Annotated in this window: 47 protein-coding genes (2 of these 47 only partly in view); 10 read left to right on the top strand and 37 right to left on the bottom strand. The window is 46.7% G+C overall.

Annotated elements, in window-relative coordinates; all coding sequences use genetic code 11:
* The 5 genes from ASG33_RS12245 to ASG33_RS12220 form a co-directional block, all read right to left on the bottom strand.
* Window positions 1–77, bottom strand: partial view of an NADH:flavin oxidoreductase/NADH oxidase gene (locus ASG33_RS12245; RefSeq protein WP_056285110.1) — the beginning only. 1000 nt of this gene lie to the left of the window's left edge; the window shows 77 of its 1077 coding nt (coding positions 1–77); its start codon is at window positions 75–77; its stop codon lies off the left edge, out of view.
* A 13-nt stretch (window positions 78–90) separates the two neighbouring features.
* Complete coding sequence (locus ASG33_RS12240; protein ID WP_056285107.1) at window positions 91–291, bottom strand: YwbE family protein; 201 nt, start codon at window positions 289–291, stop codon at window positions 91–93.
* Entirely contained in the window at window positions 291–2528 is a 2238-nt protein-coding gene (locus tag ASG33_RS12235) for an FUSC family membrane protein (RefSeq protein WP_056285104.1), read from the bottom strand. The genes ASG33_RS12240 and ASG33_RS12235 overlap by 1 nt, the downstream gene beginning before the upstream one ends.
* Before the next feature lie 137 nt (window positions 2529–2665).
* Entirely contained in the window at window positions 2666–3190 is a 525-nt protein-coding gene (locus ASG33_RS12230) for a ferritin (RefSeq protein ID WP_031526668.1), read from the bottom strand.
* Between the two features lie 571 nt (window positions 3191–3761).
* The gene (locus tag ASG33_RS12220) at window positions 3762–5435 is read right to left on the bottom strand and encodes a glutamine--tRNA ligase/YqeY domain fusion protein (RefSeq protein WP_056285093.1); all 1674 of its coding nucleotides are present in this window, start codon (window positions 5433–5435) and stop codon (window positions 3762–3764) included.
* Window positions 5436–5540: 105 nt separating this feature from the next.
* Here ASG33_RS12220 and truA point away from each other — a divergent pair, with 105 nt between their 5' ends.
* Window positions 5541–6293 (top strand): tRNA pseudouridine(38-40) synthase TruA, encoded by a 753-nt coding sequence (gene truA / locus ASG33_RS12215; protein WP_056285089.1) that lies wholly within the window; start codon window positions 5541–5543, stop codon window positions 6291–6293.
* Here truA and ASG33_RS12210 read toward each other — a convergent pair.
* The 4 genes from ASG33_RS12210 to ASG33_RS26155 all read right to left on the bottom strand — a co-directional run bounded on the left by ASG33_RS12210 (window position 6286) and on the right by ASG33_RS26155 (window position 12735).
* Complete coding sequence (locus ASG33_RS12210; protein ID WP_056285087.1) at window positions 6286–7881, bottom strand: aldehyde dehydrogenase (NADP(+)); 1596 nt, start codon at window positions 7879–7881, stop codon at window positions 6286–6288. The genes truA and ASG33_RS12210 overlap by 8 nt on opposite strands.
* A 99-nt stretch (window positions 7882–7980) precedes the next feature.
* Window positions 7981–8943, bottom strand: a complete 963-nt coding sequence (locus ASG33_RS12205) for a MoxR family ATPase (RefSeq protein ID WP_056285084.1) — start codon at window positions 8941–8943, stop codon at window positions 7981–7983.
* A gap of 54 nt (window positions 8944–8997) precedes the next feature.
* Window positions 8998–10365 carry a peptidylprolyl isomerase gene (locus ASG33_RS12200; RefSeq protein ID WP_056286456.1) on the bottom strand — a complete coding sequence of 456 codons (1368 nt, stop codon included), beginning with the start codon at window positions 10363–10365 and terminating at the stop codon, window positions 8998–9000.
* A gap of 78 nt (window positions 10366–10443) precedes the next feature.
* On the bottom strand, window positions 10444–12735 hold the full coding sequence (locus tag ASG33_RS26155) for a peptidylprolyl isomerase (RefSeq protein ID WP_056285081.1): 2292 nt from the start codon (window positions 12733–12735) through the stop codon (window positions 10444–10446).
* A 325-nt stretch (window positions 12736–13060) separates the two neighbouring features.
* Here ASG33_RS26155 and ASG33_RS12190 point away from each other — a divergent pair, with 325 nt between their 5' ends.
* On the top strand, window positions 13061–13570 hold the full coding sequence (locus ASG33_RS12190) for a hypothetical protein (RefSeq protein WP_229238626.1): 510 nt from the start codon (window positions 13061–13063) through the stop codon (window positions 13568–13570).
* A 2-nt stretch (window positions 13571–13572) separates the two neighbouring features.
* Here the strand turns inward: ASG33_RS12190 and ASG33_RS12185 are convergent, their stop codons facing one another.
* The 5 genes from ASG33_RS12185 to ASG33_RS12165 all read right to left on the bottom strand — a co-directional run bounded on the left by ASG33_RS12185 (window position 13573) and on the right by ASG33_RS12165 (window position 18967).
* A complete protein-coding gene (locus ASG33_RS12185) occupies window positions 13573–13962 on the bottom strand; it encodes a VOC family protein (protein WP_056285078.1) in 390 nt (129 codons plus the stop codon).
* Between the two features lie 36 nt (window positions 13963–13998).
* Window positions 13999–15189, bottom strand: a complete 1191-nt coding sequence (locus ASG33_RS12180; protein ID WP_255356496.1) for an acyltransferase family protein — start codon at window positions 15187–15189, stop codon at window positions 13999–14001.
* 83 nt (window positions 15190–15272) lie between these two features.
* Window positions 15273–16991 (bottom strand): GMC oxidoreductase, encoded by a 1719-nt coding sequence (locus ASG33_RS12175; protein ID WP_056285075.1) that lies wholly within the window; start codon window positions 16989–16991, stop codon window positions 15273–15275.
* 63 nt (window positions 16992–17054) lie between these two features.
* Complete coding sequence (locus ASG33_RS12170) at window positions 17055–17678, bottom strand: gluconate 2-dehydrogenase subunit 3 family protein (RefSeq protein WP_056285073.1); 624 nt, start codon at window positions 17676–17678, stop codon at window positions 17055–17057.
* Between the two features lie 233 nt (window positions 17679–17911).
* Window positions 17912–18967 (bottom strand): acyltransferase, encoded by a 1056-nt coding sequence (locus ASG33_RS12165; protein WP_056286449.1) that lies wholly within the window; start codon window positions 18965–18967, stop codon window positions 17912–17914.
* A 49-nt stretch (window positions 18968–19016) separates the two neighbouring features.
* Between ASG33_RS12165 and ASG33_RS12160 the strand changes: the two genes are divergently transcribed.
* Window positions 19017–19574: a hypothetical protein gene (locus tag ASG33_RS12160; RefSeq protein ID WP_056285069.1), complete on the top strand. Its 558-nt coding sequence runs from the start codon at window positions 19017–19019 to the stop codon at window positions 19572–19574.
* Window positions 19575–19609: 35 nt separating this feature from the next.
* On the opposite strand, the gene ASG33_RS12155 is transcribed toward ASG33_RS12160, so the two are convergent.
* A complete protein-coding gene (locus ASG33_RS12155; protein ID WP_082489196.1) occupies window positions 19610–20893 on the bottom strand; it encodes a PAS domain-containing sensor histidine kinase in 1284 nt (427 codons plus the stop codon).
* 270 nt (window positions 20894–21163) lie between these two features.
* On the opposite strand from ASG33_RS12155, the gene hemA reads away from it, so the two are divergent.
* The gene (gene hemA, locus ASG33_RS12150; protein ID WP_056285064.1) at window positions 21164–22423 is read left to right on the top strand and encodes a glutamyl-tRNA reductase; all 1260 of its coding nucleotides are present in this window, start codon (window positions 21164–21166) and stop codon (window positions 22421–22423) included.
* A gap of 289 nt (window positions 22424–22712) precedes the next feature.
* On the opposite strand, the gene ASG33_RS12145 is transcribed toward hemA, so the two are convergent.
* The 8 genes from ASG33_RS12145 to ASG33_RS12110 all read right to left on the bottom strand — a co-directional run bounded on the left by ASG33_RS12145 (window position 22713) and on the right by ASG33_RS12110 (window position 30218).
* Window positions 22713–24041, bottom strand: coding sequence for a DEAD/DEAH box helicase (locus ASG33_RS12145; RefSeq protein WP_056285060.1), 1329 nt, complete (start codon window positions 24039–24041; stop codon window positions 22713–22715).
* 33 nt (window positions 24042–24074) lie between these two features.
* Window positions 24075–24473: a hypothetical protein gene (locus ASG33_RS12140; protein WP_056285056.1), complete on the bottom strand. Its 399-nt coding sequence runs from the start codon at window positions 24471–24473 to the stop codon at window positions 24075–24077.
* Between the two features lie 251 nt (window positions 24474–24724).
* The gene (locus ASG33_RS12135; protein ID WP_056285052.1) at window positions 24725–25366 is read right to left on the bottom strand and encodes a porin family protein; all 642 of its coding nucleotides are present in this window, start codon (window positions 25364–25366) and stop codon (window positions 24725–24727) included.
* 189 nt (window positions 25367–25555) lie between these two features.
* On the bottom strand, window positions 25556–26908 hold the full coding sequence (locus ASG33_RS12130; protein WP_056285051.1) for an APC family permease: 1353 nt from the start codon (window positions 26906–26908) through the stop codon (window positions 25556–25558).
* A gap of 9 nt (window positions 26909–26917) precedes the next feature.
* Complete coding sequence (locus ASG33_RS12125) at window positions 26918–27841, bottom strand: hypothetical protein (protein WP_056285048.1); 924 nt, start codon at window positions 27839–27841, stop codon at window positions 26918–26920.
* A gap of 8 nt (window positions 27842–27849) precedes the next feature.
* Window positions 27850–28419 carry a phosphoribosylglycinamide formyltransferase gene (locus ASG33_RS12120; RefSeq protein WP_056285044.1) on the bottom strand — a complete coding sequence of 190 codons (570 nt, stop codon included), beginning with the start codon at window positions 28417–28419 and terminating at the stop codon, window positions 27850–27852.
* 121 nt (window positions 28420–28540) lie between these two features.
* Window positions 28541–29236, bottom strand: a complete 696-nt coding sequence (locus ASG33_RS12115; protein ID WP_056285041.1) for a hypothetical protein — start codon at window positions 29234–29236, stop codon at window positions 28541–28543.
* Between the two features lie 100 nt (window positions 29237–29336).
* On the bottom strand, window positions 29337–30218 hold the full coding sequence (locus tag ASG33_RS12110) for a geranylgeranylglycerol-phosphate geranylgeranyltransferase (RefSeq protein ID WP_056285038.1): 882 nt from the start codon (window positions 30216–30218) through the stop codon (window positions 29337–29339).
* 178 nt (window positions 30219–30396) lie between these two features.
* On the opposite strand from ASG33_RS12110, the gene bshA reads away from it, so the two are divergent.
* Window positions 30397–31536 (top strand): N-acetyl-alpha-D-glucosaminyl L-malate synthase BshA, encoded by a 1140-nt coding sequence (gene bshA / locus ASG33_RS12105; protein ID WP_056285035.1) that lies wholly within the window; start codon window positions 30397–30399, stop codon window positions 31534–31536.
* 137 nt (window positions 31537–31673) lie between these two features.
* Window positions 31674–31928, top strand: a complete 255-nt coding sequence (locus tag ASG33_RS12100) for a DUF4834 family protein (protein WP_056285032.1) — start codon at window positions 31674–31676, stop codon at window positions 31926–31928.
* A gap of 77 nt (window positions 31929–32005) precedes the next feature.
* On the opposite strand, the gene ASG33_RS12095 is transcribed toward ASG33_RS12100, so the two are convergent.
* From ASG33_RS12095 to nuoB, 6 genes are all read right to left on the bottom strand, one after another.
* Window positions 32006–36268, bottom strand: coding sequence for a T9SS type A sorting domain-containing protein (locus tag ASG33_RS12095; RefSeq protein ID WP_056285028.1), 4263 nt, complete (start codon window positions 36266–36268; stop codon window positions 32006–32008).
* A 138-nt stretch (window positions 36269–36406) separates the two neighbouring features.
* A complete protein-coding gene (gene carB, locus ASG33_RS12090) occupies window positions 36407–39250 on the bottom strand; it encodes a carbamoyl-phosphate synthase large subunit (protein WP_056285025.1) in 2844 nt (947 codons plus the stop codon).
* A 196-nt stretch (window positions 39251–39446) separates the two neighbouring features.
* On the bottom strand, window positions 39447–41282 hold the full coding sequence (locus ASG33_RS12085) for a hypothetical protein (RefSeq protein WP_056285022.1): 1836 nt from the start codon (window positions 41280–41282) through the stop codon (window positions 39447–39449).
* Window positions 41283–41382: 100 nt separating this feature from the next.
* Entirely contained in the window at window positions 41383–43059 is a 1677-nt protein-coding gene (locus ASG33_RS12080; RefSeq protein WP_229238625.1) for a hypothetical protein, read from the bottom strand.
* An 87-nt stretch (window positions 43060–43146) separates the two neighbouring features.
* Window positions 43147–43692, bottom strand: coding sequence for an NADH-quinone oxidoreductase subunit C (locus tag ASG33_RS12075; RefSeq protein ID WP_056285017.1), 546 nt, complete (start codon window positions 43690–43692; stop codon window positions 43147–43149).
* Between the two features lie 11 nt (window positions 43693–43703).
* Window positions 43704–44228 carry an NADH-quinone oxidoreductase subunit NuoB gene (gene nuoB / locus ASG33_RS12070; protein ID WP_056285014.1) on the bottom strand — a complete coding sequence of 175 codons (525 nt, stop codon included), beginning with the start codon at window positions 44226–44228 and terminating at the stop codon, window positions 43704–43706.
* A 136-nt stretch (window positions 44229–44364) separates the two neighbouring features.
* On the opposite strand from nuoB, the gene ASG33_RS12065 reads away from it, so the two are divergent.
* Entirely contained in the window at window positions 44365–45114 is a 750-nt protein-coding gene (locus ASG33_RS12065; protein WP_056286446.1) for a hypothetical protein, read from the top strand.
* 13 nt (window positions 45115–45127) lie between these two features.
* Here the strand turns inward: ASG33_RS12065 and ASG33_RS12060 are convergent, their stop codons facing one another.
* From ASG33_RS12060 to moeB, 3 genes are all read right to left on the bottom strand, one after another.
* Window positions 45128–45598 carry an NADH-quinone oxidoreductase subunit A gene (locus tag ASG33_RS12060; protein WP_056286444.1) on the bottom strand — a complete coding sequence of 157 codons (471 nt, stop codon included), beginning with the start codon at window positions 45596–45598 and terminating at the stop codon, window positions 45128–45130.
* 30 nt (window positions 45599–45628) lie between these two features.
* Entirely contained in the window at window positions 45629–46768 is a 1140-nt protein-coding gene (locus ASG33_RS12055) for an ATP-binding protein (protein WP_056285011.1), read from the bottom strand.
* Between the two features lie 144 nt (window positions 46769–46912).
* Window positions 46913–47962, bottom strand: a complete 1050-nt coding sequence (moeB, locus tag ASG33_RS12050) for a molybdopterin-synthase adenylyltransferase MoeB (RefSeq protein WP_056285008.1) — start codon at window positions 47960–47962, stop codon at window positions 46913–46915.
* A gap of 151 nt (window positions 47963–48113) precedes the next feature.
* Here moeB and ASG33_RS12045 point away from each other — a divergent pair, with 151 nt between their 5' ends.
* On the top strand, window positions 48114–48617 hold the full coding sequence (locus tag ASG33_RS12045; RefSeq protein WP_056285006.1) for a GNAT family N-acetyltransferase: 504 nt from the start codon (window positions 48114–48116) through the stop codon (window positions 48615–48617).
* Here the strand turns inward: ASG33_RS12045 and ASG33_RS12040 are convergent.
* The 5 genes from ASG33_RS12040 to ASG33_RS12020 form a co-directional block, all read right to left on the bottom strand.
* A complete protein-coding gene (locus ASG33_RS12040; RefSeq protein ID WP_056285003.1) occupies window positions 48614–49720 on the bottom strand; it encodes a bile acid:sodium symporter family protein in 1107 nt (368 codons plus the stop codon). The genes ASG33_RS12045 and ASG33_RS12040 overlap by 4 nt on opposite strands.
* Window positions 49721–49725: 5 nt before the next feature.
* Window positions 49726–50658: an RraA family protein gene (locus tag ASG33_RS12035; RefSeq protein WP_082489195.1), complete on the bottom strand. Its 933-nt coding sequence runs from the start codon at window positions 50656–50658 to the stop codon at window positions 49726–49728.
* 113 nt (window positions 50659–50771) lie between these two features.
* Complete coding sequence (locus ASG33_RS12030; protein WP_056285000.1) at window positions 50772–52331, bottom strand: SusD/RagB family nutrient-binding outer membrane lipoprotein; 1560 nt, start codon at window positions 52329–52331, stop codon at window positions 50772–50774.
* Window positions 52332–52354: 23 nt separating this feature from the next.
* Window positions 52355–55792 (bottom strand): SusC/RagA family TonB-linked outer membrane protein, encoded by a 3438-nt coding sequence (locus ASG33_RS12025; protein WP_056284996.1) that lies wholly within the window; start codon window positions 55790–55792, stop codon window positions 52355–52357.
* Window positions 55793–55970: 178 nt separating this feature from the next.
* Entirely contained in the window at window positions 55971–57071 is a 1101-nt protein-coding gene (locus ASG33_RS12020; protein ID WP_056284992.1) for a FecR family protein, read from the bottom strand.
* Window positions 57072–57269: 198 nt separating this feature from the next.
* Here ASG33_RS12020 and ASG33_RS12015 point away from each other — a divergent pair, with 198 nt between their 5' ends.
* Window positions 57270–57470, top strand: a complete 201-nt coding sequence (locus ASG33_RS12015) for a hypothetical protein (protein ID WP_056284988.1) — start codon at window positions 57270–57272, stop codon at window positions 57468–57470.
* A 186-nt stretch (window positions 57471–57656) separates the two neighbouring features.
* Window positions 57657–57671: the 5' end (the start) of a hypothetical protein gene (locus ASG33_RS12010; RefSeq protein ID WP_157474736.1), read on the top strand. Its footprint extends 408 nt past the window's final position; 15 of the gene's 423 nt are visible here — the first part of the coding sequence; the start codon lies at window positions 57657–57659; its stop codon lies off the right edge, out of view.

The following is a 57671-nucleotide window of genomic DNA, read 5'->3' as shown; positions in this document are numbered from 1 at the left end:
CACATGGGCGAAACCACAATGCGGTTTCTTAGTTCTATGCTTTTTAGTTTAAGCGGAGTGAAAAGAAGTGAAGACATGAAATTTTATTGTTTATTGAATGATTTTGACGCGGCCTACTTCGCCGCTTTCCAGGCGCACTTTAATTCCGTGCGTATGTACCGGTGCTTTGGTTAGAATATCCTTGACAATCCCGTAAGTTAATGTGCCGCTTCTCTGGTCTTTTTTCAAGACGATAGCAACCGGGATACCTGGTTTTATATTCTCCCTTTTTGTTCCTGTGAGTGTTTCCATTATGCGTTTGCCGCCTTTATTTTCTGCAAAATCTTTATTTCATCAATCGTTATCGTACTGATCAGCTCAAATAATCCATTGATCGTTTTCAGGTCGGACAGCATTTTCCGCGCGGGTGACTGATCCGCCTTCTCAATTCCCAGCTCTTTAATTTCTTTCTTCCGCTTAGCCAGCAGTTCCACGAGTTTTTGATTCTGGGGCAACGATTCACGCGTTATCTCAAAACTGTTGCTTGTCTTACCCTCGATCACATCGGCGGCGGCCTGTAACTGCCTGTCGATCTGGCGCGTCATCAACTCAAATTCTGTTGCGAATTCAGAGTAATTCAGCATTTGCGCGTAGGTCGACAGCGAAGCAATGTAAGAAGTCAGCATGTGGCTCGTCGCGACAAACTGGTGGTATTCTTCCATTTTCAGTTGCTGCCTTTTCGGCTCCGACAGCATTTTCTGGAAATTATCCGACAGGTTCGCCATCGCAATGATCGCGTCTTTTCGGCTAAGTTTCAGATCATTGATGTCCAGCTGCTTACCTGTAAATTTCGCCGCTACCAGATCAAAATACTTCCTGTTTGCATTCAACGCCTCCTTGATATACTGATTGATTTGCGAATGCTCCCAAACCGGGAGTACATAAGAGGAAATCAAATACGCGATCACGGACCCGATTACCGTATCAATAACCCGCTCTTCGAGAACGGTACGAATGTGGTTCGGGTTCAGAAAATTGAAAGACAGGATCACATATAGCGTGATTGAAGTAGAAGCAATGAAATAGTTGATTTTTAAAAAGCTGTAAGCGAGTACCATCGCGATGATCATGATCACGAAATGCGCTGTGTTGTCTTTGATCAGGTACAGCGACAAAAATCCCGTGACGACGCCCAACAAGGTACCTCCGATCCGCTGAATGTTGCGCTTCTTGGTGATACTGAATGCAGGTTTGAGGATCACAACAATGGTCAGCAAAATCCAGTAACCATGACCAAGCTCAAAGAAGAGCGAGGTAATATAACCCAGGAGCAAACCTAACGTAACGCGTACTGCGTGCCGGAAGTGGCTCGATTTTAGCGACAAATTGTCAAGCAAAATCCGGGGATGATACTCCTGTTTTGGAGTAAAATTATCCCCTTCCACATTCAATTTATAACCTTCGCCAACAGCCGCATCGTAAGTGGTAGCACGATGAAGTTTCTTAACGCGCTCGGTTACGTCCTGCAAACTGTTCAGGATCTGACGGAGCATGATAAAATCTTCCATGTTCTCGTGGTTCATCTGATGTTCGCGCATCCGCTCGAATGCTTTCTGGCATTTGTTAAATGCCTCGTCGAGATCGTGACGCGGAGTGGAGGCGGAACCGCTTTGAACAGCAAGGCCGATCGTCTGTATTTCAGCTGCGAGCCAGGTTATATAGGTACCGAAGAGTCTCAAAACTTTGGTGTGGTCAAATGCGCGGTGTAGATTGACGTAGTTTTGCTGCGAATTCAGAATGCGCTCAAAAAGATCGATACTATCGAGAAACATCAGCATCAGGATCCGGCTCTTGTTCGTGGACTCAGTGACGATCTCGCGCGTTTTGAACAAAATCTCTCTCAAATTCTCATGATTTTCCCGTAACAAAACCTGCTGGTGGATCATCCGGTTAAACAGCTCATCGTAGTCGGGATTGGCGAAATAGTAATCGGCTTTAATGGAAAGCAGTTTCCCAAGTTCAATAAAGTTTTCACCCAAAAGCTGCTGAATGAGCTTATAGGGCAGCAGCTTTTGCAGGATCATGAAAAGCGCGAAGTACCAAACTCCCCCGGCGCAAAAGATAGCCGCAGTCCTGAGTACCATATCGCCGCTCAGGTGGTCATCAATATTGAACACGAACACGAGTAACGAGATCAGTCCAATGCTGTTGACACGGTTTCCATATACGCCGACAAGCGAAAAGAACATCCCGAACACGATAATTTCCAGGAAGATGATAAAGGGAAATTCTCTCAAAAAGCCCGTAATGCAAGCCACAAAAAAGCAGCTGAAAATGGCCACCAGCAATGCATTTCTCCTGCGGTGGTAAGGTCCCGGATTATCTGTTCCCCCGATGAGGAGTGTGCCCAGCGGGAAAGCGATCATTTCGCTGAGAATGCCGTAGTGTTGAAATATAAGGCTGGGAACGATAGCTCCAAGCGTAAGGCGTACTCCCGTCGACAGGTAATGACTGAAAATGAACTTTTTAAATTCGTCGAGGTAATTCATGAACTGGCCTGCTGTAGCTTTTACAATACTACTATTTTAATCTTACAAGAAACAAAAGGTGTACCATAATTCGGGTTGGTACAAAAAACAAAAGGCTGCCTCCGTTGGAAGCAGCCCTGGTATCGGTAATCCAATGTTTAGTCGTGCGAGCCGATCTTTGAAACCGCCTTGTCGATCACATATAAACCTGTTGCTTCCTCGCCGATTACGTCGAAAAGTTCGATCGCGCGACGTGCGTTATCTTCTTCTTCAACCTGCTCGTTCACAAACCACTGTAGGAAATTCTCGGTAGCGTAGTCTTCTTCTTTGCGGGTAGCAGTGATAATGCGGTTGATCGATTGCGTTACTGCGATTTCGCTTTGTAATGCAGTTTCAAATACATTTCTGAATGTAGGATACTCTTGCTTTACAGGTCCGATTTCAGGAGAGATCGCGGTTCCTCCAACTGTCATCAGATAGTTGAAGATTTTCAGCATATGTCCTCTTTCCTCGTCAGATTGTTTAAGGAAATACTGCGCGCTGTATTTAAAACCGTTGCGGTCACACCAGGAAGCCATCGCCAGATATTTGGCAGAAGCCTCTGCTTCCATTTTAACCTGGTTATTTAATAATATCTCTATTTCCTCTTTAAGGGAAGTCCGTTGTCTCAATAAATCTCTCATGGTACTTGTTGCTTATTTGTTTTTATAAGTACAAATATCATGCGAAAGTTCATCAATCCAAACTGAAATTGATATTTGGAATTGGTCTAAGACAATCGTTATCAGTTATTTAGACTGATTCTGTTTCTAAAAAAAGAAGTTCGTGGAGCAGAGAATTCAGCTCAATTGCGAAGTGGGTACCGTTGACTAATTCCCTCAGTTGGATCAATTCGCAAAGCGTAAGCTTGTGATAAATGTTCAGCTGAGGAGCCTCAACGAACTCGTAGTCAGATTCGTCCGAGAGGTCGAACAGTTTGCTTCTGATATCAATGCTGTTTATAAAGCGACGGAAAGCCAAGAAATCACGAAGCTTAAAAGAAGCCTGGATTTCGCCGAAATGGAGCTGGATCCGGGAGGTTAAGTCGCATTGTACGCAAAAACCTTTTGCGGTACTAAATAATTCATTGGGGGTATTCACTGACAGCAAGACAATATTGGTTCGTGAAATTGTGCTGCAAAGATAAAGTCAAACATCTTCCCGAGCAACATTATCTGTAAGTAATCTAAATAAATACCCCCAATTTTCCTTATGTTATTTCTCTGAGGTCTTGGCCCAGTTGTCGCGCAATGTAACAGTGCGGTTGAAAACCAGCTTTGACTCAGTACTATCGGCATCTTTCACGAAGTAACCTTTGCGCAGGAACTGGAATGATTCATCTTCCTTTGCTTCCAGCAATGCAGGCTCTGCATATCCGGTAATTACTTCCAGCGATTTGGGATTAATGTAATCTTTGAAATCGCCTTCTTCTGCTGAAACATCCTCCACCGAAAACAGACGGTCATATAACCTGATTTCAGTTTGAACCGCGTGCTCCGCTGAAACCCAGTGCAGGGTACCTTTTACATTGATTCCCGTTGTATCGTGTCCGCTCTTGCTGTTTTCAATGTAGCTGCAATGCACTTCTGTGATCTCGCCAGCTTCATTTTTGACAAAATCATTACATTCTACAATGTAAGCACTTTTCAGTCTGACCATTTTGCCCGGCGCGAGACGGAAGTATTTCTTGCCCGGGTTTTCCATGAAATCCTCCTTTTCAATGTAGATCTCACGGGTAAAAGGAACTTCACGTGATCCGGTTGTAACATCTTCGGGATTATTCTCACTGTGGCACATTTCTGTCACTCCCTCGGGGAAGTTTGTGATAACCACTTTCAACGGATCCATTACCACCATTCGGCGCAATGCTTTCTTGTTCAGGTCTTCGCGCACGCAGAATTCCAGCAGGCCCACATCGATCATATTCTCGCGACGCGCTACTCCAATCCTGTCACAAAAATCCCGGATACTTTCGGGGGTAAAGCCTCTTCTGCGCAATCCGCTGATCGTAGGCATACGCGGATCGTCCCAGCCGCTTACATGATTTTCGCGCACCAGTTGCAGTAATTTCCGCTTGCTGGTTACTGTATAGTTCAGGTTCCGGCGCGCAAATTCGTATTGGTGCGACGGGTATATATCCAGCTGAGCGATCAGCCAGTCGTAAAGTTCACGGTGAGGAACAAATTCCAGTGTGCAAATAGAATGCGTAACGGTTTCAATGGAATCACTTTGTCCGTGGGCAAAATCGTACATCGGGTAAATGCACCATTTGTCGCCGGTCCGGTGGTGTTTCGCATGTTTGATCCGGTACAAAATCGGGTCGCGCATTAACATATTAATGTGCGCCATATCAATTTTGGCGCGCAGCGTCCGGCTTCCGTCGGGGAATGCGCCACTTTTCATTTGTTCAAAAAGTACAAGATTCTCTTCCACGCTGCGGCTACGGAACACACTGTCCTTACCAGGCTCCGTGGGTGTACCTTTCAGAGCCGCAATTTCCTCGGAAGTAGAATCATCTACATAAGCAAGCCCCTTTTTGATGAGCTTGACGGCATATTCATAAAGTGTATCGAAATAATCGGAAGCATAAAGTTCATGTTCCCATTTGAACCCCATCCATTGAATATCCCGCTTGATGCTCTCAACGTACTCTGTATCTTCTGTTACAGGATTGGTATCGTCAAAACGCAGGTTGGTGTAGCCCGGAAATTTGTTGGTCAAACCGAAATTGAGACAAATGCTGGATGCATGCCCAATGTGCAGGTAACCATTTGGTTCCGGGGGGAAACGGGTGATGATCTGAGTATATTTTCCTGACTGCAAATCCGCCTCAATAATCTCTTCAATGAAATTCAGGTTTTTCTCTTCTTTTTTCTCTTCCGTAATCATATAATAATGAAATTATCCAATTCTCAAAGTTAACCTTCTTCCTAACAAATTCCGCAATTCAGGCTGTAAATCGCAAATCTCTGTCCTTTGGCTTACTTTTGCACCATGCGCTATTTTCTAGAATTTTCTTACCTCGGAACTGCCTATAATGGCTGGCAAAAGCAAAATAACGCGCTTGGCGTCCAGCAGGTACTGGAAGAAGCGCTGGCCAGGTTGTTCCGGACAACGGTTGAACTGACAGGCAGCAGCCGCACCGATACCGGCGTACATGCAGAACAACAATTCGCCCATTTTGATTTAAATAATCCCATTCCCGACCACGATCTTTTTATCTATAAGCTGAATGGTTTGATCCCGCGGGATATTGCTGTAAAAAATGTGTACGAAGTTGAAAGTGAGCTTAATTCACGCTTTGCTGCCACTTTCCGGAAATATGAATACCGCATTTCCCGCTCCAAAAACCCATTTCTGATCGGACAGGCCTATCTTCTCAAAGCAGACCTGAATGTGGATCTGATGAATGAAGCCGCTGCATTGCTGCTGCAACACAACGATTTTGAATGTTTCAGCAAGGTTCATACCAATGTGAATAACTTTCGCTGCACGATCACGCAGGCTGAATGGATAGTCGCACCTGATAGGCTGGTTTTTCATATTCAGGCCAACCGCTTTTTGCGCGGAATGGTACGTGCTGTCGTAGGAACCTTGCTGGAAGTGGGTAAGGGAAAGAAAACAGTTGCGGATTTTGAAGCGGTGATTTTGTCTAAAAACCGTAAAAATGCCGGAGCACAAGCTCCGGCAGAAGGATTGTTTCTAACCAGGGTAGGTTACCCCGAAGGTTTGTTCCAAATCAGATAGCAACCGGATCTTTGGTCTGCATATTATTGACCAGCCGCAGAATGCCCAGCGGGTTACTGTTTTTAAGTTCGTCGGGTAAAAGCGAGTCTGGCCAGTTCTGGAACGACTGCGGACGTACAAACCGCAAAATGGAATGCCGACCGACTGATGTGAACTTCGAATCAACAGTAGCAGGAAAAGGTCCGCCGTGATGCATTGAAGGACAAACTTCCACGCCGGTAGGTACCCCATTCATAATGAACCTTCCTGAAATCTTCGCCAGCTGTCTGACCAGTGCAGGGTAGGAGGCAGCCTCCGTTTCATCCGCCATTAAAGTGGCAGTAAGCTGGCCTTTGAGGTGTGATATCGCAGCAAGCAGCTCTTCGGTGTCTTTACAAATCACAAGCAGGGAAAACGGTCCGAAAACTTCTTCGTGTAGCTTTGGATTGGCGATGAATGCACTGCCGGAAACCTCAGCAATAGTCGCCTGTGCCTGGTTGCCAGCCGCATTGACATTTTCAGAAACAACCAGTTTGGATACATTTTCCTGTTCAAAAACCTCCTCACGCAACTTATTGTAATTCTTGTAAATTCCTGCTGTCAGCATTGTAGCTGAGGTTGTATTTGCGATCTCGTTTTTATAAGACCCTCTGAATGCATCCAATCCGGCTGAGCTGGTCACGAAAACCAGACCAGGATTTGTACAAAACTGCCCTGCACCCAGACTGACAGAAGCAGCCAACGTTTTCCCGAGCTCCGTTGCATTATGTTCCAGGTAACCCGGGAGTATCACAATCGGATTTACACTTCCCATTTCTGCATAAACCGGAATAGGATCTTCCCGCTCCTGTGCTAGCTTATGCAGCGCCATTCCACCTTTGAAAGAGCCTGTAAAGCCGACTGCCTGCGTAACAGGATGCTTAACCAATGCAGCGCCGACTTCAAATCCGTCATCATACAACATTGAAAATACACCTTCCGGCATATTGGTTTTGCGTGCTGCTGAGATGATAGCTTGCGCCGTCAGGTCACTTACGCCCGGATGTGCCGCGTGCGCTTTCAGTATAACCGGATTTCCTGCTGCCAGCGCGGGGCCGACATCCACACCCGCGACCGAATACGCAAAAGGAAAGTTACTTGACCCGAATACAACAACGGGACCGATTGGTACCAGCATTTTACGCATATCCGGCTTTGGTACCGGTATCCTCTCCGCCAATGCAGTGTCAATGCTGGCTTCCACCCACGAACCTTCGCGCAGTAGGTCGGAAAACTGGGTCAGCTGGTTGATCGTACGCGCCCGCTCACCTTGAAGTCTTGCTATTGGCAAGCCCGTTTCCAGATGAGCACGTTCCACCAACTGGTCGCCGAGCGCCGTTATCTCTTCCGTGATCGCGATCAGAAATGCGGCCCGGCTTTGTGCCGGCACTGCGGCATACTCAGCAAATGCACTTTCGGCAAGCGCCATTGTTCTCTCGACTTCTGATTCAGTGGCGCGATGAAAATGATCATCGAGGAATGAGTCACTTGCGGGTATGTACGATTGAAATGTATGGTCACCTTCGGCTGAAAGTGTATAACCTATGAAGTTTTTACCTTGAATATCCATTGTTGAAATAAGAATATTGAAAATTGATAAACCCTTAAAACAGAAAAAATGTGCAAATCTCAGACCTGCACATTTTTTGATATGTCGTAAATTATTAAGCTACACCAGTCGGCCGACAATATCATCGACTGAGATACCCTCCGCTTCCGCTTTGAAATTACGGATAATCCGGTGACGCAATACCGGCAATGCAACTGCTTTAACATCCTCAATATCAGGAGAATATTTACCCGATAACAATGCATTGCATTTAGCCGCCAGGATCAGAGCCTGCGAAGCCCGCGGCCCCGCGCCCCATTCGAGGTAATCGTTGGTATCTTTTACAGCCAAGCCGGCGGCAGGTCTTGTTTTGTGCACCAGCTTTACTGCGTATTCAATTACATGGTCAGTGACAGGAACACGGCGCACCAGGTGTTGAAAATCCATGATCTCTTCGGCTGTAATCACCTTTTTGACCTGGTACCTGTTGTCCGTAGTTGTGTTTTTTACAATGTTGACCTCCTCCGCGTAAGACGGATAATCCAACTGGATCATAAACATAAACCGGTCAAGCTGCGCTTCGGGAAGCGGGTAGGTACCTTCCTGCTCAATCGGGTTCTGGGTTGCCAGTACGAAAAATGGCCTTTCCAGGTTATGCTTCACACCCGCGATCGTTACCGAGTATTCCTGCATGGCTTCCAGCAATGCAGATTGCGTTTTGGGCGGTGTCCGGTTGATCTCATCCGCAAGGATAATGTTGGCAAAAACCGGCCCTTTGATGAATTTGAAATTTCTGTTCTGGTCCAGCGTTTCGGATCCAAGAATATCCGAAGGCATTAAATCGGGTGTAAACTGAATACGGTTGAAGTTCAGGTCGAGCGAAGAAGCGATGGTTTGTATCAACAGTGTTTTTGCAAGTCCCGGCACTCCGACCAGCAGACAATGTCCCTGGCAGAAAATGGCAGTAAGAAGCCTTTTCACCACTTCATCCTGGCCGATAATTACATTACCAATCTCACTCCTGATTTTATCATAAGCTACTTTCATAGCTTCGGCAGCTTCTACGTCCGATGAATACTTCACAATATGCTGGATTAGATTTTTGAACTTCTGAACTGCATGGAAACGGATCTTTCGCTAAATATCATCACCGCTTGCCGCGAGACCAAGCACTTTACAATTTTTATATTCGGGCTCAATGCTGATAAATACATCGCCCTGCGCTTTCTTAAACCATTCTTCAAGCGCATTGTTCCGCTTGTTGCTTAACACAATCTGCGCGAGTTTTTCGTAATCATCGTGCAGGTTAGCTGTATGCGGCTCCGACTTGCTCTTATACCAGATAATGCGCATTGCGCTGCTGCCATCTTCGGTACGATAAGAAACCGGCTTGCTCAGGTCACCCACTGTCATGGTGTCGATCGCGAAATACAATGCAGGGTCCATAGAAGCGTCCAAAGTCAGTTTCGACAAACCTGTATTTCTGTCCTGGATCAAGCCGCCCGATTCAGCAGTCATTTTATCATCTGAATTGTCCAGCGCCGCTTTTGCAAACTTCAACGTATCAATCTGGATCAGGTTTCTAAGACTGTCAAGCGCGCGTACCGCCTGTGTCATATCTGTTCCTTTGTTGTAATCAGGGCGTAACAAAATGTGTCTTGCGCGATATTCAGCACCACGGGTCTCAACCATTTTGATCAGGTGGAAACCGTATTGGGATTCAATTGGCTCCGACATTTCGCCTGGTTTAAGTGCCAGCGCCGCACCTTCAAATTCAGGTACCATCGCACCGCGTTTGGCAAAACCAAGATCACCACCGTTTTTGGCCGATCCTAAATCTTCTGAATAGATCTGCGATAATGTAGCAAAGTCTTCGCCCTTTTCGGCTCTCTGTTTCAGTTCTACCAGCTGCTGGCGCAGTTTGTCCTTTTGCTCGCGGGTCACCGTTCCCAGTTTCACGATATGCCCGATCTCAACCTCCGATGGAATATAAGGAAGGCTGTCTTTTGGAATGGAATGGAAGAATTTGCGAACTTCATTCGGCGTAATTTTTACATTACCAGAAATCGTGCGCTGCATTTTTTCAACTACCTTCTGTTCCTTCACCTGCTGACGAAGTTCATTTTTGAGGTTATCAATGCTTTTTCCATAAGCTTCAACGATATTTTTCTCCGAACCGAAACGCTGGATCATGTAGCCCATTTTCGCATCCAGTTCACCGTCTACTTCTTTGTCGTCTACCAGTACTGAGTCAATCTCGGCTTTGGCAAGAAGCATTTTGTTGATAATCAATGATTCGAGCAGCTGGCATTTCTCCGGGGCAGTGCGCCCTTCGGCTTTGTACTGGTTGTACATATCTTCCAGCTCTGAGTTGAGAATGTAGTGGTTGTCCACTCTCGCAATTATTTTATCGAGGCTCACTCCCTGCTGACCTTGCCCATTGCTTTTCAAACTAACAAACAGCGCGAGAACCATGAGCAGCTGAGTGGCAATCAATCTATTTATTTTCATATGCTTAATTGTTCCTGTCGGATACGTGCGGGTTTTTTAATGTAATATGTTTTTGTAAATGCTAAAATACGCTTAACGCTTAATTTTATCTAATTCTTCTGCGTTGACTTTCACAGGAAACTCTTGCTGAAGTCTTGAAACCCATTGCTTTTCGAGCTCTTTCTGGTAGTCATTAATCACACTTCCGCGTGCTTCTGCAAATGTTTTCGGCCTCGCCGGCTCAATTTTCCTGATGTTGATCCAGGTAACTGCATTTGCCTCCTGCTTTGTCTGCTCGCCTGGTTCCCATTTGAATCTGGTCAAAAGCTTGTTGTCACGGGCAAAATATCCTTCGTCGATGGTAACGACAGCCTGAGTGTCAGAATTATATACTTTTTCCACATCTTTCACAGACTGGCTGTAAAATTGAAAAGCAACCCTGCGGTTCCGCTCTGCTTCGGCAGCCTGCCTGAAAGACCCGTAGTCTTTTTCTATGATACGCAGAATGGGAATGTTTTGTGAATTCAAATATTTGATAACATTCCTGATCCGGGCGGCAGATGTCATTTCCGACTCTTCTGATGAGCGGTAACCTGCGATTTCGACTACGTAGTCCGGATTTTTCTGCATAATGATTGCCAGTTCTTCCAGTGAAGCGGTTTCTTGTTCGTCAATAGTTGAAGAACCAGCCTGGAAAAGTATCTCGCGCGATTTTCTTTCGAGCTTATAGGGACTCACGGCAAGTGTCCTGCGGATTGCATTGACAGTCTGCGTGTCTTTTGCTGCGATAATGGTTGCCAGAGCACGGTCAGGATAGTTATAGCGGGATTTATTCTGTTCGTAAAACCGCATTTGGCCGACTGAATCAGAAAGCGACCGCTGCCACACATTCTCTTCCATCATTTGCGAAAGCAGCACACCTTCCCTGATCTCGTTCATCAAACTCCTGAACTCGGGGTTGGTTTCTTCCAAATGTGCTTTCTCATATTCAGTCAGGCATTCAGAGAGGTAATCGTTGTAATATCTTCTGAAAACCACAGCCACAGACGCGTCTTTCGGTTTGCGCACCTGGCGTTTTTTGATGTAATCCAGGAAGGAAAGTGCGTCGTAGGGTTGTTGTTCAATTTTAAATAAAGTGGTGGTTGACCAATCCTTGCTCACTGCCCTGAGGTAGTCCCATTTGCCAGTAAGAATGCTGCTATCCTGCAAAGTGGCTACTTCCTTCCATTGTTCCGGAAATTCCTGGATCGCATACTTTTCTCTTAGACGCTTTGCATTTGCAGCTTCAATCACCTTTCCGCGTGAATCTGTAACCACTTTTTTCCGGAGGGCAGGTGCCATTACCGCCAATGTTTCGATCGGCCTTTTTTCGATCAGTTTGATAATGTGCCAGCCGTACATGGTTTGTACCGGTTTGGAATAATCATTTGGCCGGGTGAGCGCAAATGCAGCTTCTTCAATCTCCGGTACCATTTCGCCAATCCCAAACATTGGGAGTAGCCCATTGTTTTTTCTGGATTGTTTGTCGTCCGAATAACTTTCCACCACATCCTGCCACTGTTCACCATCCTGCAATAGCTTGTAAGCCTCTTCAATGCGCGTTTTTGCCGACTGCTTCTGCGTCGCGCTGGCTGTGGTATCTGCCTGCGTCATAATATGCGCGATCCGGATCATACCTCGGTTCGCGCGTTTGTCAGTCAGCTTGATCAGGTGGTAACCTGCTTTGGTGCGCACGGGTTGAGAAACGCGGCCAACTGAAAGGTTATAAGCAGCAGTTTCAATCGGGTAAAGTGTCTGAAATGCAGTGAAGTAGCCCAGGTCTCCCTTGTTTTTCTTCGCCGACGGATCTTTTGAGAATTTGGCGGCCATATCTCCGAAGTCGGTACCTTCTTCGAGGCGGCCCCTCAATGCAATGGCGGCGCGGTAAGCTTCCAGCGTATCGGCAGGAGCGGCATCTTCTGAAACCCCAATCAAAATATGGGAAGCGCGAAGCTCCTGTTTCAGACGTGTATAAGCTTCGTTAGTCAGCTTTTCCACCAGTTCTTTGTCAACCAGGTGGTTCTTCGCAAGCTGGTCACGGTAAGATGCAATTTCTTCTTTATAGTCCTGGATCGTATCCCGGCCTTCTTTCTTCGCTTCCAGTACCTTGATTTTGGCATCCGTATAGAGAGCAAGGTATTCTTTCGGGCTTAGCTCTTTGGTCGAGTCGGAAGCATACAGGTTCTTGTTATATGCGTCCTGGTATTCGGCAAGTGAAAATTGTTCTTCTCCTATTTTCAGTAATGGTTGCTCCTGAACTGTTGTTTGTTGCGGAGGGGTGGAGGTTTTACAGGAAAGTATTGTAAAAAGGGACGTTATAGTAATATAGGAAGTTGCTCTAAGCATATGTTGTCGATTCGTAATCTCGCGGATGTTGCTGCTTTATTTAACCTGATTCGTATTCAAATATTGTAAAGCCGGCAAAGTTAGACGCTTTCAGTTCTTGACAAAATTATCGCCGCAACCGATGTGATTTGTTCCTTTTGATTTCCACAGCCGACTTGTTGTGATATGGCAAATTCACCCCAGGTTACTTACTTCACAGGTGTACCTGAATTATTAAAAAAGTTTATTTATCGGGCATTTTGCACTTAGGCTGGAATTGTTGTTTGTATAACTGCATAAACCCATTTGCAAACGTTTTCAGGCATACATTTTTTGCAATTCGGGCATGGTCAAATTACAGGGCGTTATGGAGAATGTTGGGGACAATAACTTCGTTCCAATAATCAGGGCATTATGGAATGAACAAAAGAACAGAGAACTGCTTTACTTGGAAGCTTTGAAAAAAGACAGCATGGGGAATTTCCGTAAGCTGCTGAGCCAGGGGCACGTGAGTGCTGTACTCTTTCAGAAGGAAATCCGGGCCATTTACGATTATTTCAAATGCTTCCTGACAGACAAAGAATTGGGCGATACTAACCAAATCGCCTCTCTGGCTTCGCTGCAATCGCTGGAAAACGCAAAAGCGCCCTGCGAAGTAGCCAGCTGCCTGAAAAAGATAGAATCTGCTACTTTGCAATTGTACAAGTCGCTTCGCTCACACCTCGATCGTGAAGCAGAAGCTGTACAAGTTTTAGACGAGCACCTGAGCAGGATCTCCGAGTTTTATGAGGTTTTGTGTAAACTGGAAGGAAGCGGTACCAGCAGAAAGCCGGTATCTTATACAGCCGCTGCCTGATTTCAGGCTTCATACAGTTCTATCGGCAGATCGTCCGGATCTGCAAAAAATGTAAACTTCCTGCCGGTAAATTCATCCGTTCTTACCGGCTCAGGAAAAATCCCTTTCGCATTCAATTCTCCTATTGCGGCTTCTACGTTATCTACTTTAAATGCGATATGCCTCAATCCGGTCGACTCCGGCCGGGACGGGCGTTTGGGAGGATCGGGAAAGGAAAAGAGCTCAATGCAATACAGACCATTAAGGGAAAGATCAAGCTTATAAGACTTCCGCTCGGCCCGCAGCACCTCACGGTCAATTTTAAATCCCAGAATTTGCGTATAAAATTGCTTTGACCGCTCATAATCTGAGCAGATAATAGCGATATGGTGTATTCCCTGTAATTGGAGCATAATGGTAGGTTAATGTAGATGCAAATATTACAAACATTAAATCTTAATGAATAGCTTCTTCTTGTACATCCAGTATAAAATCCACCATTCGAAAAACAGGATTACAGAGCCACTCACCAGCGACCTTAATCCTTCTCCAAAAATCAGGTCATAATGTGGGCTGATGTGGATCCGGAAAGATTGATCTATAAAACTGTCGATAGTATGCGCAAGAATGTAAGCTGCGATAGAGTTTGTTCCGATTACGAGTAAAAACAGGAATTTGGAACTGTTGGCTTTCACATCTACAATATAATAGAATGCCGCAAGCAGCAGAAAGCACCAGCCGCCGCTGAACAAGGTCCACGAAGGTGTCCAGATCCTTTTCACGATCGGGTTAATGCCGCCAAAGTTCAGGATTAATGCGAGGACAAGCAGGATAATGCCTCCGGCAATGCACCGTTTGATAAACCAGCTTGGAGAAGCGGCCGTTTTAAGCCATTTACCCGCGATTAAACCCAGGATCATCGTTCCAAGCGTAGGGATAAAGCTTAAAGTACTGTATCCGCCTCCATTGTACCGGAATGCTTTTTCACGTGGGAAGAGGTTCATAAACCAGCGGTCGAAGTCCCAGGCAAAATTGGTGTTTTTGTTCCAGTGCGCTGCGAAGCCTCTCAGATTATGCTCCCTATCGGCAGTGATACCTGTTTCAGCCCAGTCGAAACCAGGCCCGGGTACGGGATACAATGCAAAAGCGAGAAAGTATAAAAACAACACCGCACCCAAGGCAGTCCATTGAATGCGTTCCGTGGTGAATGCGAGTGCGAAAAGGAAAGTATAGCCAAGACCGATCTGGGTAAGTGTATCTTCAAAAGTGAAATTGGTCTGCTCGGCATGCATTGAACGCAGAAATATTCCCAACAAGATCAGGATCAGCGAGCGCCGAATGGTGTGGTACCACATGACGGAAGTGCTTTGCTCTCTGCTCGCGCGGCTTGCGATCGAGTAGGGTAGTGCCACACCCACCAGGAATGAAAATGACGGCTGGATTAAATCATGCAAGGAACATCCCACCCAGGGAACGTGACTCTGGTGAAATGCGAGGAAAGACCAGAAGCCGCTATCGGGAAATGCTTCCGAGATCTGTTCCAGTCGCAGCACTTCGGCCATCATCAGGAACATAACAAAGCCACGGTAGGCGTCAACAGACGAAACCCGCTGTACTGGTGCAATTGCAGAATCTTTCAAGGGATCGGGGATTAGGGTTGGTATATAAAGAAAAAACCCCGCTGGATTTACCTGGCGGGGTTTTCGCAACAAGAAACTACTTGCTATACATTCATTTTCTTCAACTCCTTCACTGCGTGATCGGCAGCTCTCGCGGTCATCGCCATATAAGTAAGCGACGGGTTCACGCAAGATGCGGATGTCATAAACGCGCCGTCGGTAACATATACATTTTCTGCACCCCAGATCTGGTTGTGCTTGTTAAGTACCGAGGTTTTCGGATCGTTACCCATTCTTGCAGTTCCCATTTCGTGAATACCGATTCCAGGGTGTTTCGATTCGTCGTTATAAGGAACAACGTTCTTCAAGCCAGCTGCTTCCAGCATTTCGGCAGCGTCGTTCATCATATCTTTGCGCATTTTGGATTCGTTTTCTCCGTATGCTGCATCGAATACCACGACAGGAAGTCCCCATTTATCTTTCTTGGTCGGGTGCAATGTAAACCTGTTTTTCTCATTCGGTATCATTTCACCGAACCCGCCCAGGTTCATGCTCCACGCACCTGGCTCTGACAATTGCTTTTTAAAGTCAGCCCCGAATCCGTCGGTATTAACCCCGCGTCCCCAGCTTTCGCGGCTTGCGCCTCCCTGGTAGCCAAAGCCTCTGATATAGTCACGTTTGTCATCGCCCCAGTTCCGGTAACGTGGAATGTAAATCCCGTTTGCACGGCGGCCAAAGTAATATTTGTCTTCAAAGCCCGGCATATCGCCACGCGCTCCAACAGCTAGGTGGTGGTCCATTATATTCCGGCCCAACTGGTCGCTTTCATTCCCAAGTCCATTCGGGAAGCGTTTTGATTTTGAGTTCATCAAAATGGACGCGGAAGCAATCGCAGATGCATTCAGGAAGATGATCTTGGCGAAGTATTCTTTTGTTTCAAGCGTGTTCTGGTTGATTACCCTCACGCCTGTCACTTTGCCCGCCTTGTCATCGAAGATCACTTCTGAAACAATGGAGTCAGGTACCAGCGTCAGGTTACCTGTTTTTTGCGCAGCAGGTAGAGTTGCTGATTGTGTACTGAAATAGGCTCCGTATGGACAGCCACGCATACACATATTCCGGAACTGGCAGGCAGCCCGGCCGAGCTCCGTGTGGAAACTCTGAGGCTGGGTAAGGTGCGCCGCGCGTCCCATAATAATGTGACGTCCTGCAAACTTCTTCTCCACTTCACCTTTTACGTGTTTCTCAACGCAGTTCATTTGCATCGGCGGCAGGAAGTTACCATCCGGCAATACATCCAGTCCATCGCGCGAACCGCTGATACCTGCAAATTTCTCTACGTAATCATACCAGGGTGCTATATCTGAATAGCGGATCGGCCAGTCAACCGAAATTCCGTCTTTTGCATTTGCCTCGAAGTCCATTGGATTGAGGCGGTAGCTCTGGCGTCCCCACAACAATGAGCGGCCTCCCACGTGGTACGCACGGATCCAGTCGAACTTGCGTGTTTCTTCGTAAGGGTTTTCCTTATCGTTTTCAAACAGGTACCGGTGCTCTTCGTTGGCTGTGTAGCCTGTCCGCATTCCGGCCCAGTATTCTTCTTTTGCTACGGTAGTTACCCTGCCGCGGTGTTCCAGTTCCCAGGGAGCAAGAGTAGCTGTTTTATAATCAGTAATATGCTTGATATCCCGGCCTCTTTCCAGCATCAAAACCTTCAATCCTTTTTCTGTCAGTTCCTTTGCTGCCCATCCGCCGCTTATTCCCGAGCCTACCACAATTGCATCGTATGTGGCCTGCTTTGTTGCTTTTAAGTTTAGATTCATAGTGAATATGTCAATAACAATTTTGGAAAAGGCACGCATGCCTGTATTCGATTTCCTTGTGGCTTACATTGCCCAGTTCTTCTGTCCCGGTTTCAGGTCAATGCAGCCGTCATATCTTCCCGGAACTGCCACATATTCCAGCGCCATTGTTGCGCCTGGCTCAGATGTGAAGTAGCCCAGCAAGGTAAGTTCTTTCATAAGCCGGAAAAACGGTACACCTGCGTCACTATACTCCTTGCCTGCTTCCGTGTATTTTTTCTTTTCTTCCGGAGTTCTTTCATCCGCTTTCTTGTCGGCAGCAGCGAGTTCTTCCTTTGCAGACTTCTCCATTTCAGTCAGGATTGCAGTTTGCTCTTGCGGCGAAGCTTTCATGAAGTCTTTCTTCTCTAATTGTTCAAGACCTTTATTGAAGCTTTCCTGATCATTTGCAGCGTAGCAATCTTTCAGCATTTTTTCGATGAATTCACCCACTTTCGCATCCTTCGCACCGGGAGTATCGGTTTTTGGAATGATTATTTCAGCTACCTCAGACACAAGTGCCTGCCTTTCGGGGGAAAACGGGAACGTAAGTGCAGAAGAAGTTTCGTTGGCCGATTTACATCCTTCTAGAAAAGCGATCAGGGTAGGAGCCGAGAGTGTTCCACCCATCAGCAGCGCCACCCGGCCAAGGGCATCACGTCTATTCATTTGATTTACTTAAATGTGAGTTAACAATCCAAAATGTAATAATACATTTGATTAATGCAATTTTAAACAATTCTACTAATTTAAGGAATATTCTAAAATCAAGCTTGTTAGAACAATTCTATATTGTAGAACAAGCTGGTAGAATACTGATTTACACTGTTTTTAGCGCGATTAAAAAACAATTAAACTTCCTGGTGAAGAGCCGGAGCGGTCAAATGCGTGATAAAAACGGTTTAAAGTACCATTAAATTGCAGCCGCGGATATCAGAATTGTCAAACCGGCCCATGACATTGAACCTGCCCGCAATCTCCTCAAACCGACCTAAATCCTGCGTTTCAATGAACGAACAGGTATCCAGGTTGGCAAGGTCAATCACATTGATCCCACCTGTCTTTGAGATACCGACATTGTGATCATAAAGGGCAAAAGGATCGTTGATATCCCGGAGCAGAATGCGCATTGTGCGACCAGGCACAAAGGATCCGTTACCGCTGGAATATCCCTGGGAAAGCAGCTCGGTCATGCCATATTCGGAATGAATGTTGTCGACGCCGAACCCGCGTTTAAGTACATCGTGCACTTCTTCCCTGAGCATTTCACGCCGGCGCCCTTTCATTCCGCCTGTGTCCATAACAATTACCTTACCGCTTTTTCCAATAAATTGAAGGTCGTTGCTGCTCTCCGCAAGATCCAGCAACGCAAATGTTACGCCGAGCAGAAGAATGCGTTTTTTATCCGGGTTATTGATCAGACTGTGAAGTACTTGCAGCATTTCTGCTGTATTGTTCAGGTAAAATCCAGAATAGGGTGAGCCGCTTTTCTCAATAAAATGTTGCATCATATACACGAGCGAAGAGTTGTTTCGTTCAAGGTATGATGGAAGCAGGGCGAGGATATGGAACTGGTTCAGGTCACCATAATTATCCTGAAATATCTGTTCGGAAACATCTTTATAGAGCTGCTCGTCGTACAAATCATGGCGGCTGGTTTCCTGCCCGGTGGTACCGCTGCTTCGGAATGTAATATTCGCTTCGGATACCAACCCTGTGCGGACAATATGTGTCTTAAAAAACTGAATGGGCAGGAACGGGATCTGAGTCAGCTTACTTACCTCGTCAATATGAATGTTAAGAAGCTTGACGTACTGGCTGTAAACAGGATTGTGAAGTGCTTGGTAACGAAACACCTGCAATGCAACCTGCTCAAAATCTGAGGGTTCTAAATGCAGTACCTGCTCCCTCAAACCCAGCCGGATTTCGGTAACCGTTTTATTGTTTTGAATTTCCAATACTGTTACTTTCGTAGGATACAAGTACAAAGTTAAAAATTGAAGTAATATGAAACTGAAAGTTTCCCTGTTCCTCTTTCTTGCTGTCTGGTCTGCCGGCTGCGTGGACATACCTGATTTCGGCGATACCCCGGTTATTTATTTCAATGGAATCACGCAGGACATTCAGATCGATACCGTGTCCGGTCGGGAACAGAAAACAGAGGTGGTCACAGTTACCCTCGACTTTGAAGACGGCGACGGTGATTTAGGTGCATCTTCGGACGATGTGCAAAAGCCAGATTTTACGTCGGCTTATGAGAAGGTACCAGGCTGGGGAGTACCTGCCAATTACGAACTTGTAACCATGGTTCAGAACAAAGACAGCAGCTGGTCGGAGCGGATTATGGAGGGAGATAGTTTCAAATTTTTCCCACTCCTGAAACCAGACGGAAAGCCGGGCCCGATCAAAGGCAAGCTGGACCTGAAAATCCCATTCCGTTACCTTGGAAGCGCAGTGCCGACGAAAGTACGATTTAAAGTCAGGATCATCGACCGCGCTTTTCACATCAGCAACCAGTTGGAAATTAAGCCGGAAGATGCAGTTACTGTGCCGGTTTACCTCTAAGACTTTACAGAACAATCCATTTTATAAACGCCGGCTCATTCTATGATGCTGGCGTTTAATATGATACGGAATGTGGTTCCCTTGCCTATTTCCGAGTTCTTCACGAAAAGCTTGCCGGAGTGATAATTTTCGATGATCCTTTTGGCAAGTGTCAGTCCAAGTCCCCAGCCACGTTTTTTGGTACTGAATCCGGGATTGAAGATTTTGTTCATATTCGCTTTGCTCATTCCTTTTCCCGTATCGGCGATATCAATCCAGATCTCATTGTTGTTGGGCGGTGCCTGTAAGCTCACATTGATCTCGCCTATCCCGCTCATCGCGTCCACTGCATTCTTGCAAATATTCTCTACCACCCATTCAAACAGGTTTTTGTTCAAAAGCGCAGTTTGCTCTGCTGCAAGCTGATTATCCACGGTGAACTTCACTTTGGAAGAAACCCTTTTTTCAAGATAGTTGATGAAGTTGGATACGATCTCAGCAATCGGCTCATCCTTCAATGTCGGGACAGATCCGATATTTGAAAAACGCGTAGTGATCATTTCCAGCCGTATCACATCTTTTTCAATCTCTTCCGCGATGGAAGGGTCAATCGACGGGTCGCTGCGAAAGTACTCCACCCAGGCCATCAGCGAAGAGAGCGGTGTTCCGAGCTGGTGTGCGGTTTCTTTCGCTAATCCCACCCAGACCCGGTTTTGCTCCGCCTTTCTCGCAGAACTAAATGCGAGATAAGCCAGGTAGCCGATCAGCAGCATCACCGAAAGTTGCAGGAAGGGATAATACCTGAGCTGGGTCAGCAAAAATGAGTTACTATAATAAATGTAGCCGGTGCGCCCCTTTCCCAATTCAACGGGAATGGGAGGATGTTCAAGTTTCATGACGCTCAGCTTGTCCTGAATAATCCTTTCCCGCTCTTGCAAGCTCATGTTTTTGGGAAAATCAATATTCATGGTGCGGTCCGGAGAAGTCAGGTTGTTTTCGTCGAGATAAATGGCAGGTATCTGGTAAAAATTAACAGCATCCTGGATCACCTGATAAACTACATTGAAATTTTCATCCAGCGGACTGTTCACCACATATCTCAACGCCTCTGCATAAAGCTGAACTTCACGCTCTTCGCGCTGTTCAAGCTCTTCCACCAGCTTGTCGGTGTAAAACAGCGAACTGATACTTAAAACCAGCAAAATGACGCCGATCAGGTATTTATATGTGCTTTTTTGATCATACGTATCCATCAGCGACCGCCTTAGCCGCTGACTGTTCAATATTGCTGCGGGATGCAGCCGGAAACGGGGTTTTCGCTTGGAAGTTGGACTGATCATTCAGTATCGGGCACGCGCAGGCGGATATTTATGTTGTGGTGTACAAATAACGCAAAATATTTAAGCTTAGTGGATTCGCTGACCGCAATGTTGCGTCTCTGTGTCAGTTATAAAGCTGATTTTAATCATGTTTTTTACTGCCAAAGCAGGGTATCTAGCATAAGATTTCAGACATTTATTTAAATGCTTTCTAAATAAACTGTCGGTCACCCTTTCGTTTTTCAATTGAAATTTTGCGCCGTACTTTTGTGTATTGAATTAGACAAAGTGATGTATAATCAGTTCAAATTAATAAGTTTATCACATCGGAACGCTCCTCTCGCGATTAGAGAACAGCTGGCATTGAACGAGGCGGAAGCGAAGAGCATTATGCTTCGTCTAAAGGATTTCTTCGATGTCACCGACGTCCTGGCTGTCTCCACCTGTAACCGCACCGAAATTTACTATTCTTCCCAAACCGATCTGAATGAGGATATTATCAAGCTCCTTCTGATCGAAAAAGGAATTACCGATACCGAAATCTTTAAATCGTACTTTGAAAGTTTTTCTGATGGCGAGCAAGCTGTTCAGCATTTATTTCAGGTAGCGACTGGTCTGCAATCGCAGGTAGTAGGGGATATGCAAATCCCGAACCAGATCAAGCATGCATATCAATGGTCTGCCGACCTGAATATGGCGGGGCCGTTTTTGCACAGATTGCTTCACACGATCTTCTTTGCCAACAAGCGCGTAGCGCAGGAGACTTTTTTCCGCGATGGCGCAGCTTCTGTTTCTTATGCAGCTGTTGAAATGCTGGAAGGTCTGATGCCAAATCCGAAGATATTGATCGTGGGATTAGGCGAGATCGGAACGGACGTTTGCAGGAACCTGGCGCAGAATAAGGATGCAGATATCACATTGATCAACCGTACCAGAAGCAAAGCCGATGTATTGGGCGGCGAGCTGGGTTTCCGGGTTGCCGATTTCTCAGATATTGAAGCGGAAATTTCAAGAGCAGATATCATCGTTTCTTCTATTGCCCGCAACGAACCATTTTTTACAAAGGAGATGATGGTCCGTTTGCGCGGAATGTCATTTAAATATTTTATTGATCTTTCAGTTCCAAGAAGCGTTTCGCCGGAAGTAGAAGAGATCCCCGGCGTAATGCTTTATACCATTGATTCAATCCGTTCGAAAGCGGATGAAGCTTTGCACCGCAGGCTCTCGGCTGTGCCGCATGTTCGTGAGATCATTGACGAGGCAGTGATAGAATTTAATGACTGGTCGCGTGAAATGGTTGTTTCACCTACTATCCAAAAGCTGAAAGGCGCACTGGAACAGATCAGGAAAGAAGAACTGACCCGTTTTACCAAAAATTTAAGTGACTCGGAACTGGAAAAAGTAGAAAGGATTACATCCAGTATGATGCAGAAGATCCTGAAACTGCCGGTACTACAACTGAAAGCTGCGTGCAAAAGAGGCGAAGCCGAAACGTTGATCGACGTGCTGAATGATCTCTTTAATCTCGAAAAAGTAAAGTCGGATCATTGATCCTCCCATACCAATAAAAAAGCTCCCGGAAATAAAATCCGGGAGCTTTTTTATTATCAGCCAAAAATAAAGAGAGGATGACACTGTCACCCTCTCTATGTATTACCTTACCCTCCACAATAATTAATTGTATCCTTTGATCTGCTGTTTTGAACAGCCTTGTCAGCAATTTTTGAATGAACCCACAGTGTTTCAAACCACATTCAAGCACTCGTTTCCGTCGATTCACAACTATTTACGACACGGATTATTCTTTAGATCATTGAGGAGAAAAAAATTTTAAACTTTTTTATTTCTTTCCTGACCGCTTGATCGGGCGGCCATATTTCTGCATTTTTTCTTTTGCGTGGTCGCGCCGAATATTCACTTTTTTGTTCTTCGCAAGCTTCTCATGGAACGCTGGTCCGACATTCTCATTCCTCGGATTCTTCACAAGAATATCCTTCATGAAGATCTTGGGCTCTTCGTCAGGAGTCAGTATGTCCGAAATCTTCAGATTTTCCGGCAGCGGCAGCATGGGGATCTTGAACTCCATCAGTTCCTCTATCTCTTCCTGAAACGGTTTTTCCCTTTCCGTTATGAATGATATCGCGACACCCTTTCTATCTGCCCGTCCCGTCCTTCCAATCCGGTGAATGTAGTTCTCGGGCGCTTCGGGAATGTCAAAATTGAAAACGTGAGATACTTCCGCAACATCAATACCGCGGGCAACAATGTCTGTCGCGATCAGGATGCGGTAAGTGCCGTCGTGAAACTGCCGCATTGTATTGAACCGGTGGTTTTGCTCCTTATTCGAGTGAATAACCCCGATTTTATTCAGGTAACCCAGTTCAAGTTGTCCGTAAAGCTGATCAGCGAGCTTTTTTGTAGCAACGAAAATCAGCACCTTGCTCATTTCCTCGTGCTCGTCCAGCAGCAGGTCCAGCAGGTTTACCTTTGTGTAAAAGTTGGGAACTTCATAAGCTTGCTGTTCGATATTATCCAGCGGCGTACCAGCCGGAGCTGCTTCCACGCGCACGGGATTGTTGAAATAAGCTTCCATCAGCTGCTCCACTTCCTGCGAGAGTGTCGCAGAGAAAAGCAGGTTCTGTCTTCTTTGCGGCAGGAGATCGAGGATGTTTTTAAGCTGCGTGCGAAAGCCGAGGTTCAGCATTTCGTCTACCTCATCAATAACAAGCTTTTTGATGTTCTTTGTCTTGAGAGAGCCATTCAATGCAAGATCAAACAAGCGCCCGGGGGTAGCTACCACCACATCTGCGCCATTGTGCAGTTCCGCCATTTGCACCTTGATATTCCCGCCTCCGTATACACCCACTACTTCAAGCGTGAGGTAAGCGCTTATTTTTTTTACTTCTTCCACAACCTGCACGACCAGCTCTCTGGTCGGCACCAAAATCAGCAGTTGCGGTAATCTGTCTTTGGAATATTCGATCTGGCGAAGGGTAGGCAACAGATAGGCGACTGTTTTTCCCGTTCCCGTCTGCGCAATGCCGCAAACATCTTTTCCGGACATCATGACCGGAAATACCTTGTGCTGAATAGTAGTAGGAGTAGTATAACCCGCATCAGCAACTGCCTTTAATAGCGGCTTGGTGAGGTTTAAATCTTCAAATGTCATCATGCAATTCAAATTGAAGTGCAAAGTTACGCCTTAATCCGTGTTATGCGGCGTAATTGCAGCTCGGGCAGCATGGTTTGTGTACAACCATGCCCACCAGATCAGTACAAATTGCAGTGGAAGCCGTAGTAACGCGATCCACAAGTGGCTGTTTTGTTGTTGCTGATAATCCATTGCCATTTTGATGTTGGCCGGAAAAACGGCGATCAGCAGCAGGATAATCAGCCAGGCAGCTGCATTTCTGGTTTTGGGATACAAAAGCATTGACCCAAATGCAAATTCACAAATACCGCTGATGTACACGATTGCGAGCGGAGCTGGCAGGAACTCCGGAACAATGCCGAGGAACAGCTCAGCTTTAACAAAATGCATGACACCTGCAAAGATGTAAACAAAGGCCATGGCGTAAAGGGAGAAGTTCCTGATTTTCATATATATCAAAGTTAACCGGGGTTTTTGTGAGACGGCTTTGCCCGACTATGCGGATTCGGGAGCGTGTGCTCACAGCGGCGCTGATAAATAAATAAAGGGCAGACTCAGCTGAGTTGCCCTTCTTTCTATCTGAAATAGTGTGTTATCTATTTTTTAATAGTGTGCTTTCTATTTTGATAGTGTGCTTTCTTAATTTTTGATAGTGTGCTTGTTATCCAGCAATAGTGTGCTTTCGATCGAATTTAGTGTGCTTACCGGGTTCTAAGGCGACCTGTGTTCCTGTCGTAAGTTCCCAACGGGAAGCTTAGGCCTGTGTTAATACCCCAGTTATTGTTCTTGATGTTTGAATTGTCCAGTCTGGTAATATCCAGCAGGCCGAATCCGTAGCGTGCGTCAAAGTTTAACCAGATTTTTTGCGCCAATCTGATATTAAGTCCTGCGCCAACTGCACCACCCAAGTCGAAGACGCTGTAATTCCGGTTGTTGGAATCACCATTGATGTTGTTTCCGTTTTTATCACGGGCCGAAGTCATAAAGTTGAGGGTAGGACCCAGGAAGATTTTCGGTCTTACCACGTCACCATATTTTCCAAAGAAGAAAGTTGCCAGCAATGGAGCCTGGATATAGTTAAGGTTGATCTCGTTACGCTTGCTGTCTGTCTGTGCCCCAAGTTGAGTAAAAAGCAGCTGTCCGCTGAATCCAAATCCTGTTTCAGAACTGTAGTTGTAAAAACCACCAATGGTCAGTCCGGGCTTCCAGTTTGTGTTTGAAATATCTCCACGGAGATTAGCAATGGAAACTCCTGCAATTGGTCCGATAGAAACGTTCTCCTGAGCTTGTGCCTGTTGGCTACATACTAATGCGACCAGTAACAGAATAATACAATTTTTCATGTGAATGTGTTTTGAAAAGCAATATAGCTGTAATCTGAAAAATGTGTACCAGGAGTCTCAATGCGATCTTCGGGTAGCTAAATAGCTACAATGTCTACCAAAAGGTGGTATTTGTATAATTATATTAGGAAAATAAACGTGGTAACCGGGGAAATTCATCTACAAGTGTATACGTTTCCCTCAATGCTGCTAGCGCGGTTGATTGCCGGCGTTATTGCCGAGCTTTTGAAGCAGGTAGTAGAGCGGAGCGCCGCCGAGGAACAGGCCCCAGCCAACCAGCGCCGAGCCTGGGTCGGTGTAGATTACATTGGCAGCTGTGATGAGCAGGAATGTGACAAATAATGCTGGAAGTACCGGATATCCCCATATTTTGAAACCTTTATGAGGATCATTCTTGCCAGCCTGTTTTCGAAAAACAAAAAGGGTAGCTGCTGCACTGGCGAGCGCGATGCTGTCTACGGACATCACGTAGTTGACGATCTGCTCGAAAGTATCGAGCACCCACAGCGACAGGAGCGTAGTCACGATCAGAAACGTAAGGGCAAATTCCTGAACCTGGGTTTTCGGGTTTACTTTCTTGAATACAAATGGTAATATGTTATCATCAGCCAGCGCATAGTAAACCCGCGGCAGCGACAGCATAGTTGCATTGATAAAGCCTAAGACGGAAAGGAAAATGGCAAGTGAGAAGAATACCTTACCCCAATGCCCGAAAAGTGCATTGGCAACATCCGCGGCGATCAGGCTGGAATTACTCAGACCTTCGTAACCGAGCACATGGTAGTAGGTGTAGTTCAATGCGAGGTATAGTCCAAGAATCAGGAACATACCCAGGAAAATACCTCTTGGCGTGTTACGTACAGGATCTTTGATGTCGGCACCGAAGTTAAGCGTCTGCTGATAACCTCCGAACGTGTAAAATACGGCGATAAGGCTGGCGCCAAATGCAGATAACCAGTTTGCTCCCGGATTAAGGTCAGGAGCTGTACCCGCAGTTTCATTTGAGCTGGAGTAGAAAATACCCGCGCATAAAGCCAGCATCATGATAATTTTCAGGCTGCTCAGTACATTCTGGGTTCGGGAACCGGATTTGATCCCCAGCATATTGATTGCATAAAAAAACAACAGGGTAATAATCGCAGTACCCAGAATCCCTTTTTGTCCGTGCGCAAATGCAGGTAACAGCGGATTAATGTACTCTGAGCCAATCAATGCAACACCTGCCATTCCGGCTCCGTAGGTAAGAACGATCACCCAGTTGATCATAAATGCATAAAGCGGGTGAAAGGCAGTTGAGATCAGCTTGTAAAAACCGCCTGGAAAATGGTGCCTGCTGCCGATCTCGGCAAATACAAATGCACCGATCAGACTGACAATCCCACCTGCAATCCACGCCGAAAAGAATATCTCCGGACTGCCAGCCTGTTTGGCGACAATGGCTGGTGTCCTGAAAATGCCTATCCCGATTACAAGGCTGATCACGATCATGCCCAGATCGAAAATGCCGATCTGCGGGCGGATTTTTTCTGGGGGTTCAGGCATCGGTGCTGGTTAGAGATTTAATTCCTGGTAGGAGATCATCAATATAGCAATTACAGCCAGAACGAGCCCCCATTTGTTTAAAGAATTCAGTCTCTCCCGGTAAATCAGCCAGGCTGCTGCCGAGGATACCAGCATACTTAGAATGTTGTAGATCGGGAAAACAAAGGCTGCACTGTTGCCGAAGGAAGCCAATGCAAGCAGGAGAAAATAGAGCGACAGGAAATTGGGTACACCCAGGATCAAGCCACCCACGACGCTCCGCAGGTGTAGCCGCTGTTTGTAAGCCACCGAACGATAAATGAGAATGGAAGTGCCGACCAGTATTGCGCCTGTACAGGCTATGATCATGAAAACAGTGGTTTGCCCGGGCTCGTAATAGCGTACCGATAAATAGTTGATAAGTGTATTATTGGTGCCGGAAGCCAGGAAAGTAAGCACCGGCAAAACCCATAGTCCGGCAGAAATACCGGAGATACCGGTCGCTTCTGTACCTGATTTTTCCTTTACACCTGTTTTCTGAATGGCGCCGAGGGCGAGGGCTGCAAGTGCAACCAGCAACCCGCCGTAATTGATAGCAGTAAATTCCTTGTTGTTGTTTTTAAATACAAAAAGACCAAAAAGTACCGGGATGACCAGCGACATATTCCCTGCCAGGGAAGTAGCGGTAACACTTACCTTCTGCGCGGTTAATCCGATGAGCATGAATGCAGTTACAAACATGGTTCCCAATGCGAGCGTAAGCAGTATTCCCGGGGAAGTCCATTCAATTTGTCTGAAAACGGCAAGGTCGGGTGTGAGCAGCAGGCCGGTGAGCACACAAGCGTAATAATTGAAAACCACCGCGTGAAAAGAATCCACCTGGTACTTCGGAAATGCCCGCATGATCAGGTAGAGCGCTACGGTGAAAACCACCGCCAGTATGAAGTAGAACATTCCTGATCTTATTGTTTTGCAAGCAGTTCGTCAATTACTCTCGCGTAGTGTTCATATTCAAGCGCATGTACTTTGGCTGCCACATCATCTGCGGTATCTGTCGGCGCTACCTCGCAGGTGGCCTGGAATATGATGTTGCCCTCGTCGTAATGCTCATTTACATAATGAATGGTAATGCCCGATTCCCGCTCGCCTGCATTCACAACAGCTTCGTGCACAAACTGCCCGTACATTCCTTTTCCGCCATATTTGGGGAGCAAAGCGGGATGTATATTGACGATTTTATCAGGAAATGCATTGACGAGGCCCGGAGGTACCAGCATCATAAATCCGGCAAGTACCACAAGGTCAATGCGTTCATTTTCTAGTATCTGTGGTATTTTTCCCGTTTGGTAAAACGTTCTTTTATCAAAGAAAACAACAGGTATCTGTAAGCTGCACGCCCGTTTGATTACCCCGGCCATAGGGTTATTAGTAAAGATCAGGGAAACTTCTACATCTGCCCTTTCCGAGAAGTACTCACTGATCTTCTCTGCATTTGTTCCTGAGCCGGAGGCAAAAATGGCTATTCTTTTCATTAGGTTAGGTTAAAGGTGGATATCGATGAGATGGAAAGCGGGATCGCCGGGACAAAACTAAAAAAGAACGGCTAACGAAAGTTCCGAAAGCCGTTCTTTACAAAGAGCAGTTGTGAAAAAGTCAGTATATTTTAGTCAATTCGCTGTATCCCATTAACTTTCCTTTCCTGTAAGTTTCTGTTTTCAAATCCCAGATCACGCCCGGTGTCCGGTAAGAGATCGTTTGCATATCTACTTTGATCGGAAAGCCCATGACCATTTGCACATTCATATCCGCATTGATTTTGTAAGCGTCAAAGGTACCTGCGGGCACAGTCAGCTTTTCCTGGGCTGTCACCGTCCTGTTCCTGATCGCCATATTAAAGGTAACGGGCATCGCAGTTGATTTTCCTTCGCCTTTTACCGAGGCATCTTTCCATTTATCGCCGACACTGTATTTGGACGGATATTCAATGTTGTCGTACGTAAATTTCATATCCATTCCCTGAAAAGATTTCATCTGCTCCTGGCTCACAAGCGCACTGGCGTCCATTACCATCACGTTCCCGTCGCATTTCATCTCGTAGCTGTTTTTCAATTGCGATTGTCCTTTGTTGTTGAAAGATTCCATATCGATATTAAAAACAGTGAATGCGCCGTCTTTGCTCACTTTCGCAACCTTATAGACGATTTTGCCAACCGATTTGCCCTTCGCATCGAAGTTGTCCATCTCAAATCCTGAGCCTTCCTTTAACGTAAACCCGGCGCAGTCCTGGGCTGACGCAGGCAGGAGAAATGTAGCAATGAGGCAGTATGCAAGTAATAAGTACCTTTTCATAGTTGTCGGTTATAAAGATTTGATTAACAACGAATACCTAAATATACTCGGAAGCAGGCTGCCTGGATGCAGGCATACAAAAATTTGATTAAAGGGGATACTATGCCCAGATCATCGTCAGCAATCCAAGCAGCATAATGATCTTGCATAAGCTGCTGATTTCCTTAAAATCCTTCCGGGTATCGGCCCGCGAGAGCTTGAATGCGAGATAAAGAATGGGCAGGAGCAGCAGTATAAACAGCAGCACAAGCAGGCTGTTGTTCAGTACCCTCGCCATCGCAAAAAGGGTGAATACAAAAAGGATCAGCACTACATACAGGAAGTTCCTGGTGCGCGGAATGCCCCAGATGATGGGCAGCGTGCGGCAACCGTGTGCTTCGTCTCCTTTGATATCCTCCATATCCTTGGCTACTTCACGCACGAGCGATATAAAAAATGAGAAAACGGAGTAAATCAGCACGAGGTGCCGGTTGGCAGGGAAATGTACCGTCAGGATCAGGAGCGACATCGCTGTCAGCAGCGAAACAATGAAGTTACCGATAAACGGCGCCCGCTTGAACCGCTCCGAATAAAACCACAGGAGCGTAATGGAAAACACATTGATGATAAAAATGTACGGGCTCACCGCCAGTCCGAGTACCGCGCCGAGCACATTCAGTATCTGGTGCGCACCGATCGCCCAGCGCCTTTTCAGGTACCGCCCCACCACCACGCGCTCGGGTTTGTTGACGATATCTATTTTAATATCAAAGTAATCATTGATGATATAGCCCGCAGCGGCAATGCAAACCGTCGAGAGAGACAGCAGAAAAAGATCCGGGTCCGCTATAATGGACCGCCATTCACTTCTCGGCCCGATGAGCAAAATCCGTGTGAGGTACTGCGTAAGCGCAACTATAACCAGATTAGTGGAGCGAACCAGCCGCGCACTTCCTGCGATGTAATCCCGTAATCTGATTTTGGACCTGACCGACACATTAATGCAGGTTAACGCTGAAAAGAAGGTTTAGACGATAAAATTATCATTTTAAAGCATTAACGACAATTCTTAACTTCTTTATCCATTTGTGGGATAAAAATCAATGATTTGTTGTTAGCTCAAATGAAAACCTGCCTGGCAATAAATTGGGCCGGGAGGAAATAACTTTTCTACGAACATTATGAAAATCGGTATCGTGTGCTATCCAACCTTCGGAGGAAGCGGTGTGGTAGCTACCGAACTAGGTAAAGCACTGGCGAAAGCTGGTCACCAGGTTCATTTTATTACTTATTCTCAACCACAAAGACTCGATTTCTTCAATGAGAACCTCTATTATCACGAAGTAAATATACCTGCCTACCCGTTGTTCCAGTACCCGCCTTACGAGTCGGCGCTTTCGAGTGAAATGGTACACGTGGTACAGAATGCCGGCCTCGATCTGCTGCACGTACATTACGCAATCCCGCACGCTTCGTCCGCCTACCTCGCCAAACAGATACTCGCCCAGCAGGGAATCCACATTCCGGTGATTACAACTTTGCACGGAACCGATATTACATTGGTCGGTAAAGATGAGTCTTACGAGCCTGTAGTGACATTCAGCATTAACCAGTCCGACGGTATCACAGCTGTTTCAGAATCTTTGAAACGCGATACATACAGCCACTTCAACATTACTAAAGACATTGAAGTAATTCCAAACTTCATTGATCTTGACCGTTTTAACAGACAAAAGAAAGATCATTTCAAACTTGCGATCTGTCCGAACAATGAAAAGCTGATCGTGCATACATCCAATTTCAGGAAAGTGAAGCGGATTGACGACGTGATTATGATTTTTGAAAAACTGCGGAAACTGCTTCCAAGCAAATTGCTGCTCGTAGGCGACGGTCCCGATCGTGCGCGCATTGAGCGGCTCTGCAAAGACCTTGATATGTTGTCGGATATCCGTTTTCTGGGTAAGCTCGATGCGATTGAAGAAGTGCTGTCCGTGGCAGATCTGTTTTTAATGCCTTCCGAATCTGAAAGCTTCGGTCTGGCTGCACTGGAAGCGCTGGCGTGTGAGGTACCTTTGATCACTTCCAATGCAGGCGGACTGCCGGAACTGAACCTGCACGGAGTAACCGGATTCCTGAGTAATGTAGGCGATGTAGACGATATGGTGAAACACGCGGCATACATTTTGAGCGATGATAACCTGCCGACTTTCAAAGCCAATGCACTTGCCCGCGCGAAGGAATTTGATGTGGCTAAAATATTGCCGCATTACGAATCTTACTACGAAAGGGTAGTGGAAAACAGCAAGGCAGTGGCGATTTAGGATTGGGAAATAAGAACCCGTTTATACCAGTTACTGACCTTTCCACAGGCGTAGAGCCGCATTCGTTAGGATTTTCCCTATATTAGTGTGCTATTTTACTTAGGTTTGCGTTATACAGAGAAGAAAACTTTTGAAAAATGAAACTGGTATTTAATATAATTCTCATATTCCTGCTGCTACTGGCATTTGTTCCTTTTTTTAGAAATTTCATCTTCCATTTACTTGTTGGAAGGAAGTTGGTGAAAGAGCAGGAGAAAATTTTCCGGGCGCAACAAAGGCAACAGCAACAAAGAGCACAAGGTGGCGTCAAAGTGGACAATGTACCACCGGATGCCAATCAATCTTCAAGATTCCAGGGCGGGGAGTATGTCGATTATGAAGAGGTGAAATAATCTTAAATAGCTTATAAATATAAAAACCGGCGCTTTTCAGTGCCGGTTTTTTGTTTTTCAAATAATTGAAGCCAGGATTACTGTTTCACAACCTTGAATGTACTTTTTCTCCCCTTTGATTCTACAACAAGCAAGTACAAGCCGCGCTGCAATGCGGCAATATTGATTTCCTCGGAAGTTTTACGTGAATCAACCTGCCGGAGTACCCTTCCATTCATATCGTACAAACTGATCTTCTTCAATGCAGCCGCATTCTCGAATGTGACATTGAGTATTTCCTGAACAGGGTTAGGTGCAACGGTAACTTTGAGTGTAAGTGTAGGTTCAGTTGCAGTGACCATTTCCACGCGCACTGTTCCCGGGCTCTCTATTGTACCGGCTCCGCAGTTGTTCGAAACCCTGAAAAGGCGGTAATACTGGTTGGGCGAAGCCTGGAAGAGCTCGATTACGTCCGTCGGATTAAAAGTCTGCCGCGTATTGATCAGCAGGTCTGTTCCCCATTGGTAAGTCCACGGCGCGCCGCCGTCCAGTAGCACGGTGATTTTAGGATTGTTTTTACCATCAAAAATAACTGACTCGGAAGCAAAGCGCGCCTTGGCTTTCTGCCCGGCAACCATGGCATATTCATAAGCGCCGCTTGCTGTACCCGCATCACTCGCCACTACACGCATTCTGTATTGTCCGTTTGGCAAAAGGTCACCCGGAAGTACCGCTTTGAGGGGGTTCGTGTTTCCGATTGTCGTAATGGGCCGGAAGTTTTTTCCCGTTGTGTCTGAGATTTGCACGGTCATGATATTGCTGGAAGTGAATGTGCCGAGGGTAGCGTAGGAAACTGCTATTGTGTCGCCGGTACAAAATCCTGCGCTGTTCTGGGAAGTCCAGCTGGTAACACTCACACTTCTTGCCGAAGCCGGGTTTACTTCCACAGTCGCTGATCCGGACCGGTCTCCTTCGCCGCATTCATTCCGTACCGAGGAGATCGTGTAAGTAGTAGTTTGCCGGGGTTGCACGCGGATATAGCTGATCTGTCCCGGGTAAGCGTAAAGATTGCCGCGCGTCCCGTCTGATAATGTATATTCCACATATCCGTTGCTTTTGCTCGATTTGAGCGCCAGCTGCGTTGAAGCTCCGCTGTTAATGGTCGTGTTGCCGCTGATACTTAGCTCCGCGCGGGTAGTAACATAAACATTAACTGCGGTGGTGAGCGCATATTTGGCGACCGTCCCCCTGATCTGGTACCTGTTGCCAGCCAATGCGACAGGTATTTTCAGGTTGATTTCTCCTGTGATGTTTTTGGTAGAATCAAGCGGGATCTCGGTGTTATTGTCAAGGTCGACGAGGATAAAACGGATATTTCCGTCGGAGAGATCAGCCTCTCCCGCCAGACTGTAATTGATCCGGATACTATTTCCCGGACAAACCGATGACGTATTGGACTGAATGGTCAGCTGAGGCTTCACGGATACTTTAACCCGACCCGAAACTTTACCATATCCACATGCATTTGAAAGCTGCTTGATCGCATATTCCTGTGATTTCTGCGCATACATGTAAACAGTTTCCTGCAGTCCCGAGTAATAGTTCGCGGTTGAATTATCCTGCCAGATCACATTGAAGGGGCTACTGCCGGTAAAGGTGAGTTTCAGATTAATCGCTTGTCCTGCCTCTACAGTTACATTATCGCTCATGTTCTCGCTGAGCAGCTGGACAGTTGCCGGCTCATTGATCTGAACATAAGAATCGTTAGTAACGGGCCCCTCAGAAGAGACCACCCGGATATTATAGCTGCCTGCGGCCAGGTTCGCTGGAATAAACCCGCTCAATGTAGGGCCGGTACCGCCTTTTACAATGGTTGTTTTTTCAGTGGAATATTGTTTGACGATTTCAAGGTCAAACGTGGCTGTTGGTGAAGCTGTACCTTCGCTCACACCGAATGAAACCGAAATCGGGTCACCGGTGCAGAAGTTGCTGTTTCCATTATAGCTAGTGAGCTGAATGCGGTATGCAACAGGCACTATGTGCGCGCTCAGGTTCACCGGCGCACTTCCGCACGTATTTGCTACGGATTTGATCGTGTACACAGCCATTTTTCCGATCGGCGCTTTAACCGGGATTTCAATGGAGGAATTGCCCGTGTTTGTCGAAGTATATACCTGGTCGCCACCGCCATCAACTGAATAGGTAGCCTGCGAAATGCTGCTTGTCCCTGATCTTACGGTAATATATCCCCTTTCCGAGGCCAGGAATAAGCTCGGGTTTTCCGGAGTCGTTTCCGGGTAAATGGTAATATTCGACAGCGACTGCTGCAATGTGGTGTTCTGCACTTCGCTGAACAATACCGGATTTGTAGAGGTAATCCGCACTCCGGCATTACCTGAATACCAGTAATTTGATTTCAGCCTGATCTTGTAAGTGCCGCCGCTTTCGACTGTTTTGAGGTTTTGGAACTCACAGCAGTTGCCGTAACCCTGAATTTGAAACTTGTTGCCCGGATTAAAGGTCCCGACTGTGCCGAATACAATGTCAATGCTGTCTGTCTCGCAGATCTCCTTTTTGATTGGTTCGATGTAGATACCTGGCGCGCTGGTTGATTTTACCGATAGATTGACCGAGCGCGGGTTATTATTAGTGAAACAGCTGTTGCTGATTGATTTGATCTTGAATTCTGTATTGGATTTCAGGAAAAAATCTTTACCCGCAACATTTCCTTCGTATTCATATTCAGCGATCGTGCCGTCCATGTATTCGACCTTATAAGGCGAGCCGCCGGTTAGCCCGAATCTTAATGCCACGATCTGCGGCTTATCATATGTAAATGTCTCATTGAAGCCGGTATACTGCACATTCGGCATGGTTTGCAGCACTACACTGTACGATTGATTCGTCTGCAAGGCAGGTTGCGAAGTAATAATCTGATAACCGTAGCCGCCATAACCGCCTTCTCGGGCAGGCAAAGAAAATTCAATGTAGTCACCGTTTTTACTTGCATTCACCGTGCTGGTCTCGCCGGTAAACTGGTTATACAGTTTGACAAAAAATTGGGAAGCGCTGGTAAAATTGGCATTGGTCTGTATTTTGATCCTACCCTGAGTCCCTGCACAGATCAGCTGTCGCTGCGTATCTTCGATCCTGATTCCCGGACGAACCTTGATCTCTACTACCTGCGGGTCACGGATCTCTATTTTACCGCAACCGGTTGTAAGAGATTTGATCGAAAAGTTTTGATCTGCCGTGGGATTGCTCGTAATGTAAGCTGTGGAACTGTTGGATTTATATATGGTACCGTCGGCAAATTCAAGCGAGTAAGGCGCTAAGCCCGTCATGTTGACCGTCAGCTGCATATAATCGCCAAAATTGATCGTCTGGCTCTGCGTATTGAAAGTAGCACCGGGAGCTGACCAAACCTGGATAGGAGATTGGTAAATGGAAGAAACTGTTGCCGGATTTTCTGTAACAACCTGCACACTGTATCCTGCAGAACCATTGATATTCGCATTGGCCGGAAATCTCGTCTTTAAAAAATTTCCGTCTACGGTAGCCGGAGCTTCTAAGACCAGAGGTGTCTCGTTGTAGAATGCATGGCGAAGGAACCGCACCTTGTATTTAGTTGCATTGGTAAAAGCTTCTCCGCTGGTGGAAATCCGTATCTTCAGTTCACTGTTTTCACAAAGCTCAGTAGGGGTCACGAGCATTGTTTTGACAGCAGTTTTGTTGACAACCGCCGAGTAACTTCCGCTTACAGCCATTGCCCCGCAGAAGTTCTCTGCATGCGCAATCGTATAATTTCCGCTCTGGGTGACTGTAAGGCTGTATGGCTGAGAAAATCTGCCGTCATTGGAATAAATACTGATCTTACTGCTATCACTCAAAGTGACGCGGCCCTCCTGAAAGTTGTTGCCTTCCAGCAGAATGTCCACACGGTCAAATGCATTCAAAGTATCGGACTTGCCGGGAGGGTTCAATACAACTTTCCCTTTGGTATGGATTCCGATCGAAGAACTCCACTCGCTTTGAACTTTGGGAGAGGAAGTCGACGCACGCATCTGAACGTAGGAGTTGCCAAGTGAGAGCGAATCTGCAATCCTGAATTCCAGGTTCCCGCCCACCAAAACTGCCGGGAGTTCCACACTGATATTATTCGCGTAAGCTTTGCGGATTTGTACCGTGTATTTGTTATCCGCATTGAAAGTCCCTGTTACAATGACGGGAATCTTGTAGGTAGTATTGACACAAACCGAGGAAGAAAGATAGGTATGGTCAATGGTAATGGAATTGTTTTGGGCAAAAGAACGTGAGCAAAGCAGTAGCAATGCAAGAATGCAGGGGTAAAGTTTAAACATGTTTAAGAGGAGTTACAAAAGTGACCGAAAGTACAAGTTTTTCTACAAAATGTGAATAGGTCAGGCGAGTTCCGCAAATAAAAAAGTGGCGCACAGATTGCTCTGTACGCCACTTGAAAATTGGATCTGAATTCGTTGTTACCGGCTCAGATACAGGTTCCTTTCTCCATATATCTTCTGGAAGAAATCATCCTGTAAATCATCGATAAAGTAGATCGCTTCTCCGGTCGATTTCATTTCCGGCCCAAGCTCTTTATTTACATTCGGGAATTTATTGAAAGAGAATACCGGGATCTTGATTGCCCAGCCTTTTTTCACAGGATTGAATGTGAAGTCAGACAGTTTTTTATCACCCAGCATCAGCTTCGTTGCATAGTTCACATAAGGTTCCTGGTAAGCTTTGCAAATGAAAGGTACCGTTCTGGAAGCTCTCGGGTTGGCCTCGATTACAAACACGACGCCGTTTTTCACCGCAAACTGCACGTTGATCAAACCTTTCACATTCATTGCCAGGGCAATTTTGCGCGTATGCTCTTCAATCTGGCGGATTTCGTCGGCGCTCAGATCGAATGGAGGCAATGCAGCGTGCGAGTCGCCGGAGTGGATCCCGGCAGGTTCGATATGCTCCATTACACCAATAATGTAAGCGTCTTCACCGTCACAAATTGCGTCGGCTTCTGCTTCGAGCGCACCTTCGAGGAAGTGGTCAAGTAATATATTATTGTCAGGAATATCGTGCAGGATCTTCACAACGTGTTGTTCAAGTTCCTTTTCATTGATCACGATTTTCATGCTCTGTCCACCCAAAACGTAGCTCGGACGAACAAGTAACGGGAAGCCCAGTGTTCTTGAAAGCTCTACCGCCGCATCGGATGTACGTACCGTTCCGAATTTCGGGAATGGGATACCAAGTTCTTCCAGGAGTGACGAGAACCGACCGCGGTCTTCTGCCCAGTCGAGCGAATGGTAACTGGTACCGATGATTTTAACACCATACTTTTCCAGCTTTTCCGCCATTTTCAATGCAGTCTGTCCACCAAGCTGCACAATCACACCTTCCGGTTTTTCGTGCTCAATGATGTCAAACACGTGCTCCCAGAAAACTGGCTCGAAGTAAAGCTTGTCGGAGATATCCGGGTCAGTCGAAACAGTTTCAGGGTTACAGTTCACCATGATTGTTTCGTAGCCCGCTTCTTTCGCTGCCAAAACCCCGTGCACGCACGAGTAGTCAAACTCGATTCCCTGACCGATCCTGTTAGGTCCTGAACCCAGTACCATTACTTTCTTGCGGTCGCTGACAATCGATTCATTGTCGGGATATTCCTGCGAGGTATTAAATGTAGAGTAGTAGTAAGGCGTTTTCGCTTCGAACTCGGCCGCGCAGGTATCCACACATTTATAAACACGTTTGATACCCAGTGCTTTTCTTCTGTCGTAAACCTTGCTTTCCTTGGTTCCAAGCAAGTGGGCGATCTGGCGGTCGGCATAGCCTTTTTGTTTGGCCGAAAGCAGCAGTTCCTTTGGAAGATCGTCCAGTTCGTATTTCTCAATCTGGTGTTCCAGCTCGATCAGCTCCTCGATCTGGCGCAGGAACCATGCATCAATCTTGGTAAGGTTCTGGATTGTTTTGAAAGACAACCCGATTTTGAATGCATCGTAAATGTGGAACAAACGGTCCCAGCTCGGATTTTTAAGGCTTTTCTTAATCGCTTCCTGATCGCGCAGCTCGCGGCCGTCGGCTCCAAGACCATTCCGGCGAATTTCAAGCGATTGACAGGCTTTTTGCAATGCCTCCTGGAAATTCCGTCCGATACCCATTGCTTCTCCAACAGACTTCATCTGCAAGCCCAGTGAGCGGTCAGCACCTTTGAACTTGTCGAAATTCCAGCGCGGCACTTTTACGATCACGTAGTCGATGGAAGGCTCGAAAAATGCGGAGGTACTTCCGGTAATCGGGTTGATCAATTCATCAAGATTATAGCCAATCGCCATTTTGGCAGCGATTTTGGCAATCGGGTAACCTGTTGCTTTCGAGGCAAGTGCCGAAGAACGTGAAACGCGAGGGTTGATCTCGATCGCGATGATCTTGTCGTCGGCCGGATTCACAGAGAACTGCACATTACAGCCGCCTGCGAATTTTCCGATCCCGTCCATCATTTTGATAGCGAGGTCGCGCATTTGCTGATAAAGCGTGTCAGGTAATGTCATTGCAGGTGCTACCGTGATACTGTCACCTGTATGTACGCCCATCGGGTCAAAGTTCTCGATTGAACAGATGATGATAAAGTTACCATTGCCGTCGCGCAGCAATTCCAGCTCGTACTCTTTCCAGCCCATTACACTTTGTTCAACCAGTACTTCGTGTACCGGAGAAGCGTGTAAGCCGTTATTCAATGCCTGATCAAAGTCTTCTTCTTTCTCCACGAAACCGCCGCCTGTTCCACCTAATGTATATGAGGGGCGTATTACCAGCGGAAACCCAATTTCCTGGGCAATTTCCTTGCCTTCCAAAAACGAGCGGGCTGTCCGGCCTTCGCACACATTCACACCTAGTTCCAGCATTTTCAACCGGAATTTCTCTCTATCCTCAGTCGTTTCAATCGCTTTGATGTCGACACCAATGATCTCAACATCATATTTTTTCCAGATTCCTGCCTTGTCGCAGTCGATAGCGAGGTTCAATGCAGTCTGGCCTCCCATCGTTGGCAACACCGCGTCAATGGGCCTGCCTAATGCTTTGTGTTTTTCAAGAATTTCAACGATATACTTTTTCTCCAATGGCAACAGATAAACATGATCTGCACTGATAGGATCAGTCATGATGGTTGCCGGATTGGAATTGATAAGAACTACTTCAATTCCTTCCTCACGCAGCGAACGCGCTGCCTGGGAACCAGAGTAGTCAAATTCACAAGCCTGACCTATGACAATGGGACCTGAACCGATAATCAGAACGGATTTGATATTCGTATTTTTGGGCACAGTAGATGGTATTTTTGTAGAAATGAAGGAAATACTTTAACAACTTTTGGGGTTGCCTGGTAAATTTCAGCAGGGGTACGTCCAAAAATTCCACAAAGTTAATTCACATATCCGAAAAAGTAGGATAGGAAGTCCGAAATTAGTGGTAAAAATGAAATTTTGTCTTCAAGTGACTGTAAAGCAGTATTTTGCAAAATTACTGCAGCGGAACAATAGCAGGCGCTGAGATATCGAAGTCGCGCAAACGCAGCGGAACGTTGCCGCTCGCTCCAAATCGCCACTCTGCTGTGTTGCCCGGTATGTTGGGGTAATATCCTACGCGGATTTGTAATGTATTAAAGGTAAGATTCTCATTTCTCAGCCTGAGTCCGAGCCCGTAACCCTGGTAAAGCGGCCCGCTCCAGAGCGAAGAAACTCCATTGACCAGCCCGAGATCTGCGAAAACAAAGTAGGCGATACGAAACCCGAGCAAACTCTTATCCGAGAAGAAAACGGTTTCCGTCCCTACTGTGAGCCGCTTCGTACCGATCAGCTGATCATTGTTAATGCCGCGGATACCCTGCTCTCCGCTGATATTCAGGTAATCGAGCGGATCGCGGCGGATTCCGTGGGTGTAGCGAAATGTAAGGAATTGACGGAAAAAACTGTATCTGAATGGGATCAGGTTGCTGATGTAGTTCAGCTGTCCATTGATCACACCCTGCTGTGCAACCCCGTTTTTGGAGTAAGTCCCCACATTGGCAAGAAAGTACATGTAGCCCAGGTTGTGCGGGATGTAGTTACCCGTGGCAAATTGCACACCGCCATACCCACGCACCCCGAACTCGGTATTCTCTCTCCCGATCGTCAATGCGAAAAGGCTGCCTATCGGCACGTCTTCCGTTCTACCAAAACCGTAGATCAAAACGTCGCGTTTGTAGTTACGGTTGGAGTATCCCAAACTAACGAGGGTCGCACTGCGGTTCCAGTATATTTTGTTGAGATCGGCGGATACTTGGGGGCGTTTTTCGAAGTGGTACTTATTGTGCCGGAATGCAGTCACAATCCGTGAGTTTTTGGCAAGCCTGCTGTCGGGGAATGGAAACTTGAATGCCCGGCCGATCCAGGCGTCGTAATAAGCATATTCGGTGGGAAAGCGGATTTCCACATCGGTATCGTCCAGCCTTCGCTTGTACTGCCGCACATTGGTATGCCCGATTTCCAGCGCGCCGGCGTATTTGGTTTCATTGGTTAAAAAGCGACGGAAAAAGCGGATCGACTGTTCCTTTACATCCCGTTCAAGAATGAAGTTGGCCTGACCGGTGATGAACGTTTTTCCTATATAAGGAATGGTATAAATGCTCCTGAACTGGAATTTCTGAATGGTATCGTTGGCGTTCCACCGGATTCCCGTGCGCTGGGAATGTGTGGTCCCGCGGACATTGATGTTCTCAACAGATGCATTGAACTTATTGAAACCACTGAACCCGCCTGCGAAGTTAAGTGACCACGAATCCTGCACCAGTACCACCACGTCGGCCATCCAGGTTACATCGCTCCGCGGTACGACAATGATACGCGCATCCAGAATGGTGCGGTTTTCACGCAGCAGACGTTCGTTATCTTTCAGTACCTGCGCCTGGATATCGTCTCCTTCCGAAAACAGCAGGAAAGATTTGCGGATAATCCCCTCCCGCGTATTGGTGTGCAGCGTTTTGCTCAAAAACCGTTCGAGCCGGTTGCCGGTACGCGTGGTATCGTAAACAGACTCGCCCATGATATCCAGCTGGCGAATGTAGATCTTCCGGATAACCATTCCCTCATAAGGCGTAAAAGGGTTGGTCTCGATCTCTTTCACCTCCTTGATCTTGCCCTGGTTGTAAACATCCCGGAAAAGCAACCTGTACACCGCCCGCGAAAACTTCGTCTTCGACATACGCGCTTTCAGGTTGGTGTACCGCACACTATCACTTTTGTAAACTGCCGCGCTATCGGGATTTTGGGCCGATGCGATGGCAGAGAACAGAAGAAACAGTACCAGATACTTGTACATGAGAGATGTGAATTCCAATAGACAGAATTAACGTAAACGCGGGAACCAAAGGTATGCGGCAGTTTAAAGGGCGGCTATTTAATCGTCCTGAAAGGTGATATTACTTATTTGCGTCGAGAATAGCTTTCACAGTTTTGTCAAGCGCACTCGGAGCTGGGGCATTTTTCAAGGCAAATTTCCCGTTTGGCCTGATAATCGCGAATGTGCCTGCATCCAGCGGATTCAATCTGAAAAGCAAGTCCATAGCCTGATTGTCACTCAGGAATACATGTGTGCCTTTAAGCTGGTGCCTTACCAGGTACTGGCGCAGCAGTTCATCCGAAAAACCATATTCCTGCCCTGGCAGGTGAACAAAAAGAAACTTCACGTTTTCAGGCAGGCGGGATTGCAGCATCGGGATGAAGCCCAGCTCTTCGCGGCTTTTCGCATCTTCCATGCTCCATTTGACCAGATAGATCGTACTGCCTTTGTAACTATCAAGGATCTGGTTGACCCAGGTATTGCCGCGATCGTTGGAAGCGGTCAGGTAGTAACCTGGCAATGCTTCTGTGGGCAGCGTTCTCGCATTTTTGAAGTTGGCGAGCTTGCTGATATCCGCACTGTCTTTCACTTCCAGTCGCACAAGCTCGTCAAGCGACTGCCTGAATTGCGGTATGCCGTTTCTCGATTGAATGTGCCTGTTGAGCAGGAGCTGCTGTTTATAGGTGAATTTATAAAGGTTGCGGGATAGGTAACGTGCGTTCAGGAACTCGGTAGCAGTGCTGTCGAACAGATCATTATAGCTCCTGCTTTCTCTTTCATAGTTAAAAAGAATGTTCAGCGTCGTTTCGTTTTTTGCAAAAAGCTTGTTCAAAAAATCAAGCTGTGCCTTTTCGGCAACGCCATTCAATGTGATTTGTTCCAGCCGCTGTTTATCGTCAGGTGTGAGGGTATTGCTGTAAGTTCTGATCAGCGTTGCCATTAATCTTACCGGTAGTGAATTGGTACGGGTTGGGCTATTGATCCGCTGCTGCTGCACCAGCAGGTCGGCATAGTCGCCAAACCGGCTCGCCCATATCACGCGTTGACCCGTCAAAGGCGGCTTGGCCAGGCGGTTAAGACTGTCTTTCAGTGCATCACTTATTTCATACAAATTGCTTAATGAATGCTCAAAGAGGATTTGCATTTGCTCTTCCTCGGCATTTGACTTCACCCATTGCAATAAAGCAGGCGAGGGGACCGAGTTGAGGGACGCGGCCTGTACTGCGCCGGTACGCAACGCAGCCCGCTGCTCGGCAAGCGACCTCGCCTGAGCGGCACTGCGCTCCCAGAACGATTTGAAAAATTCGGAGCCGAGTGCCTTGTTGGCGCTGAGGCGCTTGTTTTCTTCCTGAATATAAAGCGGATACTGATTGTTGGCATCCGCATTCACACCCGCGAAATAAAACAGTTTACCTGTGGTATTAAGGGAATCTCCATTGAAAGTGATTTCAACAGTACCGGGGGAACCCAGGAAAGTTGTGAATGCTTTTCCACCATAATCAAGGTATATTTCTTCCTGCGTAAAAATCATGGGAAGTGAAACCCTGAAACTGCCGTCAGGTTCCAGCGGCGCCTGTTTGCTGAGCTCCGACTGTGGCTGCAGTATGTTGTTACGGGAAAAATTAATAAAGGAAGCCTGCCTGTACAGCCGGCCGTTCAGGTTGAGTATCCTGCCCTTGATGATCAGCGAATCTGTCGAAGCCTGAGAAACCTGAAACAAACCTGAAAACAGGGCGAAAAGTAAGATGAAGCGCATGCACGTGACTATTGAGATTGATAACGAAAAATAGCCAGCCTTTTTTACGCCTCCAAATTTGAAAGTTTATTTCAGCAGCAGGTACAATTACAATGTATGGTCGGGGCCAACCAGTTCCTGGCCCGGTCCGCCATCTTCATACCTTACATATATGCCGTGGTAGCGCTCCCGCGCCTGGTAATCTTTGCGGAGCGGGTGACCTTCCCAGTCCTCGGGCAGCAGGATCCTGCGCAGATCCGGGTGTCCTTCAAAATAAATACCCATTAAATCATAAGCTTCCCGCTCGTGCCACTCGGCAGTGCGCCAGATGTGGCTTACCGTAGGTACCACCGGCAAGTCACCTTCCGGATTATTCCTCGGAAATACGGACTTGATCGTGAAATCTGTCTGGTAAGGAATAGAAGTCATATTGTAGATCACCTCCATTGTGGCCAGTCCGGGTCCATTGTCAATAGCTGTAATGCAAGCCAGGAAATCGAAAAACAAGCGGTTATCCTCGTGCAGGAACTGACATACTTCCGCAATATTCTCTTTTGGTACTATCAAAACGGGCTGCGGGTTTTTGGTATCCGCATCAATCGCCAGTTCCGGAAACCGGGCAACAATCAGGGAAGTAATTTCTTGAAAATTCATTTATTAAAAAGTTAGGCGGTTACCATTTCCGCAGCTTCCATTTCAAGGAACAATGCGGGTGCGACTTCTTTGGTATTCCTGATCTTCTCCTGCAATTTCATAAACCCGCCGATCAGCGCCTCAGGTCTTGGCGGACAGCCGGGAACGTATATGTCCACCGGGATGATCCTATCAACTCCTTTTACCACGTGGTACCCATGTTCCCAATATGGACCGCCGCAGTTGGAGCAGCTTCCCATTGAAATAACGTAGCGCGGTTCAGGCATTTGTTCATATAATCTCCTGATACGGTCAGCCATTTTAAAAGTAACAGTACCTGCCACAATCATCACGTCCGACTGTCTTGGGGAAGGCCGCGGCATGATCCCGAACCTTTCCAGGTCGTAATTGGACGCGTACGCTGCCATCATTTCAATGGCGCAGCAGGCAAGACCAAATCCCATGGGCCACAACGACGAGAGCCGCGCCCAGTTCATAAGGTCCTCAGCGTTAGTTAATATAATTCCTCCGTCTCCGGTTTTTGCTCGTTCACTCATCTCGCTATCAGATACTGCTATCTGGTTGGTACAAATTTTGCCTGTTATTGTGATACAGACGTCACAATTGTAACCATAATTGGCAAGAAACGGTTTCCGCCTGCGTTACAAAACAAATGCATTTAACTACAACTATATGAAAAACAAATTACTTCTCATCGCTTCCTTTCTAATCGTTTTTTCCGGGGCTGCAAATGCGCAGACAGATGCTGATACAACAGTCAGATTATTCAAAAGCGGAATGGCGATTTATGCAGAATTAGGTCTCTTGCCCAACAATAAAGCCATACGCGATCAACTGACGCAGCTTGGTGTGAAACCATTTGAAGGATTGATGGGATCGATTGTACTCGCGCGGCGGACTGAATCAGAAAAATGGTTTTCGGAAGGCCGGATCATCATCATGAACAGCACCAACTACACTACTGATAAGAATGTAAAAAAAGCGTATCTATCGGGAATCGGGATCGGGACGGACGGCGGTCCGAAACTCGTGAATACTTCTCGCTGGAATGTAATGATTCCTCTGGGTGTGGATGTGATGCTGTACCGGCTGAATATCAAGAGCAATGGAAATGCGAGCATCGGCCAGGTTATCAACAATCCTTCTTCTTTTCAGGCGGTGAAGCTTTTTACACCCAATATCAACATTCACGGAGGTTTGGGAGTTGATTACAAAATGAATCTTTTCCCGAAAGTAAATGACAAAGTGTACCTGAGCGGAAAGGTAACCTATCACCAGCCGCTGCTTGGAAAAAGAAAATGGCGGGGCGAGAATGTCACGATCAGCGATCTGTCTTCATTGAAAGTGAACCAGGTTTATGTACAGGTCGGATTTGTCGTTTTCCCTAAACCGGGCGATAAGAAGTGGGGTAAAATGCATTAAGCTAAACAGCTGGTCAACTTGCCTTATACCGCTCGTTGACCTGCTTGTACATATCAGCCGGTACCAGTGATTTCACTTCCGGGATCTGTGGTTTGGGGCGCACCCAGTCGAGGTAGCCTTTGACCCAGGCGTAAGCCAGGCCCAGGATCAGTATACCGATAAAAACGGTCATTTCTGCCATGGCAAACCAGCCCCATTCTCCGTTAGTCTGCGCAATGAGATCTTCGTTGCCGAAAACAACGGACCAGGGAAAAAGGAACAGCAGCTCGACCTCAAACAAAACAAAGACCAGCGCAACAATATAAAAACGGACGTTGAACTGGATCTGCGCATTACCAAGCGGGTCTTCGCCGGATTCGTAGGTTGTCAGCTTTTCTTCATTGGGTTTGTGCGGGCGCAAGAACTTGGCAATCGTGAGCATTACGCCGAGGAGAACCAGGGCTGCAATGATAAAAAGAAGTATATATCCGAAATCAGAAATCATGTTCAGCAGTCTTTCCTGCAAATCTAATCGTTAAATCTCCCCATTTACAAAATCGATGAAATTGTCGTGATTTATCCAGTGTGTTTCAGCTTCGGGGTAAGCTTCTACGAACGCCTTGGGGAATTTGATCTTATTCTCTTTCCATTTGAACTCATACCCTTTCAGCTGATCGTTCCTTACTTCCAGCCAGTCAAGTTCCTGCTGATCGTAAGTCCGCCAGAAATAAACAAACGGGTCTTTTCTTGAATAGGAATTAACCTTCATTCGCTCTGCTGCCAGGTAATTTTCCCAAAGCGCACCGATATCCTGACGTTGCGGTACCGGTAAAAAGTTGTTAATTAATGCATTCCTGATCCCATTGTCAAAGAAGTACCATTTTGAAGACTTAGTAACCTCTTTTCGAAGATTTTTACTAAAACCTCCGATCCTGAAAATGATAAATACTTTTGAGAAAAGATCAAGGTATCGCTCGACGGTGTTTCGATCAATCTGCAGTGATTTTGAAAGTTCTTCATAAGAAACCTCCTGTCCAATTTGATAAGCAATCAGTTGGAGTAGTTGAAGCATTTTGTGTGAGTATCTCACTTGCTCAAACATGAGGATATCTTTAAGCAAGTAAGCATTTACCAGGCCTTTCAGATATTCTTTTTGCTCTTCTGTATTGGTTATCTGTAAAATGTCAGGATAGCTTCCAAATACCAGTCTGTTTTCAAGTTGCTGTCGGGTTTGTAGATATGATTCCTGAGAAGAAAGTTCTATTTGAGCAAGCGGAAAAAGCTGATAGCTGATTTGCCTGCCAACCAGGGGCTCGCCAGTTTGATTGGACAACTCAAATGCAGAAGACCCGCTGGCAATAATGGTAAGGTTTGGAAAGCTGTCTATCAGAAGTTTAAGTGCTTTCCCGATTTCAGGCACTACTTGTGCTTCATCAATGAGCAGTAAGTTGATATCTTTTAGCCAACGACGGTAGGATGCGATTCTCCGGTCTGAAAGCAGAAAAATGGTATCCAGATCTTCGCCATTTAGAAAAAGAGATTTCCCCTGAAAGTTCTTCTCAATCTGGTTGAGCAAATGTGTTTTGCCAACTCGCCTGGCGCCCGAAAGTACGATAACCTTATTGGAATTCAGTTTCTCCTCTATTGTTTTGAGTATATACCTCGGAAATTCCATGCTGAATATCGGTAGGTGAAGTCAAATTTAGCCAAATTATTGACTTAATTCAATCAATTTAGCTAAATTCATTGAACGAACTCAACCAATTTAGCTAAATTCATTGAATTGACTCAACCAATTTAGGTATTCTTCTCTGAGCTGCTACCAGTTGGCTGCCCAGCGGGCGTCGCCTAAAAAGCCACTTTTTAAAAGCAGTTTGGCTGCCTGTCGGCTTCTGATTCCGCTTTGGCAGTAGAATACCACCGTTTTATCATCTGGGAAAGTGGTCAGGAAATCGGGGATCTCGGAAAGTGGTATATTGGTGCCGCCAAAATTATCAGCCTCAAATTCATAATCCTCCCGGACATCAATGAACTGGACCTGCTCAGGAGCGGCATCCTGAATGCGTTCAAATTCTTCCAGCGACATTTCACGGGCATCAACTGGCTTTGGTGAAGGAGCGGGCTCTGTGACGGGGCTGTCTTGAACAGGAATATTCCGGCTGAACTCGAATGTACTTGTTGCATTAGTAAGTGCGTTGATCAGCAGTAACCTGCCGGAAAGTACCTGTCCCACTTCGCAGATCACCTTGATTGCCTCATTGGCCATATACGTACCGATTATGCCGGGTAAAATGCCGATTACGCCAGCCTCGGCACAATTGTCGCCTTCTTCTGCGTCGGGAAAAAGACAGCGGTAAGTAGGGCCGTTGTGATGATTGAAAACAGATACCTGTCCTTCAAACCGCAGAATGGAGCCGAAAACCCAGGTTTTGTTGAGCTTAATACAGGTATCATTTACCAGGTAGCGCGTCTCAAAATTATCCGAACCGTCAATCACCAGATCGTAGCCTGAAATGATCTCCGCCGCATTCTCGCTGGTCAGCTGGACAGGGTAGGGCGTGAATTTTACAAATCCATTGAGGATACTCAGTTTTTCAGCGGCAGTAACTGCTTTCTTTTTACCCAGGTCAGCCTCCGAATACAGGATCTGTCGATGCAAATTGGTTACCTCTACATGATCGTGGTCAATAATCCCGATTTCGCCCACGCCGGCCGCAGTGAGATATTGCAATACCGGACAGCCCAAACCGCCTGCACCAACCACCAGAACCCTAGCTGATTTCAATTTTTCCTGACCTTCCAGACCAACTTCCGGAAGAAGAATCTGCCGGCTGTATCGCTTGCGTTCCTGAATTTCAAGTTTCAACATACTCCTTTTACTGTTCACAAAGGTGACAACGCACCTCTTTTTAGTCGAAAACAGGTAAAGTAGGCAATTCGATCATTGGGTTGCGTTTAATTTTTTAAATAATCCTTATTTTAACGCGCTCAATCAACCTGACAACGACCTGAATTACTTGATGGATCTTATTATCAGAAGCGCTGCTCCCAGGGATTTACCTGCTTTGCTGGAAATTATCAACCACGCTATCCTTAACACCACCGCCATTTACGACTATGAACCCAGAACGCTGGAAGAGCAGACTGCCTGGTTTGAAAAGATGTTCAACGACGGCATGCCGGTGATCGTGGCAGAGCTTGAAGGCAAGGTGATCGGTTATGGTTCATACAATACTTTCAGGCCGAAAATCGGGTACAAGTTCAGTGTAGAGCATTCCATTTACCTCGACGAAAAATCGCGCGGAATGGGCGTAGGAGGGAGGTTGCTTGGCAGCCTGATCCAGCGCGCGAAAGAATCGGGTATTCACACCATGATCGGCGTGATCGACGCGGCGAACCGGGGCAGTATCGAATTTCATAAAAAATACGGCTTTATCGAAAAAGGCTACCTCAAAGAGATAGCCTTCAAATTCGATCAGTGGCTGGATGTTGTATTTATGCAGCTGCTTATTGAGGAAGATTAATGCGCTCTTCCCGTTTCAATGTAAGTTTCTTCATCACCGGTAGGTTTGCCCTGCCACCAGGAAGCCAGGATAGAGCCGGTGATGTTCATCAATGGTCCGAAAATCGCCGGAGCTAATCCGACAGTGGCCATTTTGCCCATTTCCTTGGCAATCCCCGAAGCTAGTCCGCCATTTTGCATACCTACCTCGATCGCGATCGTGCGACAGTCGCGCTCGCTCATTTTGAACAACCGTCCCGACCAGTATCCCAGGGTATAACCCGACAGATTGTGGATCAGTACCAAAAGCAATAAAGCTGGTCCGATGGAAAGCAGGCTATCGCGCCCGGCAGCGGTGATAATGACGATAATGAATGCGATCCCGGCCATAGAAACGAGCGGCATTGCAGCATCAAGCCACTTCACTTTTCCGCTGAATAGTTTATTAAAAAGCAACCCCGTGCCAATTGGGATAATCACCATTTTGATAATATCCCACATCATATGCAGCGTGTCGATCTGAACGAAGGCACCTGCCAGAAGGCTCATTAAAAGCGGGGTAACGAGCGGCGCGAGCATGGTGGAAATCGCCGTGATCGTGATCGACAGCGCCAGGTTTGCTTTGGCGAGATAGGAGATCACATTGGACGCCATTCCATTGGGAGAGCAGCCGATCAGAATAATACCGGCCGCGATTTCAGGTGGAAAACCGCTGATACTCGCCAGTGTATAGCCGATACCCGGCATAATGATGAAGTGGCTCACGACACCGATCAATACACCTTTGGGCATTTTAACAACCCCGACAAAATCGCCGAAGCTCATCGAAGTGCCCATTCCGAACATGATGATCTGTATCAATGGCGTGATCAGCACAGCCAGTTTGAAATCCCCGAATGATTGAAAATGCTGCGGGTAGTATAATGCAGTGGTAACTGCCGCGAAAATCACGGTAGTGTAAGTAAAGCCTTTCAGCTTTTCATAGCCACGAAAACTGATCGCCAATGCGAGGAAAAATCCGATGAAGAACGGGCCGGCTGCGGGCAGGTTCCCGCTCAATGCAAGATATAAGGCGGCCAGCAGGCACACTGCCGCCGCAACTGAGAGTAGCTTATACATATTCATGCGTACTACCAGGTTCTCTTTTTCATGTATTCATCCAGCTCCGAACGTTTCATAGGAATTTCGTTCGGGTTCTTGTCAAGCCATTTCAGGAAGTCGCTTTTCAAGGTATCCGACCACTGGCTGTCAATCTGGCCCGGTGTATACTTCCCTTCTTTTAACATTTGAATACCAAACTTGTCACGCAATGCGATGAACTCCGCGGTTTGTATCACTCTCTCAACGAGGTGCGCAGGAACGAAAATTACACCTTCTTTCTTCGCCAGGACAAGGTCACCGGGCAGTACTACCGCGCGGCCAATGCGGATTGGGGTATTTAATCCGGCCAGGTATTCGTCTTTCAAATAGGAAGGATCAAAGTCGCGGACGAATGCATTAAAGCCTTCGATTTTTGACAAACCTTCCAGGTCGCGCACCGAAGCATCGAATACAACACCATTGCCCGATTTGGCATAAATGGAATTAGCCAGGTTATCACCAATCAATGTACCCTCTGCGATTTTACCGAAGCCGTCAGCCACGTAAACGTCACCTTTGGAAAGCTGGTCAATGGGCCAGGAGTTAGTATTTCCAATGCGGCCCTGTTTGTTGCCGCGTTCTTTTATATTTTTTTCAATATCAGGACGGGAGGGAAGGAACTGTGCGGTCAATGCGCGCCCGGCGATTACTACATCGGGGTGCACCATTTTCCAGTTGCCTTCAAACTGGCAGTTATAGCCTTCGTTTTTCATAACCACCCAGGCTTCTTCAATGTTGATCTCCCTGGCGCGGCGTATCAGGTCATCGGGTATTTTCGGGCGACCGTCGGGAAATCTTTCACCTTTCCATTCAGATGTCAGGAATGTCAGTTCTTCTTTGGAGATCGTTTGCGCTTCAACGATATGGGTTAATGAGAGAGCAGAAAAGGCAATTGCGGCTAAACTCAGGAATTTGAATTTCATAAATTAAAAATTGTTGATCAGGTTTTGGGTGGATAAAAATAGGTATTAGGAAAGAAAATCAGACTTCCCGGTCAGGAAAGTCTGATTTGCACTTCAATAAATTCATTCAATTATTACTTATCCCACCAAACCAGACTTGAAAGCGTGTTGGTGCCGCCCTGGCGGGTACGCGCTTCATAGAAGTTGTCGCGGTTATACAGCTCTTCCGAATCAGGAATTACAAATCGCGTCGGGATTTTTCCGCCGGTCAGGTTACCGGGGTAGTTGGTAGGCGTCAGCGCTGGATAGCCTGTGCGGCGCCAGTTAGACCAGATTTCATATTCGTCTTCAAGAAACAGGGCAACCCATTTCTGCGTAGAGATCTGCTCGATCTGCTGCGCAACAGTTCCACCTGTTTTGTAAGGGTTGGCAGCAAGGTAAGCGGCGATCTTAGCGTCGGAAATAATACCCGCCGTTCCGAACAAAGCCCATTGTTTGATCCCCGAAGTAACCGCAGCCTGGTAAGAAGCAGCCGCAGTAGCGCCGGTGTACCAGCCTCTTACAGCAGCCTCAGCCAAAAGCAGGTGCACTTCCGCAGGTGTGAAAACCAGCAAGGGCGCGTTGTACCGAAGTATCGTAGCGGGATTTGGCTCAGAGTACGAATCAAAATCAGCTGGCAGTGAGTTGAATGCTGCATTCGGCATTCCTTTTTGCAGTGCAGTAGCGGTATCAGCTACATAAGGTGCAGTTGGGGAAGCTTTTGTCCATACAACCGAAATGACATTCAATCGCGGGTCTTTGGTTATTTTCAAATGGTCGATCAGCGTTTTGGCCAGTTTTCCGCCTTCCACATTGTCGCCGCCCGGAGAAACATAGTCGGTGCTCATCAAACCAGCCGAAATGAAGTTACGGCTTGCAGTGATGGATCCGTCCACGTAGTCGATTTTGGCAAGATCAGAGTCAGCAGTAATAACACCGCCGGCAATCGCCTTTTTTACCCAGAGCTGTGCATTGGCAGGATCAACCTCTGTCAGGCGCATTCCAAGCCGCAGCATCAGAGAGTAACCAAACTTTTTCCACTGCGTGATATTGCCGCTGTAAATCAGGTCTGCATTGCCGAACGTAGGCTGCGCCGGATCAAATGCATTGATCGACTCTTCCAGTTCTTTAAGCAGATCCGCATAGATCACCGATTGCTCATCGTATTTCGGTGTAAAATCCTGCGCTGAATATGCTTTTCCTGCTTCGAAATAAGGAACATCTCCATACAGATCAGTAATCCTGTGAAACAGGTACGCTTTCCAGATCCTGGCGATAGACAGCCTGTTGATATCAGTCTGGTTTTTTGAAACCGCGTCGATCACCTGCGCAATATCGATTACCGCGCCTTGTGTCACAGGGTCTCCGCCGTACAGGTTCCAGCTCGCCTGGCTGTAACCGAAGTTGAAATATTTGTCACCGGCACCGGGTACTTCCTTATAGGTAGCAAAATGCTGCATTGACCCACCGATTGTCAGGTAAGCCGCGCCTGTATAATTATTGCTCACTGTTACCAGCTGCGCCCTGGTGAAAAGGTAACCCGGCACTACTTCCGTGGAAGCATTTGGGTTAACATTCATTTCTTCAAAACCATTGTCGCAGGAGGCAATGAACAGGGCCGGGGCCAGGTATAGTACTTTAAATAGGTTTTTCATATTCACTAAAAGATTTTTAATGATTAAAACTTCACAGTCAGGTTCACACCCAGGCTTCTGGTTCTTGGCACACCAAATGCTTCCAGCCCTTGCGCATTCCCATTGGTGTAGCTCGACTCAGGATCGAAGTAGTTGTTTCTCTTGTCCTTGTAAAGCAGGAGAAGGTTACGTCCTACAAGCGATACAGAAGCTGCCTGCAATTTCAGGAACGACATCTTGCTTACATTCAGATTGTAGCTCAGGATCACCTGGCGCAGCTTGACGAAGTCGTTGTTGAAGACGAACATTCCTGTGTAGTTTTTGTCATTGTCATAGTAGGTATCCACATCTTTTTTCTCCCAGGTTTTAGTAAATGGAGCTCCCTCAGGCGTTACACCGGTTACAGTTACACCCGTTTCGCGACCAGGAAGTGTTTCCTTCGGCAAACCGAAACGGTAGGCGTACTGGTACATATTCGAGTAAACCACGCTTCCGAACTTACCATCGATCAGGATATTCAGTGAGAAGTTTTTGTATTTGAAATTGTTGGTGATACCCATTGTCAATGGAGGAATACCGTTACCCAGCTTTTGAAGGTCGCCTCTTACCGCATAGCCGCTGGCTGTGTTGTAAACTACGTTTCCATTGTCGTCTGTTTTCTTGTTGTATCCCCAAACTTCACCGTAAGTACCGCCTTTCACGTTGTTGATCAAACCGCCGCCTACACCATTACCGATACTCAGGTTAGGAAGGTTGTCTGCCAGTTTGATAATGCGGCTCTGGTTATACGCCATGTTGTAGCTCACATCCCAGGTAAAGTTGTTGTCGCGAATTGGTGTTCCATTGATCAAAAGCTCGATACCCTTGTTGCTCAGCTCGCCCACGTTAAGTAATGCGCTGGTGTAACCCGAAGACGTCGCAATGTTGCTTGTTACAATGTCGTTGGTCGTTTTGCGATTGTAAAAAGTAAGGTCTAATCCAAGACGGTTGTTGAGGAAACGCGCTTCCAGACCAGCTTCGTAAGTAGTGGAAGTAAGCGGTCTCAGGTCCGGGTTAGGTACCAATGCAGAGTTAAGCTGCTGTACCGGACGACCATTGTGGCCACCTTGCGCCATTTGATAACTCTGGTAGATCTGGTAAGGATCCACATTCACGGCACCCACCTGTGCCCACGATCCGCGTAGCTTTGCGAAGTTGATTACCGCAGGCATTTCAATCGCTTCCGAGAGGATGACGGTACCGCCGATTGCCGGATAGAAAATGCTGTTATTTTCTTTGTTCAAAACAGAAAACCAATCCTGTCTTCCCGACATGGTCAGGTATGCCAATCCTTTGTAACCAACATCAACAGACGCGAAAATGGAGTTGATACCGCTTTTTTGGTAAAATGGCGTGGTAGTTGAAGTTGCCAGGTTGGTAAAGCTGTAAAAATTGGGAACTGTGAATTCAGTACCTCTGTAAGTCATTTCATCGTAAATCCGGCGCTGCGTGTTACCTCCGAGCAAAGCCGAGAAGCTCACGTTTTCAAACTCCTTATTGTAGTTCAGAGTCAGCATTCCATTGGTTTCGGACGAACTTGTATTTCTCGATTCCCAGCGGCCAAGCGGCTCGTACGCATTGTTGGTAGGCACTACGAATTCGTATTTGAAATTGTAGTAATCCTGGCTCACGCTACCTTTTACGAACAGGTTTTCAAGAATGTCGTAACGGATATTTGCCTGACCCAAAAAGCGGTTTTTACGGTCGTCGTTTTTGAATTTATTGATTACAAAATATGGGTTTGGTGCTGCCGGTACCGGGTTCCATTCCACTTCTTTTCCGGTAACAGCGTCATAACCGGGAGAAAGGCTTCTGATATCTACAGTATTAGCAACCAAATGTGTTGCCCAGTGCGGGTTGTAATCCGCATAACCCACCTTCGGACGGTTGTGCCCGTCTTCCAGATTGTACTGAACGACAGTCTCAATGCTCAGTTTTTTACCCAGGAATGCATTTACATTCAGGTTTGCGATCCTTCTTGTAAAATCAGAATTAGGTACAATGCTGTTTGATCTGGTGTTATTCAAACCAAAACGAAAGTTGACCGTTTCGTTTCCGCCGGTGAATGCGATGGAGTTAATGTAGTTGGTACCGGTTCTGTAAAAGTTTTTAAGGTTGTCCTTCTGAGGAGAATAGGGGCGCATTTGTCCGTCAAACTGGATCACATCCGAACCGTCCATTTTGGCGCCGTAAGACAAGCGGCCCGAGCTCTTCGCCTGCGTTTGTGTCATCGGTTTTACACCATCCACACCTTGTCCGTACTCGTATTGCCAGTCAGGAATGATCGCCAGGTTTTCAGTCGTAAAATTGCTGTTGAATTCCACGCCGATCCCTTTTTGCGCGCGGCCTTTTTTGGTTGTGATCAAAATTACCCCGTTACCTGCACGTGCACCGTACAAAGCCGCTGCCGGTCCGCCTTTCAAAACGCTGATCGACTCGATATCGTCAGGGTTGATACCTCCGATACCGTCACCGCGGTCGGTGTTATTACCCTCTCCGTTGGATGCATTGCCACCGCCGGGAACACTGTTGTCCATCGGCATCCCGTTGATCACGTACAAAGGCTGGTTGTTTCCGCTCAAAGAACCGTTACCGCGGATGATAATGCGGCTGGAACCGCCCGGGCCGGTTGACATACCAGTTGCATTCACACCTGCGATCTTGCCAGTCAATGCATTCGCCACGTTATTCTCACGCGCCTGGGTAAACTCGCTTCCTTTTACCTCGGTAACCGCGTAAGCCAGTGCTTTTTTCTCTTTGGCGATACCCAATGCAGTCACAACAACCTCATTCAAAGCCTTGGCCTCAGGTTGCAGCTGAACAGTAACCTCACTTTGGCTACCGACTGCCACTTCCTGCGAAGTGTATCCTACAAAGCTGAAAATCAGCACTGCAGAAGCTACTTCCTGATCAGGTATATCAATGGTAAACCGGCCTTCTGCGTCAGAAGAAGTACCTCTCTGGGTACCTTTGATAAGCACGCTCACGCCCGGGAGTGCGGAGCCTGTTTCGTCAGAAACCTTACCGGATACGTTGCGCTTCGGCGCTACTTTGCCCGCCGCCGGCGACTCGCCCGCAGCAGCTTGTTCGCGTTTTAGTATGATCCTGTCCTGAACTACCTCGTAAGTCACGTGCTGCGGCGTGAGTATTTTTTCAAGTACTATCGACAGCGCTTCTTCCTGAAACCTGACATTGTATTTCTGTCCATTGAAAATCTGAGGGTTATACATGAACTTGACCTTCGCGACATTTTCAATTTTTTCCAGAGTCTTGTCAATCTCGGAATTGGATAGACGTAACGTTATTTTTTGTTCCAAAATGCGTTGTCCACGCACATCGTGAGCCTGAACGAAGGTTCCGATGGCAATGGAAAGCAGAGCTTGATACAGCGTAATGCGCATGATTTTCTGTAAAGCATGGTGAAATTGTACGGGTTTTGACATAATTTTGATTGTTGTCGGGTGTAACGATTCGGCATCAATAATTCCCACAGCCACCGCCTCGCGGGAGCTGTAATGTGTAAGCAACAGGGGGGATTAAGCAGTCGGTGATGTTGCAGCATCATCGACTTTTTTTGTCGGGACAATTAGTAGCATTTATATCATAGGCATTGGGAAATGGTTAAAGGCAACCTTTACTGTTTATAATAATGCTTGCATCCAGCTGCTCGTATTCTGCACCTATCGTCTTGCAAATCAGGCTCATTTTTTCAAAAAGCGGTTCGTCCGAAAGGGACGCGGTGAGATAGCAGTCTTTCATCAAAGCTTCATCGAACACGATTTTGACGCCGTAAGATTTCTCAAGTGCCGCAAATACATCCGCGATCGGTGTTCCTTTGAATTCAAATGATTGTCTCTGAATGGGCAGTTCCAGCAGCTTCGGATTGGGTACGAGGCTTCTTGTCAGTCTTAATTCTTTCGGGGCAAAAACGATCTGCTGGTTTGGGGTTAGTACCATCCCGCCCAGCTTGTCGTCTGCGTGCTGGTTGGCAATCGCTTCCTTTGTCATCGGGAACACCGAAACTTTCCCGGTTTTCACGACCACCTTCACCTCTTTGTCGCCATCAAATGCACTGACTTTGAAGCTTGTTCCCAGTACTTTGGTTGCCAACGTATGTGCGTATACATAGAAGGGTTTGTCCGGATCTTTGGCAACCTCGAAAAACGCCTCACCATTCAAAAAGACCTCCCGTTTGTTGTCATCGAACCTTGAAGGATAGGTAATGCGGCTGTCGGGTTGTAAAAGAACGCTGCTGCCATCTTCGAGCACCACCAGTTTGGCTTTGTTGGTCTCATTCTTTTCTTCAACCAGCGGCACTTCTATTTTGCTGAGTATTACTTTGTATTGATCCGACTGCTTGTCTGAAACCTTTTCATTCAGCCACCAGCCTGCAAACAGCAGCAGGAGTACGGAAGCGGCCATATGGTACCAGTTGGGCCGGAATTTCAGTTTGATGAAAGAGCGTCTGGCAGTTTTTGCGCCGATCGCGTGCGACAGTCTGTAAATTTCATTTGCAACTTCCTCATCGGAGACCTGGTCAAAAGCGCCTTCGGTCGCCAGCAAAAAGTCCTTTGCCTGACTAACCAGCTGCCTTTTGTCGGGGTTTTGTTCCAGCCATTCAGCCCAAATGACCGCATCAGCAGGGTTTTTAAAGATCACCCAGCTTCTGAACGACGGATCGGCTGCGAGCTCCTCCGGAAGATAATTGCGGTAATTGTGCATAAAGGGCAAATGAAAATGCGGCTAATTTCAATAAGGATGCATAATGATTGGCGCAATACTCTTTTTGGGAGAATTATTTTTCGGAAAGTTTGCCTGCCTGATCATCCATTATGCCCGGCTCGGAACTTCTGATTTCCGGAAGAAGGATTTACTGCTTTCTTGCGCTGCATTTGTCTCAACGCAACTGCGGTTACAACTATGAAAGACCAGAAAATATGTCGTCCATTGCTGGCTGTTTTCATACTTCTGGTATGTACTTACCTGGTTTTATCTTTCTTCCTCCTGAAAGAGTCAATGCTGCTGTCCAGGCGGGTGTTCACTTATGAAATCCTCATAACTGCCTTATTGCTGATAGGGGTTTATGTCGGTATCATCAAGCAGAAGAAGTCTAAACGCTAGATTGCCTCTCGTTCCTGAAACATTCTACAAAACCCTATATGCTCTCCGCCGTTCAAACTGCGCCACCTGCCGGCGGATAGTTGCAGGCATCTCACGCCCAACTATATTGGTTATTGTGGGTCAATGGGTTTGAAGACGGTCGGTAGCCGAGTAATCCCGACCTATGATCACTACTAAAACATCAACATGAAATCTTTACGA

The organism is Dyadobacter sp. Leaf189, assembly GCF_001424405.1.
Classification (GTDB): Bacteria; Bacteroidota; Bacteroidia; order Cytophagales; family Spirosomataceae; genus Dyadobacter.
This window is presented reverse-complemented; position numbering and strand designations above follow the sequence as displayed.

Bases quoted from the DNA above. Each gene is read 5' to 3' on its own strand.
- nuoB (WP_056285014.1), bottom strand. From the start codon at position 44,228: ATGAGTGAACGAGCAAAAACCGGAGACGGAGGAATTATATTAACTAAC.
- ASG33_RS12125 (WP_056285048.1), bottom strand. From the start codon at position 27,841: ATGTTCTACTTCATACTGGCGGTGGTTTTCACCGTAGCGCTCTACCTG.
- ASG33_RS12240 (WP_056285107.1), bottom strand. From the start codon at position 291: ATGGAAACACTCACAGGAACAAAAAGGGAGAATATAAAACCAGGTATC.
- ASG33_RS12170 (WP_056285073.1), bottom strand. From the start codon at position 17,678: ATGAATAGACGTGATGCCCTTGGCCGGGTGGCGCTGCTGATGGGTGGA.
- ASG33_RS12015 (WP_056284988.1), top strand. From the start codon at position 57,270: ATGAAAGACCAGAAAATATGTCGTCCATTGCTGGCTGTTTTCATACTT.
- ASG33_RS12210 (WP_056285087.1), bottom strand. From the start codon at position 7,881: ATGGATATTCAAGGTAAAAACTTCATAGGTTATACACTTTCAGCCGAA.
- ASG33_RS12130 (WP_056285051.1), bottom strand. From the start codon at position 26,908: ATGCCTGAACCCCCAGAAAAAATCCGCCCGCAGATCGGCATTTTCGAT.
- ASG33_RS12095 (WP_056285028.1), bottom strand. From the start codon at position 36,268: ATGTTTAAACTTTACCCCTGCATTCTTGCATTGCTACTGCTTTGCTCA.
- ASG33_RS12055 (WP_056285011.1), bottom strand. From the start codon at position 46,768: ATGGAATTTCCGAGGTATATACTCAAAACAATAGAGGAGAAACTGAAT.
- ASG33_RS12040 (WP_056285003.1), bottom strand. From the start codon at position 49,720: ATGAATATGTATAAGCTACTCTCAGTTGCGGCGGCAGTGTGCCTGCTG.
- ASG33_RS12025 (WP_056284996.1), bottom strand. From the start codon at position 55,792: ATGTCAAAACCCGTACAATTTCACCATGCTTTACAGAAAATCATGCGC.
- ASG33_RS12100 (WP_056285032.1), top strand. From the start codon at position 31,674: ATGAAACTGGTATTTAATATAATTCTCATATTCCTGCTGCTACTGGCA.
- bshA (WP_056285035.1), top strand. From the start codon at position 30,397: ATGAAAATCGGTATCGTGTGCTATCCAACCTTCGGAGGAAGCGGTGTG.
- hemA (WP_056285064.1), top strand. From the start codon at position 21,164: ATGTATAATCAGTTCAAATTAATAAGTTTATCACATCGGAACGCTCCT.
- ASG33_RS12085 (WP_056285022.1), bottom strand. From the start codon at position 41,282: ATGTACAAGTATCTGGTACTGTTTCTTCTGTTCTCTGCCATCGCATCG.
- ASG33_RS12140 (WP_056285056.1), bottom strand. From the start codon at position 24,473: ATGAAAATCAGGAACTTCTCCCTTTACGCCATGGCCTTTGTTTACATC.
- ASG33_RS12185 (WP_056285078.1), bottom strand. From the start codon at position 13,962: ATGCTCCAATTACAGGGAATACACCATATCGCTATTATCTGCTCAGAT.
- ASG33_RS12175 (WP_056285075.1), bottom strand. From the start codon at position 16,991: ATGAATCTAAACTTAAAAGCAACAAAGCAGGCCACATACGATGCAATT.
- ASG33_RS12160 (WP_056285069.1), top strand. From the start codon at position 19,017: ATGAAACTGAAAGTTTCCCTGTTCCTCTTTCTTGCTGTCTGGTCTGCC.
- ASG33_RS12080 (WP_229238625.1), bottom strand. From the start codon at position 43,059: ATGCGCTTCATCTTACTTTTCGCCCTGTTTTCAGGTTTGTTTCAGGTT.
- truA (WP_056285089.1), top strand. From the start codon at position 5,541: ATGCGCTATTTTCTAGAATTTTCTTACCTCGGAACTGCCTATAATGGC.
- ASG33_RS12230 (WP_031526668.1), bottom strand. From the start codon at position 3,190: ATGAGAGATTTATTGAGACAACGGACTTCCCTTAAAGAGGAAATAGAG.
- ASG33_RS12120 (WP_056285044.1), bottom strand. From the start codon at position 28,419: ATGAAAAGAATAGCCATTTTTGCCTCCGGCTCAGGAACAAATGCAGAG.
- ASG33_RS26155 (WP_056285081.1), bottom strand. From the start codon at position 12,735: ATGCTTAGAGCAACTTCCTATATTACTATAACGTCCCTTTTTACAATA.
- ASG33_RS12145 (WP_056285060.1), bottom strand. From the start codon at position 24,041: ATGACATTTGAAGATTTAAACCTCACCAAGCCGCTATTAAAGGCAGTT.
- ASG33_RS12190 (WP_229238626.1), top strand. From the start codon at position 13,061: ATGGTCAAATTACAGGGCGTTATGGAGAATGTTGGGGACAATAACTTC.
- ASG33_RS12045 (WP_056285006.1), top strand. From the start codon at position 48,114: ATGGATCTTATTATCAGAAGCGCTGCTCCCAGGGATTTACCTGCTTTG.
- ASG33_RS12155 (WP_082489196.1), bottom strand. From the start codon at position 20,893: ATGATCAGTCCAACTTCCAAGCGAAAACCCCGTTTCCGGCTGCATCCC.
- ASG33_RS12075 (WP_056285017.1), bottom strand. From the start codon at position 43,692: ATGAATTTTCAAGAAATTACTTCCCTGATTGTTGCCCGGTTTCCGGAA.
- ASG33_RS12235 (WP_056285104.1), bottom strand. From the start codon at position 2,528: ATGAATTACCTCGACGAATTTAAAAAGTTCATTTTCAGTCATTACCTG.
- ASG33_RS12220 (WP_056285093.1), bottom strand. From the start codon at position 5,435: ATGATTACGGAAGAGAAAAAAGAAGAGAAAAACCTGAATTTCATTGAA.
- moeB (WP_056285008.1), bottom strand. From the start codon at position 47,962: ATGTTGAAACTTGAAATTCAGGAACGCAAGCGATACAGCCGGCAGATT.
- ASG33_RS12030 (WP_056285000.1), bottom strand. From the start codon at position 52,331: ATGAAAAACCTATTTAAAGTACTATACCTGGCCCCGGCCCTGTTCATT.
- ASG33_RS12065 (WP_056286446.1), top strand. From the start codon at position 44,365: ATGAAAAACAAATTACTTCTCATCGCTTCCTTTCTAATCGTTTTTTCC.
- ASG33_RS12035 (WP_082489195.1), bottom strand. From the start codon at position 50,658: ATGAAATTCAAATTCCTGAGTTTAGCCGCAATTGCCTTTTCTGCTCTC.
- ASG33_RS12135 (WP_056285052.1), bottom strand. From the start codon at position 25,366: ATGAAAAATTGTATTATTCTGTTACTGGTCGCATTAGTATGTAGCCAA.
- ASG33_RS12020 (WP_056284992.1), bottom strand. From the start codon at position 57,071: ATGCACAATTACCGCAATTATCTTCCGGAGGAGCTCGCAGCCGATCCG.
- ASG33_RS12060 (WP_056286444.1), bottom strand. From the start codon at position 45,598: ATGATTTCTGATTTCGGATATATACTTCTTTTTATCATTGCAGCCCTG.
- ASG33_RS12115 (WP_056285041.1), bottom strand. From the start codon at position 29,236: ATGAAAAGGTACTTATTACTTGCATACTGCCTCATTGCTACATTTCTC.